Here is a 57,671-nt window from a genome sequence, read left to right as displayed (position 1 = left end):
AAGTTTAATATTGCTGGTTATCACCGCTATGTTAGCCACGCTTTCGCTGGCTTTGAAAATGCAGCTGCCTAATTTGTATTATATACCTTATTGTATAGTACCTATTATTATCAGAATATTGTTTGATACCCGTCTGGCTTTGAATATTCACCTGCTGGTGGTATTAATAGCCGGTTTTTTTGTCCCCAATAGTTTCGAATTTGCCTTTTTTGAGATCACCGCGGGTATGGTGTCTATCTACAGCATCAAAAATCTGATACGCCGCGAGCAATTCCTCATATCGGCGCTCATTATCACATTTACTTACTTTGTGGCGTTCCTGGGCATTTCGCTCATTCGTGAAGGGTCTATAACTACCATCGACTGGATGGATTTTATCCCTTTTGCAGTAAGTGTTATGCTTACGCTGTTGGCATATCCACTTATCTATGCTTTTGAAAAGGTTTTTGCCATTACATCAGACATTACGCTGATAGAACTTACTAACACCAATGCACAGTTATTACGCGAAATGGCGTTTAGCGCACCGGGTACGTTTCAACATTCCCTGCAAGTAGCTAACCTTGCCGAGAACGCGATATTTGCTATTGGCGGTAACGCATTGCTTGTAAGGGCAGGGGCTTTATACCATGATATAGGTAAGATGGAGAACCCTTTATTTTTCATTGAAAATCAAATATCGGGCTTTAACCCGCATGATAAATTACCTTATGAAGAAAGTGCGCAAATCATTATCCGCCATGTAAGCAAGGGCATCGAAATGGCACGTAAAGCCAATCTGCCAGAGATCGTTATTGACTTTATCCGTACCCACCATGGCAATACGCGTGTAGACTATTTTTACCAGTCTTTTTTAAAGAATTTTCCCGAAAAGTTCATAAACGAGAATATTTTTCGCTATCCGGGACCTATTCCTTTCTCTAAAGAAGCCGGAGTTTTGATGCTTGCCGATTCTGTAGAGGCCGCCTCAAGGTCACTCAAGGAGCCAGACGAAGAGTCTATCGGGATACTGGTTGACAGGATAGTTAAATACAAATTAGATCAAAACCAATTGAAGGACAGTAACATAACCTTAAAGGATATTGAAACTATAAAGGAGATTTTTAAACGGATGCTAATGAGCATTTACCACGTACGGATCGATTATTAAAAATCTGATTTATTTTTTTGACAGCTTAAGCTAATTACTATATTTGCAATCCCTGAAAAAAGGGAAGTATTAGCAATAAAAACGGTGAGGTGCCTGAGAGGCCGAAAGGATCAGTTTGCTAAACTGACGTACGGGAAACTGTACCGAGGGTTCGAATCCCTCCCTCACCGCCAGCCTGAGTGTCAAAATGCTTCAAAACCCTGTAAACGAATAGTTTACAGGGTTTTCTTTTTTAAAAGAATACTCAAAACATATATGAATACGCATAATTCTTTGGAAATATTCATTGAGACTTTTTTTCTGAAAAAAAGTCTCAATGAAAACGTTGTAATAAATTGACATACAATATGTTCAATAACTAAACATCTTGTATTTCATAGACTGCATTTCGCTATTTATTTACCTTACAAATGCGTGTCTATGTCAAAGAAAAGGTTAGGATTGTTGTTCTTCTTAAAAAAGCACCGAAACTCCGAAAAGGGTTGATGTAATTTATGAGGCGAAGATCTCACTTTTTTAGAGCCAGCAAAATGAGTTGGAAGGCTTTAAAAGTGGGCGGTATAGTAGTAAAAGGATATAAAGCATGGCCGCGAATATGCTCCCAGGCCTTATTATTACTTATTTAAATTATATCAGGAAGGAATATTCCTTACCTATCATTGTCTGAGAGAATGTCAAAATAACTTTGTATGAAGATTTTTTTAGCCGTTAGCGTTACTTCACATCAAACTTAAATACTTGCACTCCAGCCTGGCCGTTTGCACCGATGCCTTGCAATACACCTATGTATTTTCCGGTTTGATCTGATGTGTAAAATGATACATTGCTGGCGTTTAAACCTGTATCAATGGCGGGCGACCAATAAAGCAAATTCCTAAAGTCGGGCAAGCGGCTTTTGAGCTGCGCATCATTATCATATAGAGGCGAGTAAAACTCCCGTTGCAATTGCATGCCTTCGTAATCTATCACCACAGCGTGCGGGTCCATTTCGGTACCCCCGAGATCCCCTTTGTAAGTAGTAAAGCTCAATATACCTTCGTAAACCGATGGGCCGTAATAGTAGCGCTGCCTTATCACGTCCAACTTACGGATCTTTAGAGGATCTAAAGCTAACGCCTTATCGATATTAAATACCGGGATGCCGTCAAGCAAAACTAAAGGGTCACCGCTTAAGTTATAAGCTTCATCATGGATAGTGATATGAAACCTGCCGCGCGTTTTGGAGACAGCCACCTCACGGACATACTCTTTTAAAACCTCCTCCATAGTCAAAAACCGGGTGTAATCATCCAACTTGTAAACTTTAAAAGCTGTACCGAAAAAACCACTGCTATCCAATCCGGGGTCGTAAAAAGTTTTTAGCCTGTTCCCTGCATAGGTGTTTTGCACCTGCGCACTCAAACTACCTTCTTCTAACGATCGCCGCAATGCATTAGAAATAGTTAAACCAGGGAGCGCGGTTTTTGTATACTGCTCAGCAAAGGGACTTAGAACTTCCAGCCGATGTACAGTATCCTGCCCGGTATTGGTTTGCACAACAATTTCGTTAGGCCCATAAAAGTCTTTGGTGTTAAATAAAAACCTGCCTGTAGTATCGCTCAGGGCTGCGTACATCTGAACACGTTTGCCAGGCATCGCCATGTATGCAATAACACCCTTAACGGGCTGTTTGCTGGCCGTATCGACAACTTTGGCGGTTACGATGTGTCCATTATATTCGGGCAAGTAGTTGAATGCCGGCTTGCTTTGCAGGATGCTGTTCCATTGAAACCTGCGCCAGCCCTGGGTAAGCATTAAGTTATTAGTTGCAGCGTCGGCTTCTGCCGATGTATTTTTTAAATAATATACCGGCGATTCTATAGTCCCCTTTAAGTCGGAGCTTAGCCATAAATAACTTGCTATATCATCCTGATCACCGTTCTGCAACGAATCTAATTTATAAACAGCCATTGACATACTCGACGGTAACCACTTGCCTGCGTTATCTTTACTGGTTACCTGTACACTTACATGTTTACGGGTAGTGTATTGCTGCAAGTCCGGGTTGGCTGTTATGAACAACGACTGTTTTGGCCGTTTAAAGTAGAGACGTTCGCAAACCGGCTGCCTGGCGTTATTAAAAATTGTCAGGTGAGAAACGCCATCGTCAAGCTTTGCTTTGCTAATGTTAAAGGTGGCCAACCCATCAGCCATATCCGCACTTTGCGCTAATTTAGTTAACTGGGCAGTATGCGCGAAAAGGTAAACCGTGCTATTTAGTGTTCCCCGAACTTTAACCGTTAGGTTTTCGCCGGCATCAGTTAATTGCATCGTATATCCGGAGCTATTTGCGGCCGGCAGGTCCTTTACAAACGTCTTGGTCCCTGCGGTGCGGATGATCGCTTTGTAGTGATTGCCGGCCTTAGGTGTAAAAGCAAATTGCCCCATGCCAAATTTAAGCGGCTGAAACCTGACTACTGTATCATTACGCTGATCAACAATAACACCTTTAAAATCAACTCCTTTTCCGGCCGGGTCAACCGCTTTAAAACCTACATTGCTTGTGATGCCATTGACCATATTACCCCCTTCAGGAAAAAACTGCGCATCCAAACCTATGTCAGCCTTAGCAGTATTGGGAAAGCGCAGTGTGTTTATGATCGTAATTTGCTTTTCAAAAAAAGTTTCGGGGCCAAAATTTTTCATCCAGCTGGTATATGCCCTCAACTTATAATTACCATTAGCGATGGTGGACGGAATCACAAACGAACCATTGCCAACGCCGTTTTTAAGCGAGATCTTAGCCAGCATTGATGCTACTTGTGCGTCATCTAAAATTTCAACATAGGCCACTTTGCTAATATCAAGTAACCTATGATTGCCGGCATCTACACAGTATAATTTAAACCAAATAATGTCGCCGGCTATGTACGCAGCCCTGTCGGTATGCGCAAATATTTTTTCTTGCAGTGTATTTTGCTGATACTGATTAAAATTGTTTTGAGCCTGTTGTAATACCTGCGCCTTAGCACTAGTGACACTTATAACGGCAAGCCCTAACAGCAAAATGCTTTTAGCAGCTTTTGGTATATATCTCCTATATCTTTTCACAATCATTACCATTTCTCAATTAATCGGTCCAGAAAGCCGGTTTTTTATTTACTCCTCTCAACGTGCAATCGGCACATTCAAAGGATGAGCGCCCATAGCCTATAATAGTTCCCAAGGCGCTTGTTATAGCATAAGTTGGTTGCGCAAATCCCGATGTGATATAAGCGCTTACCTCGTTAATGCCGGTTGATGATAAAATTAAAGAGGGAATTTCTTCACAATCGTAGGGGTATTTAACATGCCATTCTTCCGGCAAAGTACTTTTATCAATGTAAATCCTTTTTGTTTGCATCGTGCTGATGCCTACATACCCTATAATCGGCAGGCCGGGGTTAGTAACACAATGGATGTTACCGATAGATTGCGATGGCAAAGCATCAAACACGCTCCCTAATTGTTCCGTGTTTTTTTTTAAATTGTCGTAAAATTGATATTCATCCTTACTTAAAGCATATTGTTTTAATAGCATGCTATAACGGATCCCGATCTTTTCTGATGTCGGGTCGATTTTGGTTATAGGCGCTTTTGAGATTACATCCTGCGCCAGTTTTATGGTTGTGCCTAATACAATAGTGCTGGATTTAGTACTTCCAAAGCAATTAAATACATCTTCGGCATCAGACCGCCGGATCACATTAGCGCCAACAACTTTATAGTTAGAGATATACCTGGCGTGAAACCGCCAGGTTTCTTCATATTCCCATCGGTAGTAAATAGTTTTATTGCCGGCATCATGCGCATTAGCGCTTAATTGCAGGCCGTCTGCCTGGACATCATAGCTAATGCTGTCTATAGGGGGGGTAATTTTAACTTCGGCATCGTCAGATACGTATTCAATACCTGCACTAGTTCGTATTCTTAAATGATATTTTTTAGAAGCATCCAGGTTGAGTGCGGGGATAGCATATGTACCCGGTTTTATTTCGCTTAGTGCCTTTGTGAAATTACTGCCTTCTACAATAACAGAGGCGCTTTGCTCGGCGGCAAGTTTAGTTGTATCGGTTAGTTTTATGGTATGGCTTAGTTTAATAAATGTAGTGTCGTTATTGTTGATAAAACCTTCTACCACTAAAAAACTATTAGGCGCCACTATAACGGGCGGAACATAAGGTTTACGGCAGCTATAAGTGGTAATAATTATTGCGATACAACACAAAAAGATGATCCTATAGTTCATTCGATCAGTGGTTTTTAAATAATTTCTTCCTCTCATCTCTTTCAAATTAAAAACGAATATTATAATTGATAAACGGTACCGGCGTAGCAAATATCGATAGCTTATAACCGCTGATAACGCCGCCCTGCTCGCTAAAATAGGTGGAGTATGCGTTTTGTCTGCCGGTTAAGTTGTAAACCCCAATAGTGAACGAGTTATGCGTTTTTTGATGCACCTTGTGGTTGCCATCAATGTTCATAGAAAAATCACTGCGGAAATAATCGGGAATGCGGTAGGCGTTCCTGTCAGAATAATACACCCTTTCCGAACCTGCATAATAGTACTTGGCAATAGGTAAGGTAATTGGCCTGCCTGTACTATAAGTTACATTAAGCGATACGCTAAAGCGGTGCGAAAAGCGGTAATTACCCACAAAGTTAAAATCGTGCGGTTTATCATAATTGGCAGGGTAAAAATTACCGTTGTTAACAGGTAAGCCAGCGTTAGGGTCATCCTGCTTTAAAAAAGTACGCGAATAAGTGTAGCTGATCCAGCCGTTGGCTGCACCTGTGTTTTTACGCAGCAGGAACTCCACTCCGTAAGCTTTGCCACGGGTGCTTATCACATCTGTTTCTATATGGTGGTTCAACACCAATGTCGCGCCACTGCGGTAATCCAGGTAATCTTTTAAACGCTTGTAGTAAACTTCTACAGATGTCTCGATCGTATTCGACTTTAAGTTTTTGTAAAGGCCCAGCGATACCTGGTCGCCATATTGCGGTTTAATATTAGGGTTACTTAGCTGGTAAACATCTGTAGGGGCGATGGCCGTTGTGTTCGATAGCAAGTGGATATATTGACGCAAGGTGTTGTAACCGCCCTTAACCGACAGATTATCGTCCAAATTATATCGTGCAGAAACCCTTATCTCCGGCCCATGATAGGTATTGATCACTTTGCCACTACGATATGTAGTGCTGTCAATTAATGTTGTTGCGGTTTTTGGCTGATTTGGCACATAATTATTTACCACCTGCGGCCCCAGGAAATTGTACAGTGAATACCGGACTCCATAGCTTAAAGATAGGTTAGGGCTGATATCCCACTTATCGCCGGCGTATATGGCGCTTTCTAATGCTTGTTGTTGCGCAATAACATCGGGCAGGGCTAATGATTGCGCGCCGTTTGGCTCAAATGTACCGGGATGCAACCGGTAATAAATGCTATTTAAACCAAAGTTGATAGTATGGATACGGTTGGCGTAATAAGTAAAGTCTGTTTTAAAATTGGTTTGGTTAATGTCAAAGTTGAGTTTGTAAGCATTAACCGGGTTATCAGAACTGGCTATGTTATACTCGTACCTATCCAGCCCGGCCAGGAAAACACCAAATAATTTATTGTTGAAATTGTGTTTCCATTTAATATTTATGTTGCGGTTAGCGTAGCTGTAGGCGGTATCGCTGTTCAGTTTAAACTTATCACGACTAATGTAGCTACTCACATAAATATTATTCTTGTCGTTTATCTGGTGGCTGATATCCAAATTGAAATCATAAAAAGATGCCTGGCTGTTTTTATAAGCATCGGGCAAAAGGTTAAGCAACCAATCTGAATAGGTAGCCCGCCCGCCAAATATGAACGAAGTTTTATCTTTTACTATCGGCCCCTCAATATTTAGTCGACTGGTTATTAAACCTACGCCGGCAGTACCGGTAAATTTCTTTTTATTGCCTTCGCGATCAGTAACGTCAAGTATGGACGATAACCTGCCACCAAACTTTTCAGGGATGCTGCTTTTATACAATTCTACACCTTTTACAATATCGGGGTTAAAGGCGCTAAAAAAGCCAAAAAAATGCGCGGGGTTGTAGATGGTAGCATCATTTAGCAAGATCAAATTCTGATCGGCCGAGCCGCCGCGTACGTTAAATCCTGTCGTGGCTTCCCCTACAGATTGCACCCCTGGCAGAGTTAGTACCACTCGCAAAATATCAGCCTCTCCAAACACCGTTGGTACTTGTTTAATGCTTTTTATATCCAACCGGGTAACGCCAAGTTCTACACTACGTACGTTAGCCACTTTTTCGGCGCTGATCTTTACTTCTTTTAAACTGGTTACCTGCTCCTGCATTTCGATAATGAGCTTACCATCTGAATATAAAACGATTTGTCTGCGGGTATCTTTCATGCCGATACCGCGTACGTTCAGCGTGTGACGGCCGCGACTCATCTTTACGGTAAAATAGCCAAACTGGTCTGTAGCCACACCCGATTTGGAGTCGACAATGTAAATACTTGCACCAGTAACCGCCTCTCCCGATTTGATATCCCGCACATAGCCGGATAGTGTGGCATTGCCTGCCTTTATCTCATTGGTTTTAATGCCTATCTCATAAAGTTTATTTTCAGTAGTGGCTTCAACTACTTTTCTATCTTTATCCTCAACGTAATCGTTAGTAAGGTTACTAGTCGGCGTAATAACGGCATCCGGCTTATCATCATTAAAAAAGCCGGTTGCAAACCCTGTTTGTATTATCCTTGCACGGATTAAAAAAACCTGGTTTTGCGGGCTGATGGCGTAATGATAGTTAGTGCCTTTAAAAGCCATATCTAAAATGGCATCTACGGTTTTGTCTGCGACTTGCATGGTAACCTTAAGGCTGTCAAACTGGGCGGCATCATAGTAAAATCGATAGCCGCTTTTAGCTTCCAGATCAGTTACGACAGTCCCAATATTTGCTTGCTGAAAATTTACGCTTATCGTTTTTCTAATTGCTTCTTGCGCAAACGCCGCTTTCAGCATTAATAAACAACAAAAAAATGCCAGGTGAATTTTTTTCATACTAAAGCGTTATCTGATCATAATATGCTGCTACTTTCATCATCGCTTGTTCCTGATCGTCTTTAAACTTAATCTGATTAGTGCCGATGTATTGCTTCAGTTCTTTCTTCTTATCCTTAAAAACGCTCAATAAGTCGCCTTCGCTGCTCACGCTGGTATAATTGCCACTCTTTTTAACGTAGATATTCTTAGTCGCGTTGAAATAAGTTTCTATCGAGCCTGTGCTATTGCTGGCATTTTGAATGCTTTTTGAGCGCTTAACCAAAATAGAAGTTTTACCCTGGTACAACTGATCGTAAAACCCGGCGGTTACACCTTTGTCATTTTTTAAAGTGTCCGTATTGATATAAACAAAATGGTGCCCCAGCCAGTCGAAACTCTGCACACGTTCGCTCAGTAAACTTATTTTGGCCGATTTGTTTGGGAGTAATATAGCAACCAGGTCTTTATTGATATCATACAACATCGGTACGTTTTTATAGGGGAAGCCGTCGTATTCTACCGCGCCGGGCGTAAAATTGTTTACATCGCCAAAGTAGGCGTTGCCCTTGATAACGGCATCGTAAAAGTTATACTCAGGGCCATTGTACAGGCGGGATTGGTCGCCTATGGCTGTCAGATAATTAGCAACTGTATTATCAAACACAGATTGGCGCAGGTCGGTATCGCTTTGTAAGTTTTGGGACGAAGCGCTTAAAGCTCCGCATACAACCAGCACGCATGCCGGCAGCATTTTAAAAAAAGTACGGTTCATCTACTTATGTAGTATATAATTGGTAATATGAAAGTAAGTACTTTTATATTAAAATCAATAGATTAAGTTATAGACTTTAATGAAACTTTTCGCAAATCAGATTGGGAATTTGAAATTGCGAACCGCGAAAACAGGAGAGGTGTTTAGCTTTATTATCTGATAAACGTTAATGTAAGGGATAAAAAATGGGTAACGACAGAAATTCTGTGTTGTCCCAAAAGAGAGATCCCATTAGACACAATTTTTGGGGTAAGACTCTTTTATCACAACACGACATCCCATTTGAGATTGATAAAATCCCACTTACAAGCAAAGCTTACCGAACAGCCGCGACGTATTTAGGAATATCCGACAGAAAACGCTCAGCTCGAACCTGACTTTAAACGGAATAAGGACTATAAAGAGGTTCTGTCCGGACTTGACCAGCAATTAAAGAAAGCCGTGTCTGAAATCCTTAAAACGATTAAAGATTAAATGGAATTTCACGGTCTGTTACCGAAGAATCTTTAAAGACTTGGAAATGCGGTTCCAGATGCGTAAAATTCACAACGGAACAATTGGCGGGCAGGAATGCAGTGTGAAAGCGGCGGATTTATGAGCGACCCGCCACCAATTTTATACAATTTTAGCAAAATAGCCGATGAGCTAATGGTCAAGCTCTAACTCTTTGCTTGACGCTTTCGAATATCTCTTCCTTTTCAGCTTGCTTTAATACGCCCAAAGCCGTTAATGGCTGTACACCTGAATCCAAGGTTAGATAAAGCTGCCAGCCGGCCCAAAATGTTTTTTTGAGCGTGATATCTCTAATGCTTTGATAAGAAACAAATGTGAGCGGACCGGTATCCATTGCCAATTTATTTGCGCCGCTGCCTTTCGGTATCGCCCGGTAATAAAGTCCTTCATCGTCCAGTCTGGCGCGTTCCACTCCATCAGAATATTTGATAAAACAGTAGCCTCCCAGCAAAAAACCTAACTTAAACGCAAGCATGAATAGCGATCCCAGAAATTCTATTACACCTTCAAAACTAATCAGGACCCATTGAAGATTATTCCAAAACGAATCTTTAATATCAACACCCATGAAGGTAAAAGCAAGCCCAACAATTATCAGAATAACACCAATTGTTAGGGAGCGCCAAGGCGGCAAATAATAGCTCTTTGATGATTCCCCGTTTTTCATTTGAACAAGAATGATTTAAGGTTTATTTTTATGAAATAACAGTGCAAACACCTTGTTTTTTTTCCTGTAATTTGCACGGATGATATCAGGAGCTTCAGCTTCTTCGTTGATACCATTTAATATGATCTCCCGCTTATCTTTACCAGAACTACAGCTCAGCCTAAATTGACCATTAGCTTCAGGTACACCGCTCTGTGGCATAAATAGCTTTGCCTTTTGCCGGGTGCCAACCAACCTGATTGCGCTGGCACCGATATATCCATCTGCATAATCTAGATGAAATATGCCATTTTTGATCCTCGCGGTATATTTAACAGTTTCATACGCTTTTGCCTGCTGAGCCATTGCGGCGTTCGCAGAAAAACAAAGGCTGCTAGAAAAGATAATTTGAAATAAAATCAATTTCATCATGTACAAGTGTAATATACCTGGCTATCTGTTTTATCGACACTGCCCCAAACTTTGAAGCCACGAGGTTCTTTAGTAATGAAATCTGTCCAGCTAATTGAATATAAAGGTTCTTCATCCATAAGTTTTAATTTTTCAACCTACACAAATCGTCGATCATTTCTTTGATGGATTGATCGGTATAACCGTACAAACCCTGGCCGATCCTTTTCAGTTTGGGCGGCGGAAGCACCAGCTGCCTATCTTCTTCGATGCTTACGCCATCTTGGAAATCCAAGTGATGCGAGGAAAAAGAAAGTAGGTATCGATGGCCTTGTCTGTTAAGTAGTATCCTGAATAGTGTTGGCGATCCTGCTTTTTCAGGCAGCAATTCGAAAGAGAATCCTTGCTGGTGAAGCGTTTCATTGCCTACGCGGTTAAACGCCTGCCAATAGTCCCGGTGTACTTTGTCCATCAAACAAACAACATAACTCGCGTTCTATTGTTTATTCGTTATAAATCTTCTAGATTATTAAACAACCAGTATGCCAGGTTGTTATCCTTATCAACGAATCTATATTATCATGAGAAACTTTTTAAAGTACGCAACCCTGCTGTTAATATTTCAAGCATTCATCGTGCGCGGTCAGTCGAAGATCAGCCTAAACGGGGTATATGCCGGCGTAGAGATTATGCCGTCTGCAATGGGAGGAATGAGCCGCAATGATATAGTAATATTATTCAGGCCCGACGGTACATACAATGACGATCTTCGGAAGTCCGGCTGGCAACAACGTGTATCGGGCCGTTATACAATAGGCGGCCGTACGGTATCGCTGCGCACCCCCGGCGACAATAGGGCTATTACTTACACCCTGGACAATGATGGAAATATGAATGCCGGCAGCTTTAACCTTGTAAGACAACCTACGGATAGCAGTATACCTAACGGCAATTATGAATTTAGTTCGGCCGGGGGCTCCGGCAGCGGCGGCAGCGGAACGGCTGTAGGCAGCTTTTCAAATAAAGGATTTTATTTTGATGGACAAGGCAATTTTAGCGCCAATAGCCACACGGCTGTAGTAGTATCCGGCTCAAATGTGGGCGGTGGTAATAGTCATAAAAGCAGCGGCGGCGGCACTTATAAGATCAGCAGAGGGGTACTGACGTTAACATTTGCAAATGGTACAACCGAGATGCATTCCTTTTTCTGCCGCCCCGGTTACGATCCTATTATGGCGGTCATTGACGGAGATATTTATTTCGTAAAAAATCGCCGCAAAAAATAACAAACATCGTTGCCGGCCCAATCGCAACATCCAAGGTGTCGGTTGGCAAAGAGTTTTTCAATATAGCATCACTCACCGCATGAAAAAAGTTTTATTATTATGCATTCTTTTAACAGCTCCGGTCATCTTAAAAGCACAAACAACGGAGCAAAGTCAGGTAAAAGAAATGCTTAAAACCTTTTACACAGCTTACATGACAAACTTTTCCAATGATACTGGTAAGGACTTGCTGCAATTAAGGCGCAAATATTGTACAAGTAAGTGTGAACGGCTATTTAGAAAATTAGTTGAAGAAACTGATGCGGACCCTATCATAAAAGGTCAGGACAGTGACGCCCAATATGCCCAAACCTTAATTATCAAAAAAGATAACAACAAGGCCAATTCATACACAGTTTCTTATTCCTATGATGATTACAATGAGAAAGGGGAATTAAAAAAAGAAGTAGCTACCATTAAGCTCATTATTATAAAAGTAAAAGGTGTATTTAAAATAGACTCAATTTCTTAAAAAACCTATATGTCTGTGCGCCCATTTGCCTATACATGGCGATACCCAAGCGGGCGCTTTTCAATTATGCTGAATCATCCTATCTCCAACATAAGCCGCTTTTAATAACCTACTAGTTTTATAGGTCGCTAATTCTGTGTTTCAAATCTGCGTTCTTTGCTGTTGCCACGGCTTCCTGAATGACTTCAAAACAGCGCATTTTGTCGTTTTCAGATAGCAGCAAGACGATGTTATGTGTTTCAGAATCCGTTTTTATATTGATCACCCGGTTCACCAGGAATTGTTGCTCCATCACACCAAACTCTTTTCATAAATCGATAGTTATAAGTGCATCGAAAATGAATACCTATCAAAAAGCAAGCTTAATATCCGTTGATGAAGCCATCACCAAAGGTCGGCAAATGTTGCTGCTGCCGCGCATCGTAATGGTCGTGGGCCTGGTTTTCTTTTTGTTCCCAATGGCACTTATCTTTATAGGTGTTTTTGAAGGGCCACCTTTCACCACTAACGTTTGGCTGGTATGCACAGGAGTTACCGTGTTTTGCTTTGTGGTATTTTGTTATCTGCCGTATTTATTCTGGAGTAAAAGGACAACCCGCTGGAAGTTGTGGGCCTTTGATAATGTGGATGATGTTCACGAACTGAAGATCATGGCAACAGGAGCACATCTTTGTCCTGCTTATAGCACGGTGATGGACAAGTTGCAGATCCAGTCTGCTGAAGAAAGAGAACAATGGCGTAATTTACAGGATCGCTTTAATTTTAGAAGCGCCTTCAAAGATGATCCTGAGATTCCGGCCAGAACAGAGGTTTTCTATTCAAAACTCCATCTTACTATCCAAATTTTGTTCGCGTTGCTTTTTGTAGCAATTGGTTCGGTCATTGAATTTGACCGTAAAGCATGATGGCCAGACAAGTTTGAAAATAATAGCTGCTCTAATCGCTTTGGTTCCGATTTTCTTGATATTTAAGTCCGCTCAACGGATGATCAAGAAACAGCCGGAGCTGGTGCTCGATAACCAGGGGCTTTACACCGAACAGACAGGGTTACTTAACTGGGATCTGATCTTTAATGAAAAAGTGACCCGGGTAGATCAGGGAAAAAGAGGTGTTAAGTTTACTTTCAGCTTTCAGCATCCTGGCGGCATCGTCAATATTGATATTAGTGACTTTAACATTAGTAAAGGACGATTGGAAAGGTTGATGCGCGTTTATAAAGGACGGTACAGCAGTTAATTTTAGATAGTTATTCACCGGCCATTTCCGGTTCGGCATCTCGGGCATGTCTGCAATAAACTGGCGCAAATCGAATAAAAAGGAAAGTAGGAGAAGTGATGTCAATCAGCTGGAAAAGAGATTGCAGCATTTCTGTGGGTTGTATGAACAAGCATTCATGCGTTGAATTTTTTTAATTGTTTTTTGCACCGATAATTAGTTTTACTAATATGAATGACACCAGTATCAGACTTGATTCTAATCACATTAAACGGTGTTTGATGTCATTATAATTACGCACTAATGTTTTGAGCTTTGGTATATGAAAAACATCCTGATCTCCACCGACTTTTCGCCAAATGCCAACCACGCTGCGGCTTATGGTTACAATTTGGCAAAGCAAGTTAAAGGTAATATTCTTTTGGTCAACGCTATAACCATCCCTGCCGAGGTTACTCAATCGGGGATGATCGTTTGGCCGATGAATCAAGAAAGTGAGTTAATTACTGAAAGTACCGATGAGCTGCAAAAACTGAAAGCGCATTTGGAACAAAATGATTATTCTGATACATTTCGGCCCAGCATCAATTACCTCACAGAGGCGGGAAAAGTAATCGATGTAATTGACCACATAGCCGATAAAGAGATAGGACTAGTTATTATAGGGAAACACAGCGCGGATGCTTTGAGTACTTTTTTACCGGGTAACCACTGTAGTCATCTAATAGATACTGCAAATAAACCACTTTTAATGGTGCCGGAGCATGCCTCAATAAAAGAGGTCAAAAAGATAGCCTTTGCATTTGATTTCAACCATATCGGTAAGGATCTCGAATCAATTTATAAATTGATTGAGTTTGCAAAAGCACTTCATGCCGATGTTTTACTCACTCACATTTTTGATAATCCGCAATCGTCGTCTATGAAGCTGATGATCGATCAACTATTAACCGAGTTATCCAATAAGGCAGATTATCCTCACATATATTATCGCGCGATCACAGAGAGCAATGCCGAACAGGGATTGGACTGGCTTTGTGAACACGGGCAAATAGATATATTGGCTATGAACCACGGGCCGTATAGTTTTATTGACGACGTTTTAAACTTGAGCCATACCCAAAAAATGGCTGCTCATATTACCATTCCATTATTGGTTTACCAGGTTGAAAACTAATGATTACCATCATTTTATTGCGGATCTGTTATCATATACCCAACACTTAATAAGCCGGATATTTAATAAAAAATAACATCATGGAAAACATCATCACAGTACCGGCACATTGGGTAAATAGTAACAACATTCAGCATAAATTAAGCTTTTTGGCTAAATGGAAAGCTTTCGCCGATCAGCAGGCTGATAGTAAAACGCTGTGGTTTATTGTTTCTTTAATAGCGCAGGGCGTATTGTTTTTGCCAATACCGGCGGCGTTGATCTATTACTTGCAGGCACCGCTCGCCGTTTTAGCTGTAACGCTTGGTTTGTACTTCGCCAACATCATTTCAGGTATGGGTGGGGCCGGTATCAGGGTTACGCTTTTGTTTTTCTTAGCCAGTGTGATCATCCATGTCCTGATGATAGCGCTTTTTATATTCTGATCAACATTATTATAAATAAAAAGGCCATTAGTAAATGATACTAATGGCCTTTACTGTTTGTTAGAGTATTCCTTTAATTTTTCGGTTTAATGCCCCTGCACCCTTTTTTACATACACAGGCATCGCCCAGGCATTTTTTCATTTGTAAATTATCCAGGTTGGTTATCGTTTGGTTGGCTATTTCCTGCAGCGCTTCTTTGGTCAGGTAAGCCTGGTGGGGCGTGATCAGCACATTATCGTAAGTCAGCAGTATTTGCAGTAAGGCGTCTTTGTGAGCATCATTAGAATGATCTTCAAAAAACAATCCCTGTTCGTGTTCGTAAACATCCATGCCTATGTAACCAATCTTGCCTTTTTTCAGGGCAACCAAAACATCAACCGTGTTAATTAGCCCACCCCTTGATGTATTGATTAGCATGACGCCATCTTTCATCCGGTTAAGCGTCTCCTCGCGGATTAAATATTGAGTGGCTGTGGTTAATGGCAAATGAAGTGATATAATGTCATCGGAACCGAGCAACACTTCTAATGAAACATGCTCTACATCAGATGCCTCACCCTTAAAATATGGATCATAACCAATAACAGTGCAACCTAAGCCATTGTATATTTTGGCTGTTGCCAACCCCGTATGCCCAAGCCCGATGATCCCCACTGTTTTACCCGAAAAATTAAAGCCGATCAAATCCTCGTTTCTAAAATCAAATTCGTGGCTGTTTTTATCTGCTTTGATCAATCTGCGGTTAAGCGCGAATGCCATGGCGACGGAATGCTCTGCGATGGCTTGTGGCGAATAGGAGGGTACATTAAAAACCTTGATGCCATATTTCTCTGCTGCCGCTTTATCGATATGATCTGTGCCCGTAGAACGTGTGATGATATACTTAATGCCAAGTGCTGCCAACTGATCTATCACTTCGGCTGATACTTCATCATTCGTGAAAACAATTACCGCGTCTTTGGCTTCGGCATAGCCGGTCGTTTTACCATTTAAAGGATTTGCAATTAGCGTAATATCATGTTTTTTTTGGTTGGCTATCGCCAGAAATTCTTTTTCAAAAGGCCTTATACTGTATGCTACCGCTTTCATGTTTTTATTATTTATGCCAAAATTAACCTCTAGATGTTGCTTTGGCCATGAGCAAAGACAGCCGGAAAAATGATGCTGGTTAGTTTTTCATTTTGGCAAGGCGGGGTTCATCCAGTATAGTGATCAGGCTGGCCGTTTTTTCTATTAACCCTTCATCCTTAAAGTCAGATAATGTCCGGCTAACGGTTTCAGTTGCCATGCCCGCCATCGCGGCCAGGTCCTCGCGTGATATCTTAAACCCGGAGGTGTCTTTTGCTTTGGTGCGTTGCAGGCGCAATAGCACTTCGGCCATTTTCTTTCGTACCGAATTATAAGCCAGCTGCAGCAGTTGCAATTCTTTTTCCCTGATATCCTTTGCCAGTAATTTGATAAATTCCCGGCCTACTTCGGGATGCCTGGAGAGCAGTTGCTCCAGCAGATCTTTCGGGATTAAACATAGCGTACTGTCTTCGATAGCGGTAGCAGTATCCGTATAAGCTTCATTGGCCAGCAGAGCATTAATCCCGAGGTAATCTTCTGCAAGATACATGCCGGTCATCAATTCACGCCCGTCATCGGCTAATTTGATGGTTTTAACACAGCCGCTTATCACCAGGTAAATACCATTGCCCTTGTCCCCGTCATAATAAACAACCTGGTTTTTTTTAAAGACGCGGGTTTTACGTTCATGAACAATATTTTTCAACTCGGCCAGGCCATCCACGTTTTTAACAAGCGCCCCTAAATGATCTAGCGATGCGCTATAAAATTTTTGCTGGCGTTCTTTCTTTTTCAGCCGGCTTTCAATGGATTGCGAAAGCTCCATATCGTCAAAGGGCTTTGTCAGATAATCATCGGCACCTAAATCCATTCCTTTGCGCAGGTCCAGGTGCTCGGCCTTGGCCGTTAAAAATATGAAGGGGATGGTGCTTGTTTCAGGATGCTGGTTTAAAATGTACAACACGCCATAGCCGTCCATCTCGGGCATCATAATGTCACAAAGAATGATATCCGGTAGGTGCTTTAATGCTAAGTCAACGCCGGCTTTACCGTTTTGTGCGCTGTAAACAGTATATCCTGCCAACTCTATTATTTCCACGACATTCTCGCGAATGTCGTCGTTATCTTCTATTACTAGAACTTTTTTCATGATGCCGTGAATATTATGGTAAAAATGGTCCCCTGGTTAACTTTACTTTCAAAATTCACACTGCCACCCATCAGATCTATGTAGCGGGCCACGATGTTCAGCCCTAATCCCGTTCCGGGTATAGTCCCTGTATTGTGCGCCCTAAAGAAAGCTTCAAACAAATGTTTCTGGTCTCTTTCGGGGATGCCGATACCATTGTCCTTAACGGTGATGATGCAGTTGTCTTTATTGATCTCCGTTGTAAAATCAATGAAAGTGTTTTCCCCGGAGTACTTAATGGCATTGCTGATGAGGTTGATGATGCAGCCTTTTAACAGGTTTTGATCCAGGTTCACGCTGCTGCTAACGCCGGTATGCTGATAAATAATATTCTGATGTTGTTTAGCGATGGCCTGCATTTCTTCGGTAATTTCCTCAGAGAGTTTAACCAGGTCAAAGTCGACATAGGTAGCTTGCTCTTTACCGGCTTCCAGCTTTTCGAGTGACAGAAAATCATTGAGTATCGCGGTTAAGTTTGTTACGCCCTGCTTGATCTTTCCAACATGTTTACCAATGTTTGGTGTATTTAAAGATTCGGCATAACGTTCGATCAAACCAGCGGACAATTGTATAGAGGTTAGCGGTGTTCTGAATTCATGTGAGGCGATGGATACAAAACGGCTTTTGAGAAGACTTAATTCTTTTTCTTTCTCCAAAGACTGGCTTACCTCTTCTTTCGCCAGTTCCAGGGCAGCTACGGTTTCATTCAGGGTTTTAGTGCGCTCTGCAACCTGGTCTTCCAGATGCGCTGCATATTTTTTCAACTGTAACTCTGCTTCTTTCTCGCGCGTCAGGTCATGGATAAACCCGGTGTAGATTTTTCTGCCGGAATATTGCACTTCACTTAACCCAAGGCGGAAAGGAAAGACAGTGCCATCTTTTTTCAAACCCTTCACTTCACGTCCAACGCCGATTATGTGCGCTTTGCCGGTACGTTGATACCTGTCAAGATATTCGTCGTGCTGCTCTTTATCGGGGGGCGGCATCAACATAGATACGTTGCTGCCTATTACCTCTTCAGGAAGGTATTTAAAAAGTGCGCATGCAGAAGGGTTGATAGACTCGATTTTCCCCCTGTCATCTATCGTAATAATACCGTCAATAGCGTTTTTAATGATGGCAACTAAAAGGGCGGCGTTTTCCATACTACAATCAGGTATAACCCAATTGTTATATCTCAACTGCAAAGGTCGGCTATAGTTAACGCAATACGCTGAATTAAATGCTGTATAAAAGTGACACTCGTCACTTTTATACTACCTGGAATAGCTTGGTTATTAATCAATAATTAAATAATAGAAACAATTTAGCTTTACTGCGTTATAATAGTATGGATTTAAAAAGACCTGTGAATGTGCTAATTATAGATGATGATGAGATCAGTAATTTTATTTTAATGAAACTATTGAGAAAAATATCGTCTGATATAGTAATAGAAATTTGCTTGAATGGCGAACTTGCAATTGAACATTTACTGGAGCTGGTAAAACGGGACGCAAAGTATCCCGACATCATATTCCTGGATATAAGTATGCCTGTTATGAATGGTTGGGGCTTTTTAAAACAATATATGCACGACGGTTTTGACCAGATTTTGAAATCAAGAATATTTGTCGCTACCTCTTCCATATTTCAGCGTGACCATGATCATGCATTTGGTCACCCTATAGTGGAAGACCTAATTGTTAAACCATTTAATATAGACGGCCTAAGGGATATTTTAAACTCGAAATTAAAATTGGTTTAGTGATACCTGTCATTGTTTCGGCTGTTCTCCATCATCAAAAAAATAGTTAAGTACATCGACTTTTACGGCATACCATTTAAACAGTATGTCCTATGTCAACTTTAACTCAAAATAACACTGAATTAGAATTCAGAACCGAACATGACTCCATGGGTGATGTGCAGGTACCTGGCGAACGATATTGGGGCGCCCAAACCGAACGCTCCCGCAATAATTTTAAGATTGGGCCAAAGGCTTCGATGCCGGCCGAAATTATTGAAGCTTTTGCCTATTTAAAAAAGGCAGCTGCCTATGCCAATACCGACCTTAATGTATTGCCGGCCGACAAACGCGACCTGATCTCACTGGTCTGCGATGAGATACTTAAAGGTAAGCTGCCGGACGAATTCCCGTTGGTGATCTGGCAAACGGGTTCAGGGACACAATCCAACATGAACCTTAACGAGGTGATCTCCAACAGAGCGCACGTGATCCATGGCGGAATGCTTGGTGACCGAAAAACTGTTGTTCACCCGAATGATGACGTAAACAAATCACAATCATCCAACGATACCTTTCCCACAGCCATGCATATCGCGGCTTATAAAATGCTGATCGATATTACCATACCGGGAATTGAACTACTTCGCGATACCTTAAAGAAGAAATCAGAAGCTTTTAAAGGCGTGGTCAAAATAGGGAGGACCCACCTGATGGATGCCGTACCTCTTACCTTAGGACAGGAAATATCGGGTTACGTTTCTCAGTTGGATCATGGTCTGAAAGCATTGCGAAATACACTCGATCACTTGGCCGAACTTGCACTCGGCGGCTCGGCTGTAGGCACCGGTATGAACACACCAAAAGGTTATGATGTAAAAGTGGCGGAATACATAGCCAAATTTACTAACCTGCCGTTCCGTACGGCAGATAATAAGTTCGAAGCGCTGTCTGCACATGATGCCATTGTAGAAAGCCACGGTGCACTGAAGCAGATAGCAGTATCATTAATGATGATCGCTAATAACATCCGCATGCTTGCCTCCGGCCCGCGTTGCAGCATAGGTGAACTGCACTTGCCGGAAAATGAACCGGGCTCATCCATTATGCCGGGTAAGATTAACCCTACCCAGAATGAAGCCGTTACCATGGTTGCTGCACAGGTAATGGGAAATGATGTTGCGATCACCATTGCCGGATCTAATGGCCAGTTTCAGCTTAATGTATTTAAGCCAGTTATGGCTGCTAACTTCCTGCAATCCGCCCGCCTCATCGGTGAAGCCTGCGCATCCTTCGAGGAACATTGCGCCAGGGGTATTGAGCCAAATCACGAAGGTATAAAAAAGCACCTCGATGAATCACTGATGCTGGTTACTGCGCTTAATCCGCACCTGGGTTATGAAAATTCCGCTAAGATCGCGCAAAAGGCGATGCGGGAAAACCTATCTCTACGCGAAGCAGCTATCGGCCTGCATTTGCTAACCAGCGAGCAATTCGACCTGTGGGTTAACCCGGTGAATATGGTAGGCTCTTTCTAAAGCTATATCATCATAATAGTGATCCGGATCATATAAACTGATGTTCCGGGTCATCTTTTAACTTCCTGTATAACATCACCTTTACAGCATTCAATCAAACGTTTTTTTATCCTACATATGTGAAAAACTTTACCCTCCCGATCCTGATGCTGTTTGCTTGTTTAAAGGCTTCAGCCCAGCAACCCGCAGCAACGCCGCAGGTGAACACCGATACCATTAAAAATTTTTCCACCTATAAAAGGTCTATCACTTTTGCCGGGCTTTTACAAACCAGGTTTCTCGGTTCACTAACCAAAAACGTAGATGTGAACGGTAAGAACTTCGACCCGGCAGCCACAACCGGCAAGATCACTAATACCTTTATGCTGAAACGTGTGCGCTTTGTTGTAAAAGGTACGGTAAATGATCACTTCTCGGCCAACCTGCTCGTCAATTTCGCAGAGTTTAACAGTGACCCGGCTAACAAGGTGCTGGAGAACGCTTACGTAAAATATACGCTTAGCAAACACTTTAATGTACAGGCGGGCCAGTTCAGGCCGTTTTTCGGGATTGAAGATGTGGTGCCAAATGATATCATCCGTACGCTGGACTACTCTAACCAGTATTACGCTTTCGGAGCCAGCGGCTGGCAGAGCTTTCAAACCGGTGTCGCCGTGTTCGGTAATGTTAACAAAGGTGGGCAGCTGCGGTATTATGCCGGCGCTTACAACGGTAACAACCGCAACCAGGCTGCGGATAACGACAATACTAAAAACATTTACGGCCGGCTTGAAGCCGATGTAATTAAAGGTTTGACGCTTGGCGTTAACGCCGCCCAGGGCAGCCTTGGTGCGGGTACTGGTAATGCACTGGGTATTGACGTAAAAGGCAGCTTAGCCCTCAATGAACGTTGGGAATTTGCTTTAGGTGGCGAATATAAAACCGGGACCAATTTTGCCCTTTACAACGCCCTAACTGTAAAACCTAAGTTGAGTGACGTAAGGATGCAGGGTTTTTATGTATTTCCCATCGTGCGATACAACACTAATATGCGCAGGGTAAGGGGTATTGAGTTTTCTTCCCGTTACGAATATTTTAATGAGAATTACCGACTAAACCATAACTCCAGGCAAACCATTATTCCAAACGTCTCCCTCATTTTTGCCGACGACTTTTACGCCGCGCTGCAATTAGGCGTATCTATCGACCTCTATCAAAAAAACATTCCCCTAACCACTGCTTACAACCACAACCTGGCTTATCTCCAACTACAGGTACGCTTTTAATTTATTATCATGAAAGAGATTAATCTTAAATCATTTGCGATCACCCTGGTGGTTGGCCTTATCATCTGGTTCATTCCTGTACCGGATGGTGTTAAGCCTAATGCCTGGCATTTGCTGGCTATTTTTGTGGCAACCATTGTTGGTATTATTTTAAAGGCGGCACCTATGGGTACCATGGCTATGCTGGGTATAACACTTTGTGCTGCTACCCAGGTACTGGCACCGGGTAAACCCATAGATGCCATCAAGAACGCGTTAAGCGGTTTTGGCAACTCCACCATTTGGCTTATTGGGCTTGCCTTTTTTATCGCCCGCGGTTTTATCAAGACAGGTTTGGGTAACCGGCTGGCCTATAACTTTATCAAGCTGTTTGGTAAAAGCACACTGGGCTTGGCCTATGGTTTAAATACTGCCGACCTGATCCTGGCGCCAGCTATACCAAGCAACACGGCAAGGGCAGGTGGCGTCATCTTCCCGATAATGCAGTCCATCGCGGTAAATATGGGAAGTGAACCAAACAAGCCCGAAACGCACCGCAAGATTGGCGCATTCCTGACTTTGAGCAGTTACAACGCAAATATGATCACCTCGGTCATGTTCCTGACTGCAACGGCCAGTAACCCGATGGCGCAGAAGTTTGCCCATGACTTGGGCGTAAACATCACATGGGGAAGCTGGGCTATGGCGGCAGCTATACCCGGTCTGGTTTGTTTTTTACTGGTGCCGTTATTCCTTTATAAATTTTACCCGCCTGAACTGAAGCAAACCAAAGAAGCGCCTGCAATGGCTGCTGCCAAGCTAAAAGAGATGGGTAAGATCTCGCTACAGGAATGGCTGATGGTAGCCACATTTATCATTCTGCTGGTGCTTTGGATCTTTGGTAATCTGATGTCTATCGATGCAACCACCGGCGCGCTTATCGGCCTTTGTATTCTGCTGCTTTGCGGTGTACTCACCTGGGAAGATGTCAAATCTGAAAAAGGCGCATGGGACACCATCGTCTGGTTCTCTGCCCTGGTCATGATGGGTTCCTACCTAAATTCTTTAGGATTGATCGGCTGGTTCGGGCATTTAGTAGGCGGCAGCATGAGGCAATTCAGCTGGCAGTTGGCATTCCCGCTGATCATACTGGTTTACTCTTATTGCCATTATATGTTCGCCAGCGCTACGGCGCAGGTGGCCGCGATGTACTCTGTGTTCCTGGCGGTAGGCATAGCCGTAGGCGTACCACCTGTAATGTTGGCCATCTTTCTTGGCGCTTGCCCAACACTGATGGGTTCATTGACTCACTATGGCCATGGGCCAGCACCTATATTTTTTGGGAGCACTTACGTGGATATGAAGGACTGGTGGAAGCAAGGCTTTTTGATGAGCGTGCTGTTCCTGCTGGTTTGGTTTATTGTGGGCGGGCTTTGGTGGAAGGTCATCGGGCTATGGTAGTCGACTGCAAAAATCATTTAATACATCATTGCCGATTCAATACCAATTATGAAACAGACAACCATTCAATATAAACTCGTTATGGCCGGAACGGGTCTGTTCCTCTGCTTTTTCTTGGTGATCCATTTGTTGGGTAACCTGCAGTTGCTTTTACCTGCCGCTGAAGCAAAAGAACAATTCAACTGGTACTCGCACCTGCTTGCGGGCAATATGTTCATCAAGATTATTTCCTGGGTTCTGCTTATTTCAATAATAGGCCATGCGGTTTATGCGCTGATACTGGCACGTAAAACAAAAAAAGCTAACGGGACCAAATATATTTATGACAAACGGGCCGATGTTAGCCCCTGGAATAGCCGTAATATGGGCCTACTAGGTACGGTCATCCTGATATTCCTGGTCATCCATTTAAAGGACTTTTGGTACGTGTCTGATTTTACAACAATGGCCCTGGATAAACAGGGTTATAAGGATATGTACTCGGTTGTGGTGTTAACTTTCCATCAATGGTGGTATGTGCTCATTTATGAGATTTCCTTCATTGCTTTAGGCTTTCACCTGTTGCATGGCTTCTTCAGCGCGGCCCGAACCCTTGGCCTTTATCATCCTAAATATGTAAAACTGCTGCGTTATACCGGCTGGGCATACACTGCCTTTATCACCGGTGGCTTTATGCTGATACCCATAGTTGTTTACCTTAATAACTGATCCAAATGTTAGAATCAAAAATACCCGAAGGCGCACTCGCCGATAAATGGGATAATTATAAAGAACACATCAAATTAGTCAACCCGGGTAACCGAAAAAAGCTGGATGTTATTGTGGTGGGTACCGGCCTTGCCGGTGCTTCATGCGCAGCATCATTAGGCGAACTTGGCTATAATGTAAAATCTTTTTGTTTCCAGGATTCGCCCCGCAGGGCACATAGCGTAGCGGCACAAGGCGGTGTAAATGCCGCTAAGAACTATAAGAATGACGGCGACAGTGTATTTCGCATGTTTTCAGATACGATTAAAGGCGGCGATTTCCGTTCACGCGAAGCCAATGTATACCGTCTTGCCGAATGTTCCGCTAACCTGATCGACCAGGCGGTAGCGCAGGGCGTCCCGTTTGCGAGAGAATATGGGGGTTACTTAAACAACCGCTCCTTTGGTGGTGTTCAGGTTTCACGTACATTTTACGCACGGGGGCAAACCGGGCAACAGTTATTATTAGGCGCTTACCAGGCCTTGATGCGCCAAGTCGGTGCCAACAAGGTGAAAACTTACACACGCCATGAAATGCTGGACTTGGTGATTGTCGACGGTAAAGCAAAAGGTATCATCACCCGTGACCTGGTAACCGGCGAAATAGAACGCCATGCAGCTAATGCAGTAGTGTTGGCAAGCGGCGGTTATGGTAAAGTTTACTACCTGTCTACGCTGGCTATGGGCTGTAATACCTCGGCTATTTGGCGGGCACATAAAAAGGGCGCGTACATGTCGGGGGTAAGCTGGATCCAATTTCACCCAACCTGCCTGCCGCAATCTGGCGAACACCAGTCGAAGCTCACGCTGATGTCCGAATCCCTGCGTAATGACGGCCGGATCTGGGTGCCCAAAAAAGCACATGACGAGCGGAAACCAAATGATATTCCTGAAGAAGAGCGGGACTATTATTTAGAACGCCGTTATCCTACGTTCGGGAATCTGGCACCTCGTGATATATCCTCCCGCGCAGCGAAAGAACGCATCGACGCTGGATGCGGAGTGGGCGTAATGAAGAATGCGGTGTTCCTTGATTTCTCAAAAGCTATTAAAGAGCAAGGCAAAGAAAAGATTAAGGAGAAGTATAGCAACCTGTTTAAAATGTACGATAAGATCAACGCGGTAAATGCCTATGAAGAGCCAATGCTGATCTCGCCTGCGGCACATTTTACCATGGGCGGTTTGTGGGTTGATTATGAGCTGATGACCACCATTCCAGGCCTGTTTGCTTTAGGCGAGGCAAACTTTGCCGACCATGGTGCAAACCGCCTTGGCGCCAATTCACTGCTCCAAGCATCGGTGGATGGTTATTTTATAGCACCCTATAGCATCCCTAATTACCTGGCCGGTGAATTAAAAGCGGAAAAGGTGACTACAGACCACCCTGCTTTTGTTGAAGCTGAACATGCCGTAAAAGAACAGTTGCAAAATTTCCTGAATATCAACGGGCATTTATCAGCAGATTACTTCCACAAAACACTGGGGAAATTGCTTTATGATGGCTGCGGTTTATCGCGCACTAAAGAAAGTTTAGAGAGAGCTATCGCATCTATCGGCACATTGCGGGCGCAATTCTACACGGAACTAAAAATAACCGGCGACCATACCGTGAACAGCGAGTTGGAAAAAGCTGGTCGCGTGGCAGATTACCTCGACTTAGGCATATTGATGTGTGAAGATGCCTTGAGCCGCGAAGAATCATGTGGTGCCCACTTTCGCGAAGAATACCAGACCCCGGATGGCGAGGCGCTGCGTAACGACCAGGATTACTGCTATGTATCTGCCTGGGAATGGAGAGGGGAAAACATAGCGCACGAATTACACAAAGAGCCCCTTGTTTTTGAAAATGTATTATTAACCGTAAGAAGTTACAAATAGATCCCGATCATGAAAATATACTTGAAGATATGGCGACAAGACAGCCTTGCAACGCCCGGTGCAATGAAAGATTACGAGCTGGACAATGTGTCGCAGGATATGTCCTTTTTAGAAATGATGGACCTGCTCAACGAATCGCTCATTCAAAAAAGCGAACGTGTTGTCGAATTTGATCATGATTGCCGCGAGGGTATTTGCGGACAATGCGGTATGATGATCAACGGAAGGGCCCATGGCCCGCTTACGCATACTACTACTTGTCAGCTGCACATGCGCAGTTTTAAAAATGGTGATACAATCTATATTGAACCGTTTCGTGCCGCCTCATTCCCAATAGTGCGGGATTTGAAAATCGACCGGAAAGCATTTGATAAGATCATCCAGGCGGGAGGCTTTATTTCGGCGTCTACCGGCGAAACCCCAGAGGCGAATGGGATACTGATCTCGCATCCAATTGCTGAAGCGGCCTTTGACGCGGCTGCCTGTATTGGTTGCGGCGCTTGTGTGGCCACCTGTAAAAATTCCAGTGCAGACTTATTCACCTCTGCCAAAATCACCCAATTAGCTTTATTACCGCAAGGGCAGATTGAGCGAACTGAAAGGGTTATCGCGATGGTAGACCAGATGGATACCGAGGGTTTTGGGCATTGCACCAATACGGAAGCATGTGAAGTGGAATGCCCCCAGGAAATTTCCGTACTGCATATTGCAAGAATGAATTACGAATACAATAAAGCACTTATCTTATCAGATTGATCATGGCGAATAAAAGAACAATCCTGCTGCTTACCGATTTTACGAAGCGTGCAGAAAGGGCGGCGGATATGGCACTCGAACTCGCAATTAATAGTAACGCTGACCTGCTGATCTACAATTCTATAGTCTCCATTGAGGCATCCGTTATTACCGGGGAACGAAGGTCGCCGGATAAAGAAATTGAAGTAATGGACCATACTAGTGGAGAACGGTTAGACCAGTTGTGGCAGTATTTGAGAACGAAAATGACCAGTGAGCAACAGGCAGCAGTTGTGATTACTTGTAAAAAAGGAATGGGCCCGGTTATGGAAACAATTACTGAGTTGGTTTCTGAAAATGTGATCTGGTTAGTAGTAATGGGTAACCATGTCGATAAAACCATAGCTACTCTGTATTTCGACAGTAATATACCTTCTGTGATGAACTATTGTGGTTGCCCGTTATTACTTGTGCCCTGATGTGTCTGACGCCACTTTTTTGAGTGATAGCGGTCATTTAAGAACTATGTAGAATAACAACCTTGCAGGATAAAATAGATGTGTCAAATTAATGATTTTAATAATCGAGTGTCTGCAACCGACCTTTAATGAAAAGAAATTGTAGGGTGCAACTAAATATGTAAATGGCTGCGTTAGAAATTGGTCGGTAAAACGTATGACATATGTACAGCAAATTTTATATGTATACTGTTGTAGGAGAAAGCTATAAAAATTAAGATTGAAACAGTCGTTAAAACAAGGTGTTATTAAGAAGAACAGCCGATTATTAACAAAATCTTGATATGTACATACATGTTAGTTTGTATTTTATGATAACTTAGGGTAGTTAAACCGTTCAATATATCATCCGGTAAATCATAGGTATTTATATTGCCACCGCCTTTTCATAACGTTCACGGGAAGCTTTGATCTCGGGCATATGGGTGTTCGCCCAATCGTAGAGGTACATCAGCGGCGTCACCAGGCTTTCGCCGAGTGGCGTTAACGCATACTCTACCTTTGGCGGTATCTGTGCGTACATCTTCCGCGTTAAGAGTCCATCGGCTTCCAGCATTTTCAGGGTAACGGTCAGCATTTTCTGCGAGATGCCATCGATCAGCTGGTGCAATTCGTTAAAGCGCAGCGTGCCATGGTCAGAAAGCATAATAACCGTCAGCATCGACCATTTATCGCCCACACGGTTCAAAACATCTTTTACCGGGCAGTCGTCACGGTCGTTATCACATTTTCTTAAAATTTCTTTTTTCATATCCGCCTCATTTTCAACAATAGTTACTTGCAAGTAAGTATCTGACATTCAAGTGCCTTCTTGTTTTTAAACAATACACCGTGTAGCTTTGACTTACTTAAAGTAAGTTAATCAACAAAAGTAATAAAAATAAAATTATGGATCTTAAATTGAATGGAAAAAGAGCGCTGGTCACCGGTTCCAGCGCAGGTTTGGGTGAAGCGATCGCACACTTAATGGCTGCCGAAGGCGCGGAGGTGATTGTTCATGGACGTAACGAGGAACGTGCGGCAGCGGTTGCTAAAAGCATTAATGATACCGGCGGGCGGGCGATTTATGTTTTGGGCGATCTATCGACAGACGAAGGTGCGGATGCCGTAGCCGACGGCGCATTAACAGGCGGTCCCGTTGATATACTGGTAAACAATGCCGGCGCTTACACGCCGAGGCCATGGATGCAGGTAAGTGTGGACGATTGGAGGGATAGCTATAATGTTAATGTGCTGGCCTATGTGCGCATGATACACCGTTTGCTGCCGCCTATGAAAACCCTGGGCTGGGGACGAATGATTCAAATAGGTTCTTCGGGAGGCATTGAGCCTTTTGCTTTGCAGCCGGATTACCTGGCCGCTACCGCTGCACGTCATAACCTCACTGTATCGCTGGCCCGCGAACTTAAGGGCACAGGCATCACTTCGAATACGATAGCTCCCGGACCAATGTTGGTGGAGAACACAAAGAACATGTTGTTAAACATGGCCGGGCAGTTTGGTTGGGGCGATAATTGGGCCGATATTGAGCGCAATGCCGTTGAACAATTTGTGCAGAACGATGTGGGGCGTTTCGGCAAACCGGAGGAAGTGGCAACTGCCGTTGCCTACTTATCCAGCCCCATGGCCGATTATGTTACCGGAGCGCTATTGCGTGTTGATGGCGGGCATACCAGATCTGTTTAATCTCTTAGTGTATTATTATAAGCAACAAAATGAGAAATATTACCGGTTGGGCACTGAGCGGAATCGTCTTGCTACTGATGGCCGCCTCAGCAATCGATAAAATCAGCGGCAGTGCGCATTCATTAGAAATGACGCGTTCCTTTGGCATAACACCTGCCATATATCGCCTGCTGGGTATAGTAGAGTTAACCTCAGTCATTCTTTTTATCATTCCAAAAACAGGACTATTGGGGCTTTTGTTGCTATCCTCTTACCTGGGTGGCGCTATTGCTACCCACTTGCAGCATGGGCAGAGCATTATTTTCCCCGTGGCTGTAGAAGCGCTGATTTGGATTGCAGCATTGATCCGGTATCCGCAATTGTGGCAATGGAACGGAATTCAAAAAATAAATAACTCCGTATAGTCTACCGTATGCATCACCCACTACAAGTCTTTTTTATTTTTTAAACTCTTCAACTACCTGAACTTTTTTCTGGCACAGGCCGTCGACCTTTGTTGTATGGAAAACATTAAGGACATTAAAGAAACCATCCTCACTTACACAAGTGCATGGAATGAGACCAAACGAGAGACCATCCTGGAAAAGATCAGCAAATGCTGGTCACCGGCCGGTACGTATACCGACCGCCTGACAGACACCATTACCGGGCCGGATGCACTCACTGAGCTGATTATCGGTTCGTACGGACAAATGGGGCCAAGAACATTTCAGGTCCTGGCAGAACCACAGGTATAAGAGGCTTTTGACGACACTATGAATTAAACCAATTCTGCGGTTTGTTCAGGTTCTGCCATTCTGCCCAAAGGCATGCCGTCAACCCGGCCAAATAGATATTGCAGGGTTTGTACATTCACTCTTCAAATACTGCTCAACAATACACAGTTACCAGCGATCTAGACATCAAAAAATTTTTCAGGCGTCAGTGGCAAATCTCTTAATCTTTTACCGGTCGCGTTGAAAACGGCGTTAGCGATAGCTGCTGATACTCCGGTTATCCCGATCTCACCAATACCGCGTGCCCCGATAGGCGATATGTGCAGATCGGGTTTACCTATAAAATGTACATCAATAGGAGGTACATCCAAATGTACCGGAACATGGTAATCTGCCAGTGTGCGTGTTACAGGATTGCCCCAGCGTTTATCATATTCCGTAGCCTCCATTAGTGCTGCACCTATCCCAAAGATTACTCCGCCAATAACCTGCGAGCGTGCGGTCTTTTCATTCATGATACGGCCAACGTCCTGCACACTTGTAAACCGTTTAACGCGGATAGTGCCAAAATCTTCATCTACCCAAACTTCGGCAAACTGGGCGCCAAAGGAGTGGAAAGCATAGTGCTTGTTATCACTGTTTTGTTCTGGCGGGGTTTGGCTGGGTGTGCAAAGTGCACTGGGAACAGTAAGGCCATTTCCCGAAACCGGTAATGTTGTTGCGCACGCTTCTATTTCATTTCGCTTTGCACGTTTAAGAATATTTAAGTAAGTTTCATTTTTACCTTCATCACCTTTTACAAATAATTTGCCACCTGCAAAACCAATTTCCTCCGGCTTGCGATTTTTTAGTTCCGAATCAGGGTTGGCAATTGCAAGCGCAGTTAAATCTTTCCTTAACATAACGCAAGCATCCAATGCTGCGGGATGGATACTCGCTGTTGTTTGCGAGCCTCCTGCAAGCGGCGCTGGCGGTAAGCTAGAATCGCCTATTTTAACATCGATCCGGTCAACCGGAATGCCAAGCGCATCTGCTGCTGTTTGTGCCAATACGGTGTATGTGCCCGTACCGATATCTATAGACGCGGTCATCACGGTTACATCGCCTTTGGCGTTCATTACAACCTTTACAGATGCTGCACTGCGGCCGCCCGGATAGGTAGCAGTTGCCATACCATAACCTACCAGGTATTTACCATTTCTTTTTTGTCTCGGTTCGATGCTACGGGACGACCAGCCAAAACGCTCGGCACCAATACGGTAACAATCTAAAAGGAATTCGCTGGAAAAATCGTGACCCTTAACAGGATCTTTAGAAGTATGATTTTTAATCCGGAACTCAACCGGATCCATTTTTAATTGGTAAGCCATCTCGTCCATAGCCGATTCGAGCGCAAACGTGCCGGGTGTTTCGCCAGGTGCGCGCATAAATGTAGGCGTGCTGCGGTTAAGTTGTGCAACATTATAAGTTACCTCGCGAAGCGGTGCCTGGTACAATACAAGCGACTGCTTGCCGCTTGGCTCAAAAAATTGCGTAAGGTTATTATAAGTATCGGTATGGTGACGTACCACGCTTAACTTACCCCCCGAGTCTGTACCCAATGCTACTTGCTGTATGGTTGCGGCGCGATGCCCAACATTAGTTTGCATCATTTGCCGCGTTAGCGCAAGTTTTACCGGCCGGTTAGCTGCTTTGGCAGCCATCGCAACGATAAGAGTGTGCAGCCAAAGCCCTTTAGAACCAAAGCCGCCACCTACAAACGGTGCTATTACATTTACATTTTCAGGCTTTAATCCAAAAAAATAAGCTGCAATGGAACTAGTCATTCCGACGCCCTGTGTAGCGTCATATAACGTGAGCTTCTCAGGGCTTTCCCATACGGCAACGGTAGCATGTGGTTCCATCGGGTGATGGTGTTCAACCGGGGTTGAATAGCTAAGATCTACTTTTTTTGCTGATCCGGCGAGGGGTGCGGCAGCTTTACCATCATTTACCTGGACTTCTTCACCCATGAACATTTTGGGTTTTGTACTATTCGGTAGTTCTGCTTTCAGATCAATCGCAGCTTTTTCAGCAGTATAACGCACTTTTAATTTATATGCTGCTGCACGCGCTTGTTCATACGTTTCGGCTACTACCAGCGCGATGAACTGCCCTGGGTAATGCACTACGTTATCTTGTAGCGGCGGAAGGTTTTCGCCAAGAAATGCAGCACCTGCTTTTGCCTGGGCCTGCATATCCAGCGGCTTTAATTTAAATGAATTCTTATAGCTGATAACGGCAATTACACCGCTTTCCATTTTTGTTGTCTCGTCATCAATCGAAGCGATTTTACCCTTTGCGATGGTAGCACGAACGGGGAAGGCATAAGCCATATTCGGAAAATTATTCTCTGCAGAATAGGTTGCTTTACCACTAACTTTCATTCGGCCATCAATGCGGCTTATTGGTTTACCGGTTTCACTCATGATCTTAATTGTTATTAGTGTTTGTTGAATCTGCTTCCATAGTTCCGTATACGCCGCCTTGCATTGCGCCCTCTAACGCACGTGCTATTGCTTTACTTGCAAGGCCTACTTTATACTTGTTATGCTGTAAAGGTCTTGCATTTTTCAATTCGGCAACTGCTGCTGCCTTGAAATTTGCCTCTGTGGCCTGTTTCCCAATTAGCCATTTCTCGGCAACACTTGCACGCCAGGGTTTATGGGCAACCCCCCCGAGGGCAATCCTGGCCTCTTTGATTGTATTCCCATCTGTCAGCAATGCTGCTGCAACAGAAACAAGGGCAAATGCATAAGATGACCGCTCACGGATTTTTAAGTAATACGACTTATCTGCAAGCCGGTTTGCCGGCAGATCGATGGACGTAATGAATTCGCCCTGCTTTAAATTATTATCTATTTCGGGATGTTCACCCGGAAGCCGGTGAAAATCTGCAAAGGGAATGCTTCGCTTGGTATTATTGGGGCCATCTACGAGCACAACGGCGTCGAGCGCGGCAAGGGCCACGGCCATGTCTGAAGGGTAGGTTGCTACGCATTTTTCCGACCAGCCAAAAATCGCATGATTTTTATTCACCCCATGTAAGGCCCCGCATCCTGAGCCTGGTTCGCGTTTATTACAAGGCATACTAACGTCGTAAAAATAAGTACAACGGGTACGTTGGTTAAGATTACCTGCATTAGTGGCCATATTACGTATCTGTGCGCTGGCACCTGCTAAAATAGCCATAGACAAGAGTGGATAATTTTCCCTTACAAGTTCATGGTTCGCAGTAAATGAATTGGTTGCAGTAGCACCAATGGATACGCCGTCTCCTTTCTTCTCTATCTTACTGTATTTTAATCGTGCTACGTTCACCAGTTCTGTCGGGTGCATCACATCCTCCTTCATCAGGTCGACAATGTTGGTGCCGCCACCAAGATATTTGGCTGATTGATTAGCAGAAACGATCCCGATCGCTGATGTAGTGTCGGTGGGATTTGAGTATTTAAATGGTCTCATAACAGACGCTTAAATTTGAATGATAAAAAGTATTGTCTAAATTGTTCCGTCGGCAAACTGCCAAACCTGGGCCACCGCTTTATCGCCGTGTACTTCCCTTATAGCATCTACAATATTAGGATAAGCGCCGCAACGGCAAATATTACCAGACATGCGTTCCCTGATCTCTTCATCAGAAAGTTTCAAAGATTTCCCTTTTTTACGAACATTGGCGGTTACATAGCTGGCATCGCCTTGTTTTGCTTCAGCTACTAAAGCTACAGCCGAGCAGATCTGACCCGGGGTGCAATAGCCACATTGAAATCCATCGTGTTTTATAAATGATGATTGCATAGGATGCAGCTCGTTACCCGTGGCAAGGCCTTCAATTGTAGTAACCTTTTTATCCTCGCAAGTTGCTGCGAGTGTTAAACAGGATAATACACGTTTTTCGTCCACCAATACGGTACATGCACCACATTGCCCATGATCACAGCCTTTTTTTGAGCCTGTAAGGCCAAGGCGCTCTCTTAGTGTATCAAGCAGCGTCATGCGCGAATCGACCATTAGTTGCTGCGGACTGCCATTTACATTAAATGAGACATTGATTCCATTTTCAATGAATGCCGGTGCTTGCTGTTCGATTGGCGCGCTGCGCGCCATCAATTGTTCAATGCCCAACAGATGAGCGGCCAGCACACTGGTACCGGTCACCGCAAAAAGTTTAAGAAAGTGTCTGCGTTTAATACCCGAAGTGATAATTTCACTCATTTCATCGGGTATCAATTCTTCTATTGCTTTACGTTCTGCCTCTGAAAGGTTGGTTAACTCTGAATGATCTTCCATAAGTTGTGATTATAAGGCTTTATTAATCAAAATATTAAACACAAACCTGAACGTATTGTTTTGTGATAAGTAGTCGTAAAGACGACCAAATTATCGTATAAATTTTGATTGGTTGATCAGGATATTTCGCAATTTAATAGGTTTATCAGGGAGGTCGAAGTAGGGAGACATCTTTTAAACAAAAATTTAACGCATTTGTCTATTTATAATGGAGCCAAAAAAACAACCAGTTACACCGCAGCAGGAATCCTTAACGGATCAGGAAAACGCGAATCAAGAGCAAATTGAAGGGTCTGAACCATCTAAAGAAGAGACAGAGGTGAACCCAGATGATTCAAAGCTTTTAAGGAGTGAATAAGCGCTGAAATAAACTTCTGGTCGATCATTTGTTTTTAATAAGCTTATGAACTGCCTGCATAGCTATTTAAGTATATCTCCGTATCCCAACAGCCCCTGGCTAATAATTCTTAAAAGTTCCGGAAGTAGTAGAATCCAGCTGACTTCCGCTTGAATCAGCAACCAAACAAATCCAAAATTATCTGAGCTTCAAAACAAAGCAAATTGAGCTTTACAACAAATATTAGTTTTTTGCTCCTGACTAATTTTGTATAAATTAAAATAGATAACAATGGAAAGAATTTGGTTTATAACAGGCAGTTCGCGCGGATTAGGGCGAAGCCTGACCGAGGCAATTTTACTGAACGGGGATAAAGTGGCTGCAACTGCACGCGACATTGATAGCTTAAATGATCTGTTGATGCGATATCCGGATAAACTTTACCCTATAAAACTTGATGTTAATGACAAGGATCAGGTTCATAAGGCCATCGCCGGAACCGTTGATCACTTTGGCCGGATAGACATACTGGTGAATAATGCCGGTTTCGGAATTACAGGGGCGGTAGAAGCTTTTAGCGACGAACAAGTGCGCAGCCAGCTGGAAACCAACCTGTACGCACCAATAGAAATTACCCGTGCTGTACTGCCTTACATGCGCCGGCAGCGTTCGGGTCATATCTTACAGATCAGCTCTATGGGTGGCAGGGTTGGCAGCGGTGGCGTTTCTGTCTATCAGGCAGCTAAATTTGGCTTAAGTGGTTTTAGTGAAGGTTTAGCTATTGAAGTGGCAGATTTTGGTATCAAGGTTACCTGCGTTGAACCAGGAGGGTTCCGTACGGATTGGGCTGGAGACTCAATGACCTATGCCACCGAAATTAATGGTTACGATATGGTAAATAAACGAATCCAGCTGTTTAAAGGTGGAGGTTTTAAACCTATTGGTGATCCGGAAAAGGCTGCTAAGGTCATCATCGAATTGGTGAATAATCCCGAGCCGCCTCTTCATTTATTACTGGGTAGCGAGGCGGTTGCTATCGTCAAGCATTCAGAGGCCGCGAAAATTCGGGAACTTGAAAAGTGGGAAAAAGTTAGTTTATCCACCGATAGCGATGACGCTGAGAACTTCCTTAAATCTGAAGCAGGTAAGCGTTTCCTCAATTTAAAAAAATAATCAATAGTGACAAGGTAGCTTTACCTTGTCACTATTAATATCAAACTGGAACTAACGACATGGCCATAAACGAAAGACCTAAAATTGGATATTCCTGTTATTTTATACGTACAAGGGAGGGCGAGCAGTTTGTTCCTGAACATGTCTTTAGCTATCAAATATCCGGTAAGCTAACGATGACGGACAGTGACGGCTGTGCCAATATTTTCAACGAAGGCGACTTCCGATTCATCAGTCGAAACAACCTTGTCAAATATGTTAAGGAGCCGGCAGCCGGCGGCGAATTTAAATCTGTATCTGTTTACCTTGACCAGCAAAGTCTGCGTAATTTTAGTATCAAACACGGCACTGGTTATGTAGCCCAAAAGCTAACTGGTAAAGTTGTTAAGTTGAACCCGCACGCGCTCTATAAAAGCTACATGGAATCGCTTCAGCCATACCGTCTGGACGATTTGGTTATCACGGAGGAATTGCAGCAGTTAAAAGTAGATGAGGCTATAATGATATTACTGCAAACTAACCCCGATCTTGCGAGTGTGTTATTTGATTTTAATGATCCTGGTAAAATAGACCTTGAAGGATTTATGGAAAAGAATTTTCATTTTAACGTTCAAATGAATCGCTTTGCCTACCTGACAGGGCGAAGCCTTGCTACATTCAAACGGGATTTCGAAAAGATTTTTAACACTACGCCAGGTCACTGGTTGCTCGAGCGTCGCTTGAAGGAAGCTTATTACCTGATCAAGGACAAAGGTCGCTCGGCGTCTGATGTTTACCTTGACCTGGGCTTTGAAAACTTATCGCATTTTTCTTATGCGTTTAAAAACAAGTATGGGCTGGCACCATCAAAAATATGATCCGTAAATGAAGATCGTGACAGTAGCAAATCTTAAAGCTTGTATGTTTAGGCATTACTTTAGTAGGGTAATTAGTAACTAGCTTATTTAATTAAACAGCGCATAAAATATCTGTAATGGTTAGCTTTGTAGTACTGCCTATCTACGAAGCATACCATGAAGCCACTGTTGTTATTCGCTTTTTTTTTCTTATTGTCCGGCTCTGTTTTTGCGGCCACGCCGTCGGACAGTTTGTTGACGGTATTACGCAAAGAGATTTCAAAAGAAAACAGTTATGATAAGTTAAAAGAACAGCAAATTGCATCACTCAGGCAACAATTAAATTCAAAAGGATCGGTCGACCTTATTAAAAGGTATGATGTAACCTTAGGCTTGTTCGAGGCATTTAAAGATTACCGTTTTGATTCCACCTTTCACTACGCACAGCAGTTAATCCGGTTGAGCAAACTCCTGCACGACAATAGGAAGGTAGCCGAAAACCGACTGCGCTTAGGCACCACGCTCATCACATCCGGAATGTTCAAAGAAACCTTCGACTGTTTGCGCGAAGTGGACCCAAACGTGCTGGACCGTCAGTTAAAAAAATCTTACTATGTACTGTATTCCTGGGCCTGGTCTGATCTATCCAAATATAATGCTGATCGTTTTTACGCTCCGGAAGATTTAGAAAAGAAATTCCGTTATCTGGATTCGGCCATCATGCTGGCAGATAACGGATCGTTTGAACAGCTTATTCTTAAAGCTCAGCAAAAACCTGGCGCCGGCCCGCATCCGGAACGTTATTATTTAAAACTGATGCAGCAGAAGTTGTCGAAACACGAAGAGGCAATGGTAGTGACGGGATTAAGCCGCTATCGTACCGGCGAAGAAAAGATCCGGTTGCTGGCAATTGCCGCTATTAATGATGTGCAGACGTCGACCTACCGGGCACAGGCAATGATGGACCTGGGCAACACGCTGGCTGAACAGGGCAGGGTTGCCGATGCTTACTTTTTTTTACAGCAGGCAATGGAACAGGCCAACAAATTTGGCGCGCGTTTGCAACGCTATCAAATAGCCAGGATGATTCCTGTTGTGGCGGCCAAACGAGATTTGATGGCGAAACAGGAGCGGGAACGGTTCGTCATCTTTCTGGCTTCAATTTTAGTGGTAACGGTAATTATCGGCCTTATTGGATTTATCGTGTTTGTACAGCTTAGAAAAGTTCGTGCCGGGCAGTTGGTTATCCGTGATAAAAATCAGCTTTTAGCTTTGCAGAATAAACAACTTTGGGAAGCAGGTAAAATTAAAGAAGAGTATATCGGTTTTTTCTTTGGTGAGCTGTCGCGGAATATAGTAAAGCTTGATAAATTAAAGAATAATCTACACCGCAAAGTTAAATCAGGCAGTACAGATGACGTTTTACGTCAATTGGAAAATGTAGATATACAAGCCGAACGCAGACAACTCTTCCATACTTTCGACGGTATTTTTTTAAAATTATTCCCGGATTTTGTTGAGGTGATTAACTCCATGCTTCCTGCCGAAGACCAGCTTAAACCTAAACAGCCCGGTACACTAACTACCCAACTCCGTATTTTTGCCTTGATGCGTTTGGGTGTAAGTAATAACGAAACCATTGCGGCCATATTAGAATACACAGTTAGCACGGTATACACTTACCGTTTCCGTCTAAAATCGAAGGCTTTAGTACCTCCCGAAGACTTTGAACAACGTATTATGGGCATTCAATTAGCCGTTAACTAGGCCGGGTAGGTTAGATTTTTACTCATTCAGAGCTTTTCAAACATCTGTTAAACAGTTGTTTGCCATTTTAACCTCTTTGATTTTTTCGTACCAGTATACCGATAGCTTGTTTTTGCAATATAACAGAGCTTAATTGCATCATTAAACCAATTAATACCGGATCCTATCCGGCATACTACCTAATTTAATGATGAAAAACGCTATCTGTGAAACAGCGCCTCCCTGAAGCGCGTACCTGTCGGGCTGTGCATTTATGCCGGCCAATCAAAATATTATTAACTCAAAAATCATTTTTATGCACAAAAGACTTTTACTTTTTTTGAGCACGTTTGTGCTCGTTATGGCGTTTGCCAACCTTGCAAGCGCCCAAAACAGAACGGTGAGCGGTAAAGTTACCGATGCCGGCGACGCTTCGCCTATGGCAGGCGTAAGTGTTGTTGTAACCGGTACAGCTATTGGTACTACTACCGATGCAAAAGGTAATTACAGCCTAAATGTTGCGCCATCCGCACGCAGCCTTTCTTTCAGCTTTATTGGCTACACAGCTAAAGAGGTAAGTTTAAATGGCCTATCATCAGTTAATGTGAGTCTTGTTGCAGCAAGCAATGCGCTTAAAGAAGTTGTTGTGGTAAGTGTTGGTTACGGAACGCTGGACAAGCGCGAAGTATCAAGCGCGATTACCCACGTATCGGGCAAAGAATTGTTGACCGTATCTGCCAATAACCCTTTAATGTCTTTGCAAGGCAAAGTGGCCGGCTTAAGTATCACCAACACCGCAAACGGCGACCCTAATTCATCGCCAAGCATTCAGCTAAGGGGGGCCTCATCACGTAACGCCGGCCTGGGGCCACTTTACGTAGTGAATGGTATTCCCGGCGGTAATATTGATAATATCAATCAAAACGATATCGAAAGTATAGATGTACTGAAGGGTGGTGCTGCATCGGCTATTTATGGTACGCGTGGCAGTAACGGCGTTATCATCATTACCACTAAAAAGGGTGGTTCGCAATCACGCTTTTTTTACGATGGTTACGCCAGTTGGGATTATGTTACCAACCGTTTAGAAAATCTTTCTGCCGAAGATTTTGTGAAGAACAGGGTACAGAATAAACAAGGACAAGATTACGGCGCACGCACCAACTGGATTGATGCGGTTACTAAATCACCGGCGTTTAGCCAAAAACATACTGTTCAGTTGTCCGGAGGATCGGCAAGAACAAATTACTTTGCATCTGCTGATTACCGCAATGCCGATGGTATCGATCTTCGTGCACATAAAAAAGAATACGGCGCGCGGATAAGTTTGAATCATACTACTGAAGACAACTTTCTGGTAGCTACTTTGAATATAGCACCAAGGTTTTTGCAGACCAGCAATTCCGATCAGGGTAACTTTAACAACGCTTTAACACTTAACCCAACATACCCTATTTATAACAGTACCGGCGCGTTTAATTATCTTAATACCGGATTTTTCTCAAACAACCCTGTTGAGAATGCTACTGTCATAAAATCGGAGTCGGAGATCAAAGAACTTGATGTCAGCGGATCTTTAAGGGCAAATATCCTGCGTAATTTAAGTACTACTGTAACTATTTCAGAGATTAGCAGGTCTGCCCGTAATATGAATTTCAGCCCGTCTACACTTTCATCCGTAGTACAGGCTAACAGAACAAACCAAACTAACTTTGCGCGGCAGGAACAGCAGGAAAATGATCAAAAGAACGTGGAGTGGATAGGCAATTATTCTCTTGATCTAAATAAAAATCATTTCAAGTTACTGGGTGGTTACTCGTACGCTTTATATAACTACAAGCAATTTGCCGCGCAAAATTATGATTTCCCCTTCGATACCTACCTATGGAATAATTTAGGATCAGGTTTGTATAACGGAGGTGCGGCAGGGCAGGGGCAGTCGGCAGTTGGCTCAACACAAAACGGGTCTACGCTAATTGCTTTCTTCGGCAGGCTAAATTATGATTTCGATAACAAATACATCCTTACCGGTAGCCTGCGCCACGAGGGTTCCTCAAAATTTGGTGCGAATAACAAATGGGGTAATTTCCCTGCGATTTCCGGCGCCTGGAGAGTATCAGAAGAAGGCTTTTTTAAGAATTCTGTACCGTGGATAAACGAATTGAAGTTACGGGCCGACTACGGTGTAACAGGTAACCAGGATTTCGGCAATTACTTGTCACTATTACTTTATGGCGGCGCGGGGTATTTCCCTTTCAATGGTGTGCAATACCAGGTATACGGTCCTTCGTCAAACATCAACCCGGATCTGAGCTGGGAACGCGCGTACAACTTTAATACAGGTATCGATTTTACTTTGCTTAACAGCCGCTTAAGCGGATCAATCGATTATTATGTGCGTACCAATAAAGATTTGCTGGGGTACTACAATGTACCATTACCACCAAACCCGCAATCCCAAACATTTACCAACGTGGGTACTATGAAAAACCAGGGTATCGAGGTGACGCTTACAGGTGCGGTTGTAAAGAAGGATAACTTTAGCTATAACATAAGTACAGCTTTCTCTTATAACCGTAACAAGTTTATCTCATTCTCTAACACGCTGTATAAAGGTGCAACATTCCAGGATGTTGCCGGCCTTCCGGCACCAGGTTCGCCGGGTAATATCCAGCGGATTGCAGAGGGCCATAGTATCGGTGAATTTTACACGCTTAAATCGGCCGGTGTAAATGATGCAGGCGCATTACTGGTTTATAAAAAAGATGGGACTATTATCCCGGCTAACCAGGCATCAAACGATGATAAACAATATGTAGGCAACGGTTTGCCAAAATACAATGTATCTATGACGCATAATTTTCGATACAAACGCTTTGACTTGAATGTATTTCTACGCGGTGCATTTGGTTACAAACTGTTTAACACTCCAGCTTTTTATATTGGTACACCATCAAGTCAGTCGGATGCAAACGTGCTTAAATCTGCTTATGACAGCAATAGCAAATACGCTAAACTAACCAGCAATTCTACAACTTCTGTCGCTTCAGATTATTTCTTAGAATCAGGCTCGTTTGTAAAGATCGACAACGTTGCTATGGGTTATACACAGCCGTTAAATTCTAAATACCTTAAATCTGTACGCTTTTATGCGGCAGGCCGCAACCTGCACACGTTTACAGGCTATACCGGTGGCGACCCGGACCTGGTAGAAGTAAATGGCCTTACCCCCGGTGTAAGGACATCGCTTAATTATTATCCGTCTACGCTGCAAATTATAGTGGGCTTGCAGGCAACATTTTAAAATTTAAGAACATGAAAAAATATCAACTTTATATAAGCAGCTTGTTACTAACAGCAATCTTAGCCGGAAGCTGTACAAAGCTGGATGAAAAGGTTTACGACCAGGTAGATGCTTCGGGTTTCTTAACCCGCAGGGATGATGTGATAAGGGATTTTCTGAGGCCTTTTGAACATGGCTACTGGAGTATACAAGGTAACGATTACTACGCTGTTAGCGAAGATTGTACCGACGAGATAGGTACCTACAACCGCCAGGGCGATTGGCAGGATGGCGGCTACTACCAGCGTATGCACTACCACACCTGGACACCTACAGATGGCTTTACCAACGGCGTGTGGACAAACCTTTACCAGGGCATTGTATTATCAACCAATTCATTACAGGATATGGATGGCATTACCGACCCTGCAAAGCTCAATATTACGCCAGAGGAACTGGCAGATTTTAAATCTGAACTACGCACGTTAAGAGCCTGGTTTTACTTAAGAGCATTTGATTTTTACCGCAACATCGAAATTATTACTGATGTGAAAAACTCTACGCAGGGAAACCCGCAATCTACCCCGCAAGAGACATTTGCTTTTATTGAGAAAGAACTGACTGATGCTATACCAGGTTTGCCAACTCGTGACCAGTTAGGTGCTAAGGGTATAGGCAGGTGGACTAAAGCCGGGGCCGCATCGTTGTTAGCGAGGCTTTATCTGAATGCCAAGGTTTACACCGGCGTAGACAAATTTGCACAGGCAGAAGCTGTTTGTCGCGATATTATTGGCGGTAAATACGGAAGCTACGCGCTGGACAACCGTTGGGACGCACCGTTCGACTATACAAATAACTCGTTGAACTCAGAGGTGATCTACGGTTTCCCGGGTACATTATCGCGTACACACTGGCAGTATGATGGCGGGATGTTCTTTTTCGGGATGACTTACGATGCTGCACCGCTTTATATGGGCTTTACCGATTTTGGGCAGGCAAACCCGCGTTTTGCCCTGCAGCCCGGCCGCGATGTCGACAGCGTTGAATATTCGCATCAGTTAGGTAAACCATTTGTTAAATTTCAACGGTATCCGGATGATGTTCGTTTAAAAAAATACCGCAACCTGGGCAATAGCCAACGCGAAGGGATGTTCTTGTACGGTTATTTGCCGTTTACCCGAACCGTAAATGGTGTTGGACGTGCCGATACCGTTAGAGGTAATAAAGGGCCGTACCCTTTGTTTATTCGTGATCAGGTAGGTATGTTCTTAAATGCTAAGCCAGGTACGCGCATTGCTGATAAAGAATCGAACATGAACCATGCCGATCACAATTCAGGCGTGTTTATGGTTAAATACCCAATATACCCAACACCGGATGCAAACCGTATCACATCTGCATATGCAGAGGTGCGCTTATCAGAGATCTACTACACGCTGGCCGAGTGCTTGTACCGCAAAGGCGACAAAGCAGGTGCCGTTACTTATCTTAATCAGGTAAGAAAACGTAACTATCCTACCGGGTCTGCAAGTTTGTATCGCGCCGATGGCAGCCAGCTGAATGATCAGGAAATGCTCGATGAGTGGGGCAGGGAATTTATTGGCGAAAACCGCCGGAGAACGGATTTGATACGCTGGGGCGTATTTAACACCGGCACCTGGTGGGACAAAAAACCTGACGGTGATAACCATACAGAGATTTTCCCGATTGGTAGAGACATTCTTAATGTAAACCCGCAATTAAAGCAAAATCCGGGTTATTAAGTTTGGTTGATGTTGATTTTATATACGGCGCCCTTAGTAAGGGGCGCCGTTTTTATTGAATGATAAATCAACTGCCTGAAGACGTTTTGATGAAATTAAATGCGGATTTAAATAACGATGTGCCGTATATTGGGCTATCCAATTACAAACAGATTCTGCCGTTCGTCGTAACTAAAACAGGTGTCTTACATCATCGTTGTTATATTAGGACCAATGGGATCACAATAGTAAAATTATAAATCTATAAATCAACTTTTATGTCAGTCATCACCGGAGAAAAAGAATTTTTTAAAAATATCGGACAGGTAAAATACGAAGGGCTGGAGTCGGATAACCCTTTGGCTTTTCGCTGGTATGATGCTAATAAGGTTGTTGCCGGCAAAACCATGAAAGACCACCTGCGCTTTGCCTGCGCTTACTGGCATTCTTTTAACGGCACCGGTGCCGATCCTTTTGGTGGTGGCACGCATTTGTTCCCCTGGGATGTAAAGGCAGATGCGATAGAACGGGCTAAGGATAAGATGGATGCAGCTTTTGAATTCATTACCAAACTTAACCTGCCGTATTATTGCTTCCATGATATTGATGTGGTTGATTACACCAATGATGTAGCCGACAACGAGCGCAGGTTGCAAACCATGGTTGAATATGCCAAACAAAAACAAGCTGCCAGCGGTGTAAAGCTTTTATGGGGCACGGCTAATGTATTTAGCCACACGCGTTATATGAACGGCGCGTCTACCAACCCCGATTTTGGTGTACTAGCACATGCCGGTGCGCAGGTTAAAGCTGCAATGGATGCTACAATCGCCCTTGACGGTGAAAATTATGTTTTTTGGGGTGGCCGCGAAGGTTATATGACCTTGTTGAACACCAACATGAAGCGGGAGCAGGAGCATTTGGCCAAGTTTTTACATACTGCTAAAGATTATGCACGTAAACAGGGGTTTAAAGGTACTTTTTTTATAGAGCCCAAACCTTGCGAACCAACTAAACATCAGTATGATTATGATGCAGCCACGGTATTAGGGTTTCTGCAAAAGTATGACCTGCTTGGCGACTTTAAACTGAATCTGGAAGTGAATCATGCTACGCTTGCCGGGCACACCTTTCAGCACGAGCTGCAGGTTGCCGCCGATGCGGGGTTATTAGGATCTATTGATGCTAACAGGGGAGACTATCAAAATGGTTGGGATACCGATCAATTTCCGAACGATATAAATGAAGTAACGGAGTATATGCTTATTATTTTGCAGGCCGGCGGTTTCGCGGGCGGCGGTATTAATTTTGATGCAAAGATCCGTCGTAACTCTACAGACCCTGCTGATTTGTGCTACGCCCATGTCGGTGGAATGGATATTTTTGCGAGGGCCTTAGTTATTGCTGATAATATATTAAGTAAATCGGACTATAAAAAGATTAGAACAGACCGTTACACAAGCTTTGACAGTGGTGCGGGTAAGGATTTTGAAGACGGTAAACTATCATTGGAAGATTTACGCAACTACGCAGCATCAAATGGCGAACCTGCGGTTATAAGCGGCAAGCAGGAGTATCTTGAAAATTTAATAAACAGATTTATATAACACGTAGTCTATCGCCGCTAATCAGTAAATAACAGGTTTCGACCAGTTAAAAAAGTAACTTATTACCGGACAACATTGAAAGTGCTGTAAAGGTGTTAAGTTAAGCGGCTGTTGGATTGAAAATTATCTGCTGAATGTTAAAATAGAGGCGGTGTAACTGCATTCTTTTGGAGACCTGACACCTTAAATGGAATAAGCTTTTGGCAGCTGAGTATTATTTTTATTTTCGAAAAAATTATCTGCAATGGAACAGGAACTGGAGACACTGTTAAACGGCCTGAAGGAAAACTCAATCACCTTTAAAGAGGTAATTGAATTTATAGAAAAATACTATCATCACCAACCAACTGCTTTTAAAAATGGCGAGTTGGAAAATGAGGGTAATCAAAACCAGGGTAGCGCCAAGGTGTTTGCCTTTGCCCAATTAAATAACCTGGGCCGTGTGGAGACCTTGCAGTTATTTGCCGAACATTACCAGGCAGTATTGGCTAGTCCAGATGGTACCGACCATCAAAACATCAGGCAATTTATGCAGCACGGCTGGGATGGTATCGCTTTTAAAGGTACGGCGCTTACACTTAAATAGCTTAAACGGCCTGCTTTTGTAACATACGGCGCTGCATAACTTTTTGTACCAAAACAGAAAGTTTGCTTTTGTAATCATCAAACAGCCAATCGGTGTAGTTTTTTGTTACGCGCCCAAGGCATTTCCCATATTGTTTAACCCGCCATGATATTTCTTTCTCCAGTTCTTGTATCAGCAATTGGGCTTCGTCGCTATTGTCGCTGTTTTCCAGCACCATTTTGGCATGCTGCTTAATGGAATCCTGAATCACCACTTTTGATTTTAGCTGCTGATCCAAGGCATCCTGGTAAGCTTGCTGAACATCAAACGAAATGTGAAGACTGTTTGGGAATTTAGCTCGCATCTCAGAAGGTATCAAATGGCTTTCATGTGCAGATAAAGTATGCATTGCCTCATAAAACGCTTCCGGGCGCTCAAATACCATTTGCCAGTCAACCGGTTTGTTCCATTCGCCAAATCTGTCGGTATTATTACCCAGGTCAATTATAGCAAACATTTTCTTTTGGGGTAACCTTCTCGACCCGCGGCCAATCATTTGATGGTACAGGGTAAGGGAGGTTGTTGCTCTATTGAGTATAACGGTTTGCACTGTGGGTTCGTCGAAACCGGTAGTAAGGATGGAAACGGAACTGAGAATGGCTCCCCTGGTGTTTTTAAACCATTTAAGGATTTCTGATCTTTCGGCCGGCGGTGTTTGGTTGTCCAGGTGCCGCACCTGGTAGCCGGCATCCATAAAGAGTTGGTAAACGTTTCTTGATGTGAAAATCCCATTATTAAAAATGAGGGTCTTCTTGTTTTTAGAGTGCGATTCATAAGCGTGCATTAACAGCTCAAGCATAGCAGGAGAGGAGTATAGCTCATCAGAGGTGCTTACTGTAAAATCGCCATGAATGCCTGTTTTAAGCGTGTTCAATTCCACATCATAACGCCAGTTGGTAGGCCGGGCTAAAAATCCACTGCTAATCAGGTCGGCAATATTTTGCCCGGTAATAAGCTCGCTATAAAACTTCCGCATTGGTAAACTAACGTCAGAGCTTAGCGGCGTGGCGGTAACACCAATTACTATTGCATTGGCAAATTTGCCAAGCAGTTTTTGAAACGAGTTATGGTGGGCCTCGTCAATGATCACCAAACCGATATCTTCTGTACGGATAAGTCCATCCCTTATGCGGTTCTTCAACGTTTCAACCATTGCCACGTAACAATTTTGGTTTTCCCCGCGCGTAATCCGTTTTACCGTACTGTTAATTATTTTATTGTTTACACCCAGCTTTTTAAGCGTTGCCGATGTTTGAGTACACAATTCTAACCTATGCGTAAGCACAATTACTTTTTTACCAAACGTTTTTAAAAACCTATCGGCTATGGCAGAAAACACACGTGTTTTGCCTCCACCTGTCGGTAGCTGGTACAGCAGCCGATAATTTGCAGGTGCATTTTCAAGTTTGCTAAATATATTGTTCAGGTCGTTTTCCTGGTAGTCGTATAGATTGTATTCCATAAATTCACGCTGCTTTTGAAGATAGCGTATCATATCAACCATTTGCCGTCGCTATTGTTAGGTAATTAATTAAATTAAAACTCAAGTGCGCATCGTCAAATAGCTACACCTCTGTGTGTAAAGAGGTTTTCATCCTAAATTATACAGGCACTCTTCGGGGTCTTTATTTTCGATTTGTTTGTCTGTCTATCGTCAGTTGATGTTTTTGACTTTAATGCTATGAAGTTATTCTTGTTTGGTATGGCTATTGCAGCTAAAAACAAAAAACTAATATGGAAAGTCGAAATATCAATAAGCCAGACAATGACAACAATTTACAAGCAGATATTGATGCGGCGGAAAGTATGTCGAACGAATCTGTAACCGGCCCCGATGATGTGATTGCTAGAGATGTGGATGAGTTAGAGCAGAACGAAAATCAAACTCAAAAATCTTTAGATAACTAATTATTTGGCTAGCATTTTGGCAACTGCCTGCAACGCAAGAGGCTTTATAATTTTGTACCCCTGAAGATTAGGATGCACACCATCAGCAGAAAGTGCGGCCGGAAGCCCACGTTTATCATCTGCCATGGCGGTAAAATAATCCAGGTAAGTGATATTGTGTTTGTTCGCATAGGTCTTGATCATCTCATTCAAGGCCTTAATTTTTTCAACCGGATTGATTGCCGGTCGCCACGGGAACGCAGCTGCAGGCAATACAGATGAAAGCACAACCTTTATGTTGTTGGCCCTGGCCAATTCGGCCATTGAAAATATATTACCTGCCACATCCTCCAATTTTGAGGGCCCGTTGTTTTCTGCTATATCATTTATACCAGCAAGTATTACCACTGCCGAAGGATTTAGGTTTATCACGTCTTCGCGAAATCGTAGCAGCATTTGCTCTGTGGTTTGCCCGCTAATGCCGCGGTCTATGAAATGGTTAGCTGCAAAGAAAGTCGAATCGTTGCTAATCCAAAAGTCGGTAATGGAATCGCCCATGTAAACTACACGCTTAACTGATCTTGTTGAAGCCGGTAAGGCTGCATTTGCATCCTGATAGCGTTTAATGTTTGGCCAATCCTGAGCAGAAGCGTTTAAACCGCCTAATAACAATGCTAACAACAAAATGATGTTTCTCATATCTTTCAAATCAATAACAATCAAACGCCGGGATAATGATTTTCGTTTTGAACCACCTAAAAAAATGCCGTGAATTAACTGATATTTAATATTGCTTTTATATTTTTATAGCAGTACCTAACTATTATCTATGGCTTTCGGTTTTACGCCAAAACATACTGCGGAATATCCACTTAGTGATTTAACTTCCCAACAATTTTTAGCAATTGCTAGCCTGGTGATTCGTAATCTTAACTGGCGGCTTGATTACGCCAGCGCAAACGGTCTGCTAGCATTTACAGATCGTGGATTGTTTAAAACAAATGCAGATATCGAGATTAAGATTACTGATAACGTCGCGTTTGTTAAAAGCTCATCAACAGGCAATGAGATATTTGATCTCGGGAGGAATAAAAAATTCGTTGCGGCATTTGAAGCAATGTTTAACGAGCTTAAATTGTCGCTGTCAGCTGATGATTTAAACACAGAGTATCAACAGCTACAGGAAACTTTCCTGCCTGCAGAAGATGATATTTTGCTCTTGCCGCCATTAACCGCTACTCAAAAAATCAAAAATTTTCTTGGTTTTTTTATACCGGTAAAAGGGTTTTATGTTACGCCGATTATTTTAGATATCAATCTCCTGCTGTTTGTGTTAATGGTGATCAGTGGGGTAAATTTTATACAGCCAGATAATCAAAGTTTGATTTCCTGGGGCGCTAACTTTAGGCCTGTTACGCTAAATGGGCAATGGTGGCGCGTATTATTTAGCTGTTTTTTGCACATCGGGATAATACACCTGTTGCTTAATATGTACGCCCTGCTTTATATCGGCATTTTGCTGGAACCTTACCTGGGCACTAAACGTTTTATAACCGCCTACCTGCTTACAGGTATAATTTCCGGCACAACCAGTTTAACCTGGCATGACCTCACTATAAGCGCCGGGGCGTCAGGCGCCATATTTGGTATGTATGGTGTATTTTTAGCCATGCTGACAACAAACGTGATCGAAAAGTCGGCTCGTAAGCCGTTGTTAATCAGCATAAGTATATTTGTTATTTTTAACCTCCTCAACGGGCTTAAAAGCGGTATTGACAATGCCGCCCATATAGGTGGTTTAATCAGCGGTGTAATAATTGGCTACACATTTATACCGGCTTTAAGAGTGCCTGATGACGAACGATCAACTGATTCGGAAAACAGATCGGTTCTTATTTTATTATGCATAGTATTAGCAGGGACATGTTTTACCCTGCAGCGTATCCCTAATGATTTGGGCCTTTACGATACAGCAATGAAAAAGTTCGCCGCTAATGAAGTAAAGGCACTGAACATTTTATTAGATACCGCCCGCCGACGAAAAATCGCGTAGCATACGAAGTTAAATATCAAGGGGTGCCATATTGGGAGGATAACGTGAGCTTATTAAACCAGGCAGATAAATTGAATATCCCTTACCGTTTTCATCATCGTAATGCACAACTCATTGCCTATTGCCGCACGCGAATTGAAGTCTACAATCTTATTTATAAAACGATAGATGAGCGGACCTACAAATATCGCCCGGCTATTCTGGCAGGCAACCAAAAGATCGCAGCCATGCTTAAAGAGTTGAAGGAACATGAGGCGGAAAAGGAGTAATTAAAACATTAGAAAACAAAAAACCTCTCCAACTGATTGAAGAGGTTTTTAAATCGATTGGTATCGCTTGTTGTCGGGATGGCAGGATGCATCCGCAACGCTCTAAATTATTGGTTATCAAATACTTTAATTACACCATATAGACGAGGGTGTGATTTAGGGCATTTTCTGAAACTTCTAAGGAACTATTTCGCAGTGCTGGCCTTTTATTTGCTGTCAATGCTTATCAAAAATACTAAGAAAAAAAGATTTTGAGGAATTCATTTTCGATTATTATTTATGAAACATTCATATAAATGTTGTCTGATTGCGTGCTACAAACAACTAAATAACGCTTCAACTTTGGCCACGTAATCCTCAGCCGTTCTTTTGTCAATAACATCATTTGTACAGATAGCGTCATTATAGGTATGTCCGGCACAGTTTCTTAAGTCTAATATGTATCGACAGGTGTCAAACAATATTTCAGCTGAACTATAATCTCTCCAAATTGTCTTCAGGTAATCTGCAAAAGCTACCATTAATGGAACAGAATTGTAATTATAAGTAGGGTTCCTTGCTTGAGAGATGTAGTAAAACAATTCAAATATCTGGGTCAAATTTCCAAATTTATAAGTTGTATCACTGTTGTTTGTAAAGGTCTTTAAATGATAAAAATCAATTTTCTTTTCATTGATCCCCCCAATATCAAAGCCTATGGTGGTACTGCCAGGCCTTGCTATACTCAAATTGTTAAAGATGTAGATTAATTTGTCCCTATAATTTACGTCCGAACTAAAGGTAATTTTGTCTGACGGGCTTAGGAAAGCTTTAAAACCATTTATCCATTTAATCATCTGAAATTCTAACGCCCGACCATATTGAATGACAACAGGTGCGAAGTCAGCTGAACTTCCTAACGTTTTTAGAAGAAATTTACCGGTTGATAGGTATCGAAGCGTTTTTGAAGGGTCTATTTTATTGGGGTCGATAATAGATTGAATTTCACTTTCATAAGTGGAATAGTCCGCTTTAGCTGTATATTCATCAATCTTACGTATTTGCTCATCTATAAGTATTTGAAGGTCTGATTCTTTTTCCTCTTTCTGTTTTTTAGTATCAATAAGCTGCTTCTCCAGCTCTTCTTTTCCAGAAGTTGCAGTTGATAATTGGCTATTAAGCTCATCAATTTTATTATCATAGTCTTTAAGGGTTTCGCCCGACTTAATTAATTGCTCTTTTATCGACTCATAATCTTCAACGAAACGATCTCGCTGTATATTCAATAAACTAAGTTTTAAATTGGTCTGTTCATCAAAAAAACCTTGACCAAAATATTTGTCATATTCGATGCTACCATCATCATCTATCTTAACTTCATTAACATATTTATCTTTCAAACCCACTTCAACATCATTGGGATGATTGAAATAATACATTTTAATATCATCGGGGGAGACTATTTTCTTACCTACATATTCCTGAAATTTGTAGATCAGATATTCACTATGAGTTTCTAAAAGAAATTGGATGTTGAATCTTGAGGCTGCGTCAATCAACAACTCTGCTATTTTTGCTTGTAAAGACGGATGAAGATTTGCTTCCGGTTCTTCTATCAGGAGGGTCGAAGGGCTAAAATATATTGCAGTTTCAAAATAGCCCTCCGGTTCATTATGATTGTACTCATATGCCCTCTGCTGCTTATGAGCCACGATTGCAATTTTCATGATGATTGGGAGCAATTGTGATACGCCATATCCCAAATCAATAAGTGGTGTTTTTGAACCATCAAAATTAACCAGGAAGATTTTAGTTAAACCAATGGTCTCATCTCTGAATACATAAAGTTCCTTTCCGATCTTGAATCCTTTTTGTTTCTTGTGACCTTCTTCATCGATCTCGCCTTTTCCTATCCAGAAGTTCACAAAATTCTGAATTTGCTTATGATGTTCTATATTGATGGCAGTAAAGTCCCTTGCGATCTGAATGTCCTCGCTATTTTGTTCATCTATAAACCATTCTCTGTTTCTGCCCCTTGTAGTTGGTAGAAAATAGATGTTTTTTAAGCTATAAAACGTCTTCCCAACAGCATCCAAAAAATCCTTTTCTATCGCTTTTAACAGTGTTACGAAAATTTGGCTGTTAGGTGTTGTTTGAAGCTTAGGTTCTTTAAAAATGTCTCTGATGTTTTTTTCTTCGCTTGAATTTGATGTCTTTTCAGACAACTCTTCTCGGAATTCGGCGCGAACTATATCCCGGTCCATTCCGCCAAAGATGCCAGAGAAGCTATCTTTAAAGCTATCTAAAACTTCGCTATGGCTGTTACTTTTGCCAAGAAGTAATTTGGTCGTGACACTTTCTTCAATTGCCGAAAGCTTTAATTTTTCCTCCGCCTCTACATTTGAATAATCGGAGAACAAATATTTTCCTACGCTCAGTTTACTGATAAAATCTCCGTATGCGTCTATTTTATTATTGAAAAATGGCAAGTCAAAACCAATCCCGTTAAACTTTTTAATCCTTTCAAAAAGGTCAACAGTAAAGTATTCTTCAGTTTTTTCATTAGGTTCAAACTCCTCTTCATTTTTAATGAAAGGTGCCTCTAAGAGAAGTTGGATAATGTTATGCAGATCAATGCTTGTTTGCAAATCCCAATACGGTCCGTCCTCATCACTTTGCGTATAGCCTATTAAATTGGACCAATGTAAATACTTACCGTCTTTTACAACAGCAATACTTTTGATATCGTGTGAAACCCTTTTTTCAACAGGTGTGGTCTTGCTGATGATACGATTAAGATCATATCTTATCTCAAAGGACGCTGCGATCTCCCTACCGCTTCCCAAGGTTATTGGAAAAGCAAAAACCAGATCTTCGTCATCTTCAAAAATTGGCAACTTACTGGGATCATTGCCAGCTTCCTTACTAAGATCAGCAAGCCGTGAATACATTGAACTGAGTTTTGTTGTTTCTGGAGTTTTGAACGTTGACATTACTCCACGGTTGAAGATCCTTTCAAGATTTCCAAGCTCATGCCTCATGCTCTTAAAATCTAAGGTTTCCGAAACGATTCCATTTTCGTAATTATTAACCAAGAACTGTATTGCTTTGAAAACAGAACTTTTTCCTGCATTATTGGTTCCCGTAATTAAAGTAATAGGTGCAAATTTGAGATTTTCCTTTGTACTGAAGGTTCTAAAGTTCTGTAACCCCAATCCTTTTAAATTTGGCATTTTGTAGCTTATTATATTTACGTTTAATATATACAATTATTTATGGATGAAAAATAGTTGTCAGAAAATATAATCGAGAACAACCCGCAGAAAAAAGGACATTCCGTCCTCGAGAAAGACAGTGAGGGATTGTAATTCATGTTTTTAATTATCAATAAAAACAACCAGTAGTTTACCAACAGGTTCAGATAAATTGGCAACATACAATCTATAATCCAGTAAAAAATTCGTCAAATCTTTTTCCTGTTCGAACTGTAAGATTATTGGTGCCAAATGAGCTACCTAGTGATGTTTTAACCCATCGAAATGCCTTGTTAAGTTATAACAAAACATCAAGGTTATATCCGCCTTTTACTACTGTCGGCAGGTGAGCCTTTAATTGTTTCGCGGTATCCAGATCGAATGGTAACTTGACAGTAAAGCGAGGATGTTATTGATTTTTACAAAAAAAGATGAGAAAAAAAATCCGTTGTTAAGAATTCCGCTCTTATTTTTGAGTTATGAAACCTTATTCCGCAGATCTCCGTAGCCTTACCAGCCAATTAGAAACATTTGAGGGCTGCAGCGACGTCACCGAATATTTCCTTAAACGGTCGATCGATGAAGTGAGATCGACGGATGACGGCAGCGAACTGAGATACAGCGGTTTTTATCAACTGTTCCTGCCAGGCGTGGTCAGGTCGAATATCGAACATATTTATCAGCATGGTGGATCACCGATAGAGAAGATCTTTTTTGCGTCCCTGCAATTGCTGTTCATCAGAAGTCAGGTCCCCTGTCTGCATTTCTGGGGCGCTTCAGAGAATGCCGAAGCGACGATCGCTGCTTACCGGGAAAAACATCTGGCGATCATGCGCTGGATAGATAGCTACCGGGAAGCAACAGGTGATCAGGAATTAGCGCGCTTCGACCTGGCTTTAAACGAAAAGGTCGAAAAAGGACAAATGACCGCCGAGGATGTGACCGAGGTCAGCATCCATCAGCACCTGATCGCCAATTTTGAATGGAATGGTGTTCATGCCATGATGCAGGCCGGTCTACCCGGAATCAAGGTGAATAGCCGATCGATCCGCTGCGACCTACTGATATGGGTACCCGGTGATGAAAGCGTCAAGATCGTTATCGAATGTGATGGTTTTGCCTGGCATTCGTCAAAAGAAAGCTTTGTGAGCGACCGGGCGAGGGACCGGCAATTGCAATTGAATGGCTACCGCGTCATCCGTTTTTCCGGTAGCGAAATCAATGAGGACCCCAGTCGGGTGGCCAGCGAACTTTTTGATCTTTTACAAGCGATCAACCCGGAGATCATCTAATAATTAACCCAAAACGCCTCTTTCCTGATACAGCAAAAAAGCCTCCGATACAATATCCGCTGCCAGGGGATCTATATAGGGGATCACAATGTCCCGAAAATTTTCAGCCGTCCGAACGATATATTTGCGCAGATAAGTATGCGTTTTTTCTTCCCGCAGGGTGAGTATATGCAACAAGTGGATGCATTGCAGTAATTGTGCTTTAAATTGCAGCTGATCGATCTCGCCAGCCTGAAGTTGTACGAATAATCCGCAAACACCGTCTTTAAAATGACTGATCACACATTCCGCGCGATCCAGCCGCAATTCCAGGCGGTTCAGCAAACAGATCTCTATTGTGCGCTGACCTCTTTGCTGCTCGTCAATTCCCGTGATCCTGATCCCTTGGCCGTTGGGATCCAGGACAAACGCAAAAAAATCCTCCGGATGGTCGATCTCTGGATGAAGCAGGTAAGGCATTTCTTCCAGCAGCGGCGCGGTATGTGCCCTGCAAAGCGCCAGGTCCAGCTGACCATCAGGTGAAAAACTGGGCCCAGGTACCCTTGGCCCAAGAATGGGAAATTGATTGTGTTTAGCGCCTTCGCGGTTACAGGTGATACAGGAAGGTATCAGATTACTCCATTCATAGCATAACCAGTAATACCCTAGATGGCCCGCTTCCTCGGCTATGCCCTTTTTAGGCCGGTAATGTTCGATATCTGCTTTGGTAAGCCGTTCGCAATAAGCGCATTTATATTGATAGGCGATCGACAGCTGATCTTCTACACGGGAACGCCGGCCGTCGGGAGTGTTATAAGTGTCCCGGTACACGGCATCTGAGATCAGCGTTAAATCACGCGTATCCACGATCAGCGTTAAAGCTGCGAGGGTAGCTTCGGAGGCCAGCCGCACCGTTTTGTCTTCATCCCGCTTGATCACATATCTCATTGGCCGCGCTGTTTAAATAATCGGATCAGTTCCTGTTCTTTTTCATCAGAGAGATAGGCAGCGATCCGGGCCTTGACCTGATCATTGAATTCCAATTCTGAATAAGTGGTCTCGGTCCTTACCAATTTCTTATCCTCGTGGCTTTCGGGAATGATGTCCTCAAGACCAAAGATCGGGGAAGTCAAAATGGTATTGGGCAACAGGTCCCCTAAATGTAAACGCTCGTCAAGGCGTGTTACCCTGACCCCCTCATCGCGGATGCGCGCTACCTTGAACAGCTGACTGTTCCTGGGAACTCCCAAAAGCGGAATAGGGCTATGCGTTGACGCGATGAACTGGATCTTAGGAAATGTCCTGGTCAATTGGATCACGATATTCTTCTGTAGCTTGGGATGGAGATGGATATCGATCTCATCGATCAGTACAATGCCTGTGAATTCCGAAGGATCGCTGATCTCGGGTTGCTGCATATAAAGGCGGACCAGGATATCGCCGATCATAGCGATCATGCTCTTAAGCCCCGAAGCCAGCTTATCAAACGTAACACCTGGTAATTCCTGGCCGTCGTTATCTTGCTCGATATAGGTGGTGCCGGCCTGGTCATTGAGCTGATCGCTAAAGTCGATGCGGTGCAGGTTCGGCAAAATATCGGTCAGTATCTCTGTGATGAAATATTTGCGCTTATCGAACAACGCTTTGCTGGCCGGGTCGCTGCGCCAACGCTCGAACTGATTCTGCAGATCGATCAAATAGGTCTCGTCATCAAATAAAGAGGCGGTCAGATCGTCAACATTCGTATTCGGTAAGGGCGACTGTGGCCGGTTTTTAAGGTGATTGGTCCGTAACCGTGATTGGCCATAAGCCGCAAATCCATAGGCGAGCGGATAATTCTGCACAGCGTTAGAAGGCGGGTGCTCGATCCAGGTGACCTCGCCGTTTTCAAAAAACAATTTTAGATCCACTTTCGGTGCCGCGTTGTCTATGCCCTTTAAACTCACATCAATACCGCAGATCGCGGCTGCAATGGCTCTTAATATAGATGACTTACCGGTACCGTTCTCCCCGGTAAAAAATATCCATTGGGAGGAGAAAGGGATATCTGTTATCTGCAAATGCTTGATTGGGCCGAAATCAATTATTTCGATGCTCTGGAGTTTGATAGTGGCCGGCGCTTCACTATCGATATAGGCGTTGGTCTGCTGAACTCTGTAACTATCGACCTTTGATTTTTGTTCCTCAAACTCGGTCGTCGAAATGAAGCCGATACTGGTTTTGTCATCTTTGAAAAAATCGGCTCCATGTTTTGAAATGATCTCATCGATCGCAATTTTGTCCGTACGGATAAAAGTTGCTAATGATTCCAAATAGCCGCCTTGGTATTTTTTACGAAAGCGTTTGCCGCTGATTTCCAACTGAAGTTCATTCAACAGATAGTTGTTAATAAACCGCCGCTTCTGATCAGAATCAGAAGTATTTATCTCCAGGTAACTCTCGCCCGTAAGAAACTCGATAACAAAAATGATATTTGGAGATTTGTTCTTCCAGTCCATTCCTGTCCAAAAAGAAACGGCTAGGTAACTTTCGTTACCGTAGAACCAGTACCCATCTTCCAATTTACCATCCCGATTGCTTCGACGAAATGTAAAATGAAAACTAGGATCGTTCTGCCAATGTTTTACCAGCAGCTCGTACACCTCATTATGAATCGTTTCGACTTGCATGATCAGGGTTGCATCACCAAATATAAAAGTGTTTTGTTGGCATCAGTTTTTTGTGGACGCCTTACAGTTGTCCATTTGTTTAGACCGAATTTTTCATTCATCAGGCGAGGCATCCAGTTATAGGCCAGGTCATCCTTACCCTGAAGATCATCCGGCAAATGCTCTGCTATCTTTTTTTGAATAGTTATCCAACTGCACTCTCCAGCCTCAATTTGTTTGATCAATTTTTCATCAGCATAGACTTTTGCCGAAGCGTTTTTGAAATACATTTCCAGTACATTCTCTTGACTTAGCTCTGGCCGGTTCCCTTCTTCGTCATTGATCTCCATTTCGACGGTTCCCACATTCTTTCGCACGTTTTGCAATTCTTTCGCAAACTTATTTTTTAAGCCAGCTGCATAGGTGTTTAATGCGGCTGCGTTATAGTCTTTGTCGCGTACCTGATATATCGCTTCAAAACTCAATACTCTTACGGATAAATGATAGGGTTTTCCGCCCGAACTGCTCCAAAATATACCGTTACCAGGTATAGGTTCATTTAGTAAAGAACTCAGCAAATCATTACTAAAATGCGCGTTTGCTTTACGAAGCGCGTTTAGATCGACCGCTGACAACAGGTGAAAAATAAACCAGTTGTCGCCTTGACTTAGGATCTCATCGGAAATACTGCCCGGTTGTTGCGTGATCAAGACGGCACCCAACCCGAACTTTCGTCCTTCCTTTACCCAGGCCACATAAGGCCCTTCTGCACCGCCAGAACTGCCCAGGACGGATTGTGCCTCTTCAATTACCGCAATGGTCGGTATACTATTCGGCTCTGCTTTAGTGAACTCATTTTGGTTATGCTCAAAGATCTGCTGTAAGATAATACCCGATAGGATGAGTCCGTTCTGTCCGCGCATTTGCGAGATATCTACCACACAAAGTTT

Annotated in this window: 51 protein-coding genes and 1 tRNA gene (1 of these 52 running past the window's edge); 31 read left to right on the top strand and 21 right to left on the bottom strand. The window is 43.0% G+C overall.

Translation table 11 applies throughout. From position 1 onward, the window contains the following. Nucleotides 1-1,150: the 3' portion of an HD family phosphohydrolase gene (locus ACE5CV_RS13725; protein ID WP_374950753.1), read on the top strand. The gene continues 917 nt to the left of window position 1, outside the view; 1,150 of the gene's 2,067 nt are visible here — the last part of the coding sequence; its start codon lies beyond the left edge, outside the window; the stop codon is at nt 1,148-1,150. An 83-nt stretch (nt 1,151-1,233) separates the two neighbouring features. Then, nucleotides 1,234-1,323, top strand: a tRNA-Ser gene (locus ACE5CV_RS13720). Nucleotides 1,324-1,864: 541 nt separating this feature from the next. Here the strand turns inward: ACE5CV_RS13720 and ACE5CV_RS13715 are convergent. From ACE5CV_RS13715 to ACE5CV_RS13685, 7 genes are all read right to left on the bottom strand, one after another. Beyond that, on the bottom strand, nt 1,865-4,240 hold the full coding sequence (locus ACE5CV_RS13715) for a hypothetical protein (RefSeq protein WP_374950752.1): 2,376 nt from the start codon (nt 4,238-4,240) through the stop codon (nt 1,865-1,867). Nucleotides 4,241-4,259: 19 nt separating this feature from the next. Further along, on the bottom strand, nt 4,260-5,417 hold the full coding sequence (locus tag ACE5CV_RS13710) for a DUF4249 domain-containing protein (RefSeq protein ID WP_374950751.1): 1,158 nt from the start codon (nt 5,415-5,417) through the stop codon (nt 4,260-4,262). Nucleotides 5,418-5,463: 46 nt separating this feature from the next. Further along, nucleotides 5,464-8,238, bottom strand: coding sequence for a TonB-dependent receptor domain-containing protein (locus tag ACE5CV_RS13705; protein WP_374950750.1), 2,775 nt, complete (start codon nt 8,236-8,238; stop codon nt 5,464-5,466). 1 nt (nt 8,239) lies between these two features. Further along, on the bottom strand, nt 8,240-8,992 hold the full coding sequence (locus ACE5CV_RS13700; RefSeq protein ID WP_374950749.1) for a hypothetical protein: 753 nt from the start codon (nt 8,990-8,992) through the stop codon (nt 8,240-8,242). A gap of 652 nt (nt 8,993-9,644) precedes the next feature. Beyond that, nucleotides 9,645-10,172 (bottom strand): hypothetical protein, encoded by a 528-nt coding sequence (locus ACE5CV_RS13695; protein WP_374950748.1) that lies wholly within the window; start codon nt 10,170-10,172, stop codon nt 9,645-9,647. Nucleotides 10,173-10,187: 15 nt separating this feature from the next. Beyond that, nucleotides 10,188-10,583, bottom strand: coding sequence for a hypothetical protein (locus ACE5CV_RS13690; protein ID WP_374950747.1), 396 nt, complete (start codon nt 10,581-10,583; stop codon nt 10,188-10,190). Nucleotides 10,584-10,707: 124 nt separating this feature from the next. Beyond that, on the bottom strand, nt 10,708-11,034 hold the full coding sequence (locus tag ACE5CV_RS13685; protein ID WP_374950746.1) for a hypothetical protein: 327 nt from the start codon (nt 11,032-11,034) through the stop codon (nt 10,708-10,710). Between the two features lie 109 nt (nt 11,035-11,143). On the opposite strand from ACE5CV_RS13685, the gene ACE5CV_RS13680 reads away from it, so the two are divergent. After that, entirely contained in the window at nt 11,144-11,848 is a 705-nt protein-coding gene (locus ACE5CV_RS13680) for a hypothetical protein (RefSeq protein WP_374950745.1), read from the top strand. 79 nt (nt 11,849-11,927) lie between these two features. Continuing rightward, entirely contained in the window at nt 11,928-12,359 is a 432-nt protein-coding gene (locus ACE5CV_RS13675; RefSeq protein ID WP_374950744.1) for a hypothetical protein, read from the top strand. Between the two features lie 118 nt (nt 12,360-12,477). Here ACE5CV_RS13675 and ACE5CV_RS13670 read toward each other — a convergent pair whose 3' ends face one another. After that, entirely contained in the window at nt 12,478-12,651 is a 174-nt protein-coding gene (locus ACE5CV_RS13670; protein ID WP_374950743.1) for a hypothetical protein, read from the bottom strand. 46 nt (nt 12,652-12,697) lie between these two features. Here ACE5CV_RS13670 and ACE5CV_RS13665 point away from each other — a divergent pair, with 46 nt between their 5' ends. From ACE5CV_RS13665 to ACE5CV_RS13650, 4 genes are all read left to right on the top strand, one after another. Beyond that, nucleotides 12,698-13,264 carry a hypothetical protein gene (locus ACE5CV_RS13665; protein WP_374950742.1) on the top strand — a complete coding sequence of 189 codons (567 nt, stop codon included), beginning with the start codon at nt 12,698-12,700 and terminating at the stop codon, nt 13,262-13,264. 79 nt (nt 13,265-13,343) lie between these two features. After that, complete coding sequence (locus ACE5CV_RS13660) at nt 13,344-13,595, top strand: hypothetical protein (RefSeq protein ID WP_374950741.1); 252 nt, start codon at nt 13,344-13,346, stop codon at nt 13,593-13,595. A 301-nt stretch (nt 13,596-13,896) separates the two neighbouring features. After that, on the top strand, nt 13,897-14,751 hold the full coding sequence (locus ACE5CV_RS13655) for a universal stress protein (RefSeq protein WP_374950740.1): 855 nt from the start codon (nt 13,897-13,899) through the stop codon (nt 14,749-14,751). An 80-nt stretch (nt 14,752-14,831) separates the two neighbouring features. Next, nucleotides 14,832-15,176, top strand: a complete 345-nt coding sequence (locus tag ACE5CV_RS13650; RefSeq protein ID WP_374950739.1) for a hypothetical protein — start codon at nt 14,832-14,834, stop codon at nt 15,174-15,176. A 73-nt stretch (nt 15,177-15,249) separates the two neighbouring features. Here ACE5CV_RS13650 and ACE5CV_RS13645 read toward each other — a convergent pair whose 3' ends face one another. The 3 genes from ACE5CV_RS13645 to ACE5CV_RS13635 all read right to left on the bottom strand — a co-directional run bounded on the left by ACE5CV_RS13645 (nt 15,250) and on the right by ACE5CV_RS13635 (nt 18,579). Then, entirely contained in the window at nt 15,250-16,266 is a 1,017-nt protein-coding gene (locus ACE5CV_RS13645; protein WP_374950738.1) for a 2-hydroxyacid dehydrogenase, read from the bottom strand. A 79-nt stretch (nt 16,267-16,345) separates the two neighbouring features. Then, complete coding sequence (locus tag ACE5CV_RS13640) at nt 16,346-17,395, bottom strand: response regulator (RefSeq protein WP_374950737.1); 1,050 nt, start codon at nt 17,393-17,395, stop codon at nt 16,346-16,348. Beyond that, on the bottom strand, nt 17,392-18,579 hold the full coding sequence (locus tag ACE5CV_RS13635; protein ID WP_374950736.1) for a PAS domain S-box protein: 1,188 nt from the start codon (nt 18,577-18,579) through the stop codon (nt 17,392-17,394). Before ACE5CV_RS13635 ends, ACE5CV_RS13640 begins: the two co-directional genes overlap by 4 nt. A gap of 185 nt (nt 18,580-18,764) precedes the next feature. Here ACE5CV_RS13635 and ACE5CV_RS13630 point away from each other — a divergent pair, with 185 nt between their 5' ends. From ACE5CV_RS13630 to ACE5CV_RS13595, 8 genes are all read left to right on the top strand, one after another. Continuing rightward, entirely contained in the window at nt 18,765-19,181 is a 417-nt protein-coding gene (locus ACE5CV_RS13630; RefSeq protein ID WP_374950735.1) for a response regulator, read from the top strand. Between the two features lie 92 nt (nt 19,182-19,273). After that, nucleotides 19,274-20,698, top strand: a complete 1,425-nt coding sequence (gene fumC, locus ACE5CV_RS13625) for a class II fumarate hydratase (protein WP_374950734.1) — start codon at nt 19,274-19,276, stop codon at nt 20,696-20,698. Nucleotides 20,699-20,817: 119 nt separating this feature from the next. Continuing rightward, a complete protein-coding gene (locus tag ACE5CV_RS13620; protein ID WP_374950733.1) occupies nt 20,818-21,963 on the top strand; it encodes a porin in 1,146 nt (381 codons plus the stop codon). A 9-nt stretch (nt 21,964-21,972) separates the two neighbouring features. Then, entirely contained in the window at nt 21,973-23,403 is a 1,431-nt protein-coding gene (locus ACE5CV_RS13615; RefSeq protein WP_374950732.1) for an anion permease, read from the top strand. 48 nt (nt 23,404-23,451) lie between these two features. Continuing rightward, entirely contained in the window at nt 23,452-24,111 is a 660-nt protein-coding gene (locus ACE5CV_RS13610) for a succinate dehydrogenase cytochrome b subunit (RefSeq protein WP_374950731.1), read from the top strand. A 5-nt stretch (nt 24,112-24,116) separates the two neighbouring features. Next, nucleotides 24,117-26,027 carry a fumarate reductase/succinate dehydrogenase flavoprotein subunit gene (locus tag ACE5CV_RS13605; protein ID WP_374950730.1) on the top strand — a complete coding sequence of 637 codons (1,911 nt, stop codon included), beginning with the start codon at nt 24,117-24,119 and terminating at the stop codon, nt 26,025-26,027. Between the two features lie 9 nt (nt 26,028-26,036). Continuing rightward, nucleotides 26,037-26,783: a succinate dehydrogenase/fumarate reductase iron-sulfur subunit gene (locus ACE5CV_RS13600; RefSeq protein ID WP_374950729.1), complete on the top strand. Its 747-nt coding sequence runs from the start codon at nt 26,037-26,039 to the stop codon at nt 26,781-26,783. Between the two features lie 2 nt (nt 26,784-26,785). Continuing rightward, the gene (locus ACE5CV_RS13595) at nt 26,786-27,241 is read left to right on the top strand and encodes a universal stress protein (protein WP_374950728.1); all 456 of its coding nucleotides are present in this window, start codon (nt 26,786-26,788) and stop codon (nt 27,239-27,241) included. Nucleotides 27,242-27,647: 406 nt separating this feature from the next. Here the strand turns inward: ACE5CV_RS13595 and ACE5CV_RS13590 are convergent, their stop codons facing one another. After that, a complete protein-coding gene (locus tag ACE5CV_RS13590) occupies nt 27,648-28,079 on the bottom strand; it encodes a winged helix-turn-helix transcriptional regulator (RefSeq protein WP_374950727.1) in 432 nt (143 codons plus the stop codon). Between the two features lie 89 nt (nt 28,080-28,168). On the opposite strand from ACE5CV_RS13590, the gene ACE5CV_RS13585 reads away from it, so the two are divergent. From ACE5CV_RS13585 to ACE5CV_RS13575, 3 genes are all read left to right on the top strand, one after another. Next, nucleotides 28,169-28,966 (top strand): SDR family NAD(P)-dependent oxidoreductase, encoded by a 798-nt coding sequence (locus ACE5CV_RS13585; protein WP_374950726.1) that lies wholly within the window; start codon nt 28,169-28,171, stop codon nt 28,964-28,966. Nucleotides 28,967-28,995: 29 nt separating this feature from the next. Then, nucleotides 28,996-29,370, top strand: coding sequence for a DoxX family protein (locus ACE5CV_RS13580; RefSeq protein ID WP_374950725.1), 375 nt, complete (start codon nt 28,996-28,998; stop codon nt 29,368-29,370). A 96-nt stretch (nt 29,371-29,466) separates the two neighbouring features. Next, nucleotides 29,467-29,703 carry a hypothetical protein gene (locus ACE5CV_RS13575; RefSeq protein WP_374950724.1) on the top strand — a complete coding sequence of 79 codons (237 nt, stop codon included), beginning with the start codon at nt 29,467-29,469 and terminating at the stop codon, nt 29,701-29,703. Between the two features lie 158 nt (nt 29,704-29,861). Here ACE5CV_RS13575 and ACE5CV_RS13570 read toward each other — a convergent pair whose 3' ends face one another. The 3 genes from ACE5CV_RS13570 to ACE5CV_RS13560 are packed head-to-tail and all read right to left on the bottom strand — an operon-like array spanning nt 29,862 to nt 34,011. Beyond that, the gene (locus tag ACE5CV_RS13570) at nt 29,862-32,150 is read right to left on the bottom strand and encodes a xanthine dehydrogenase family protein molybdopterin-binding subunit (protein WP_374950723.1); all 2,289 of its coding nucleotides are present in this window, start codon (nt 32,148-32,150) and stop codon (nt 29,862-29,864) included. Between the two features lie 4 nt (nt 32,151-32,154). After that, nucleotides 32,155-33,186 (bottom strand): FAD binding domain-containing protein, encoded by a 1,032-nt coding sequence (locus ACE5CV_RS13565; protein WP_374950722.1) that lies wholly within the window; start codon nt 33,184-33,186, stop codon nt 32,155-32,157. Between the two features lie 36 nt (nt 33,187-33,222). Then, nucleotides 33,223-34,011: a 2Fe-2S iron-sulfur cluster-binding protein gene (locus ACE5CV_RS13560; protein WP_374950721.1), complete on the bottom strand. Its 789-nt coding sequence runs from the start codon at nt 34,009-34,011 to the stop codon at nt 33,223-33,225. 208 nt (nt 34,012-34,219) lie between these two features. Between ACE5CV_RS13560 and ACE5CV_RS13555 the strand changes: the two genes are divergently transcribed. The 8 genes from ACE5CV_RS13555 to ACE5CV_RS13520 all read left to right on the top strand — a co-directional run bounded on the left by ACE5CV_RS13555 (nt 34,220) and on the right by ACE5CV_RS13520 (nt 45,321). Next, nucleotides 34,220-34,369: a hypothetical protein gene (locus ACE5CV_RS13555; RefSeq protein ID WP_374950720.1), complete on the top strand. Its 150-nt coding sequence runs from the start codon at nt 34,220-34,222 to the stop codon at nt 34,367-34,369. Between the two features lie 270 nt (nt 34,370-34,639). Continuing rightward, nucleotides 34,640-35,521: an oxidoreductase gene (locus ACE5CV_RS13550; RefSeq protein ID WP_374950719.1), complete on the top strand. Its 882-nt coding sequence runs from the start codon at nt 34,640-34,642 to the stop codon at nt 35,519-35,521. Nucleotides 35,522-35,580: 59 nt separating this feature from the next. After that, on the top strand, nt 35,581-36,378 hold the full coding sequence (locus ACE5CV_RS13545) for a helix-turn-helix domain-containing protein (RefSeq protein ID WP_374950718.1): 798 nt from the start codon (nt 35,581-35,583) through the stop codon (nt 36,376-36,378). 156 nt (nt 36,379-36,534) lie between these two features. Beyond that, a complete protein-coding gene (locus ACE5CV_RS13540; RefSeq protein WP_374950717.1) occupies nt 36,535-38,124 on the top strand; it encodes a DUF6377 domain-containing protein in 1,590 nt (529 codons plus the stop codon). 295 nt (nt 38,125-38,419) lie between these two features. Further along, nucleotides 38,420-41,407: a SusC/RagA family TonB-linked outer membrane protein gene (locus tag ACE5CV_RS13535; protein WP_374950716.1), complete on the top strand. Its 2,988-nt coding sequence runs from the start codon at nt 38,420-38,422 to the stop codon at nt 41,405-41,407. An 11-nt stretch (nt 41,408-41,418) separates the two neighbouring features. Beyond that, nucleotides 41,419-43,149, top strand: coding sequence for a RagB/SusD family nutrient uptake outer membrane protein (locus ACE5CV_RS13530; RefSeq protein WP_374950715.1), 1,731 nt, complete (start codon nt 41,419-41,421; stop codon nt 43,147-43,149). 257 nt (nt 43,150-43,406) lie between these two features. Next, entirely contained in the window at nt 43,407-44,735 is a 1,329-nt protein-coding gene (xylA, locus tag ACE5CV_RS13525; protein WP_374950714.1) for a xylose isomerase, read from the top strand. Between the two features lie 244 nt (nt 44,736-44,979). Further along, nucleotides 44,980-45,321, top strand: a complete 342-nt coding sequence (locus ACE5CV_RS13520) for a HopJ type III effector protein (protein WP_374950713.1) — start codon at nt 44,980-44,982, stop codon at nt 45,319-45,321. 1 nt (nt 45,322) lies between these two features. On the opposite strand, the gene ACE5CV_RS13515 is transcribed toward ACE5CV_RS13520, so the two are convergent. Next, the gene (locus ACE5CV_RS13515; RefSeq protein WP_374950712.1) at nt 45,323-46,855 is read right to left on the bottom strand and encodes a DEAD/DEAH box helicase; all 1,533 of its coding nucleotides are present in this window, start codon (nt 46,853-46,855) and stop codon (nt 45,323-45,325) included. A 239-nt stretch (nt 46,856-47,094) separates the two neighbouring features. On the opposite strand from ACE5CV_RS13515, the gene ACE5CV_RS13510 reads away from it, so the two are divergent. Continuing rightward, nucleotides 47,095-47,268, top strand: a complete 174-nt coding sequence (locus ACE5CV_RS13510) for a hypothetical protein (RefSeq protein WP_374950711.1) — start codon at nt 47,095-47,097, stop codon at nt 47,266-47,268. Here ACE5CV_RS13510 and ACE5CV_RS13505 read toward each other — a convergent pair whose 3' ends face one another. Next, nucleotides 47,269-47,946 (bottom strand): GDSL-type esterase/lipase family protein, encoded by a 678-nt coding sequence (locus tag ACE5CV_RS13505; protein ID WP_374950710.1) that lies wholly within the window; start codon nt 47,944-47,946, stop codon nt 47,269-47,271. Between the two features lie 130 nt (nt 47,947-48,076). On the opposite strand from ACE5CV_RS13505, the gene ACE5CV_RS13500 reads away from it, so the two are divergent. Continuing rightward, nucleotides 48,077-49,300 carry a rhomboid family intramembrane serine protease gene (locus ACE5CV_RS13500; protein WP_374950709.1) on the top strand — a complete coding sequence of 408 codons (1,224 nt, stop codon included), beginning with the start codon at nt 48,077-48,079 and terminating at the stop codon, nt 49,298-49,300. A 44-nt stretch (nt 49,301-49,344) separates the two neighbouring features. Then, on the top strand, nt 49,345-49,569 hold the full coding sequence (locus ACE5CV_RS13495) for a hypothetical protein (RefSeq protein ID WP_374950708.1): 225 nt from the start codon (nt 49,345-49,347) through the stop codon (nt 49,567-49,569). 314 nt (nt 49,570-49,883) lie between these two features. Here ACE5CV_RS13495 and ACE5CV_RS13490 read toward each other — a convergent pair whose 3' ends face one another. Next, on the bottom strand, nt 49,884-52,781 hold the full coding sequence (locus ACE5CV_RS13490; RefSeq protein ID WP_374950707.1) for a DUF3696 domain-containing protein: 2,898 nt from the start codon (nt 52,779-52,781) through the stop codon (nt 49,884-49,886). 500 nt (nt 52,782-53,281) lie between these two features. On the opposite strand from ACE5CV_RS13490, the gene ACE5CV_RS13485 reads away from it, so the two are divergent. Further along, nucleotides 53,282-54,094 (top strand): endonuclease domain-containing protein, encoded by an 813-nt coding sequence (locus tag ACE5CV_RS13485; RefSeq protein ID WP_374950706.1) that lies wholly within the window; start codon nt 53,282-53,284, stop codon nt 54,092-54,094. Nucleotides 54,095-54,097: 3 nt separating this feature from the next. Here ACE5CV_RS13485 and ACE5CV_RS13480 read toward each other — a convergent pair whose 3' ends face one another. The 3 genes from ACE5CV_RS13480 to ACE5CV_RS13470 form a co-directional block, all read right to left on the bottom strand. Further along, complete coding sequence (locus ACE5CV_RS13480) at nt 54,098-54,940, bottom strand: hypothetical protein (protein ID WP_374950705.1); 843 nt, start codon at nt 54,938-54,940, stop codon at nt 54,098-54,100. Nucleotides 54,941-55,017: 77 nt separating this feature from the next. Further along, nucleotides 55,018-56,742 (bottom strand): AAA family ATPase, encoded by a 1,725-nt coding sequence (locus ACE5CV_RS13475; protein WP_374950704.1) that lies wholly within the window; start codon nt 56,740-56,742, stop codon nt 55,018-55,020. 2 nt (nt 56,743-56,744) lie between these two features. Beyond that, nucleotides 56,745-57,671 (bottom strand): ATP-binding protein (locus tag ACE5CV_RS13470; RefSeq protein ID WP_374950703.1); only part of this gene is annotated, 927 nt, incomplete at its 5' end.

The sequence above is a fragment of the Mucilaginibacter sp. genome, from assembly GCF_964263795.1.
Classification (GTDB): domain Bacteria; phylum Bacteroidota; class Bacteroidia; order Sphingobacteriales; family Sphingobacteriaceae; genus Mucilaginibacter.
This window is presented reverse-complemented; position numbering and strand designations above follow the sequence as displayed.

Bases quoted from the DNA above. Each gene is read 5' to 3' on its own strand.
- ACE5CV_RS13600 (WP_374950729.1), top strand. From the start codon at position 26,037: ATGAAAATATACTTGAAGATATGGCGACAAGACAGCCTTGCAACGCCC.
- ACE5CV_RS13565 (WP_374950722.1), bottom strand. From the start codon at position 33,186: ATGAGACCATTTAAATACTCAAATCCCACCGACACTACATCAGCGATC.
- ACE5CV_RS13650 (WP_374950739.1), top strand. From the start codon at position 14,832: ATGGAAAACATCATCACAGTACCGGCACATTGGGTAAATAGTAACAAC.
- ACE5CV_RS13590 (WP_374950727.1), bottom strand. From the start codon at position 28,079: ATGTCAGATACTTACTTGCAAGTAACTATTGTTGAAAATGAGGCGGAT.
- ACE5CV_RS13530 (WP_374950715.1), top strand. From the start codon at position 41,419: ATGAAAAAATATCAACTTTATATAAGCAGCTTGTTACTAACAGCAATC.
- ACE5CV_RS13500 (WP_374950709.1), top strand. From the start codon at position 48,077: ATGGCTTTCGGTTTTACGCCAAAACATACTGCGGAATATCCACTTAGT.
- ACE5CV_RS13610 (WP_374950731.1), top strand. From the start codon at position 23,452: ATGAAACAGACAACCATTCAATATAAACTCGTTATGGCCGGAACGGGT.
- ACE5CV_RS13585 (WP_374950726.1), top strand. From the start codon at position 28,169: ATGGATCTTAAATTGAATGGAAAAAGAGCGCTGGTCACCGGTTCCAGC.
- ACE5CV_RS13665 (WP_374950742.1), top strand. From the start codon at position 12,698: ATGAATACCTATCAAAAAGCAAGCTTAATATCCGTTGATGAAGCCATC.
- ACE5CV_RS13575 (WP_374950724.1), top strand. From the start codon at position 29,467: ATGGAAAACATTAAGGACATTAAAGAAACCATCCTCACTTACACAAGT.
- ACE5CV_RS13660 (WP_374950741.1), top strand. From the start codon at position 13,344: ATGATCAAGAAACAGCCGGAGCTGGTGCTCGATAACCAGGGGCTTTAC.
- ACE5CV_RS13485 (WP_374950706.1), top strand. From the start codon at position 53,282: ATGAAACCTTATTCCGCAGATCTCCGTAGCCTTACCAGCCAATTAGAA.
- ACE5CV_RS13685 (WP_374950746.1), bottom strand. From the start codon at position 11,034: ATGGACAAAGTACACCGGGACTATTGGCAGGCGTTTAACCGCGTAGGC.
- ACE5CV_RS13675 (WP_374950744.1), top strand. From the start codon at position 11,928: ATGAAAAAAGTTTTATTATTATGCATTCTTTTAACAGCTCCGGTCATC.
- ACE5CV_RS13490 (WP_374950707.1), bottom strand. From the start codon at position 52,781: ATGCCAAATTTAAAAGGATTGGGGTTACAGAACTTTAGAACCTTCAGT.
- ACE5CV_RS13510 (WP_374950711.1), top strand. From the start codon at position 47,095: ATGGAAAGTCGAAATATCAATAAGCCAGACAATGACAACAATTTACAA.
- ACE5CV_RS13535 (WP_374950716.1), top strand. From the start codon at position 38,420: ATGCACAAAAGACTTTTACTTTTTTTGAGCACGTTTGTGCTCGTTATG.
- ACE5CV_RS13545 (WP_374950718.1), top strand. From the start codon at position 35,581: ATGGCCATAAACGAAAGACCTAAAATTGGATATTCCTGTTATTTTATA.
- ACE5CV_RS13605 (WP_374950730.1), top strand. From the start codon at position 24,117: ATGTTAGAATCAAAAATACCCGAAGGCGCACTCGCCGATAAATGGGAT.
- fumC (WP_374950734.1), top strand. From the start codon at position 19,274: ATGTCAACTTTAACTCAAAATAACACTGAATTAGAATTCAGAACCGAA.
- ACE5CV_RS13700 (WP_374950749.1), bottom strand. From the start codon at position 8,992: ATGAACCGTACTTTTTTTAAAATGCTGCCGGCATGCGTGCTGGTTGTA.
- ACE5CV_RS13505 (WP_374950710.1), bottom strand. From the start codon at position 47,946: ATGAGAAACATCATTTTGTTGTTAGCATTGTTATTAGGCGGTTTAAAC.
- ACE5CV_RS13630 (WP_374950735.1), top strand. From the start codon at position 18,765: ATGGATTTAAAAAGACCTGTGAATGTGCTAATTATAGATGATGATGAG.
- ACE5CV_RS13520 (WP_374950713.1), top strand. From the start codon at position 44,980: ATGGAACAGGAACTGGAGACACTGTTAAACGGCCTGAAGGAAAACTCA.
- ACE5CV_RS13645 (WP_374950738.1), bottom strand. From the start codon at position 16,266: ATGAAAGCGGTAGCATACAGTATAAGGCCTTTTGAAAAAGAATTTCTG.
- ACE5CV_RS13690 (WP_374950747.1), bottom strand. From the start codon at position 10,583: ATGATGAAATTGATTTTATTTCAAATTATCTTTTCTAGCAGCCTTTGT.
- ACE5CV_RS13560 (WP_374950721.1), bottom strand. From the start codon at position 34,011: ATGGAAGATCATTCAGAGTTAACCAACCTTTCAGAGGCAGAACGTAAA.
- ACE5CV_RS13670 (WP_374950743.1), bottom strand. From the start codon at position 12,651: ATGGAGCAACAATTCCTGGTGAACCGGGTGATCAATATAAAAACGGAT.
- ACE5CV_RS13635 (WP_374950736.1), bottom strand. From the start codon at position 18,579: ATGGAAAACGCCGCCCTTTTAGTTGCCATCATTAAAAACGCTATTGAC.
- ACE5CV_RS13710 (WP_374950751.1), bottom strand. From the start codon at position 5,417: ATGAACTATAGGATCATCTTTTTGTGTTGTATCGCAATAATTATTACC.
- ACE5CV_RS13615 (WP_374950732.1), top strand. From the start codon at position 21,973: ATGAAAGAGATTAATCTTAAATCATTTGCGATCACCCTGGTGGTTGGC.
- ACE5CV_RS13540 (WP_374950717.1), top strand. From the start codon at position 36,535: ATGAAGCCACTGTTGTTATTCGCTTTTTTTTTCTTATTGTCCGGCTCT.
- ACE5CV_RS13640 (WP_374950737.1), bottom strand. From the start codon at position 17,395: ATGAAAAAAGTTCTAGTAATAGAAGATAACGACGACATTCGCGAGAAT.
- ACE5CV_RS13695 (WP_374950748.1), bottom strand. From the start codon at position 10,172: ATGAAAAACGGGGAATCATCAAAGAGCTATTATTTGCCGCCTTGGCGC.
- ACE5CV_RS13595 (WP_374950728.1), top strand. From the start codon at position 26,786: ATGGCGAATAAAAGAACAATCCTGCTGCTTACCGATTTTACGAAGCGT.
- ACE5CV_RS13555 (WP_374950720.1), top strand. From the start codon at position 34,220: ATGGAGCCAAAAAAACAACCAGTTACACCGCAGCAGGAATCCTTAACG.
- ACE5CV_RS13550 (WP_374950719.1), top strand. From the start codon at position 34,640: ATGGAAAGAATTTGGTTTATAACAGGCAGTTCGCGCGGATTAGGGCGA.
- ACE5CV_RS13515 (WP_374950712.1), bottom strand. From the start codon at position 46,855: ATGATACGCTATCTTCAAAAGCAGCGTGAATTTATGGAATACAATCTA.
- ACE5CV_RS13475 (WP_374950704.1), bottom strand. From the start codon at position 56,742: ATGCAAGTCGAAACGATTCATAATGAGGTGTACGAGCTGCTGGTAAAA.
- xylA (WP_374950714.1), top strand. From the start codon at position 43,407: ATGTCAGTCATCACCGGAGAAAAAGAATTTTTTAAAAATATCGGACAG.
- ACE5CV_RS13580 (WP_374950725.1), top strand. From the start codon at position 28,996: ATGAGAAATATTACCGGTTGGGCACTGAGCGGAATCGTCTTGCTACTG.
- ACE5CV_RS13705 (WP_374950750.1), bottom strand. From the start codon at position 8,238: ATGAAAAAAATTCACCTGGCATTTTTTTGTTGTTTATTAATGCTGAAA.
- ACE5CV_RS13680 (WP_374950745.1), top strand. From the start codon at position 11,144: ATGAGAAACTTTTTAAAGTACGCAACCCTGCTGTTAATATTTCAAGCA.
- ACE5CV_RS13655 (WP_374950740.1), top strand. From the start codon at position 13,897: ATGAAAAACATCCTGATCTCCACCGACTTTTCGCCAAATGCCAACCAC.
- ACE5CV_RS13570 (WP_374950723.1), bottom strand. From the start codon at position 32,150: ATGAGTGAAACCGGTAAACCAATAAGCCGCATTGATGGCCGAATGAAA.